This is a genomic window from Aeromonas dhakensis, from assembly GCF_000820305.1.
GTDB lineage: Bacteria > Pseudomonadota > Gammaproteobacteria > Enterobacterales > Aeromonadaceae > Aeromonas > Aeromonas dhakensis.
This window is the reverse complement of the sequence record NZ_CDBH01000044.1, coordinates 1-57671: the sequence shown is the minus strand read 5'-3', so window position 1 is coordinate 57671 and position 57671 is coordinate 1. Positions and strand designations below refer to the sequence as shown.

Annotated in this window: 40 protein-coding genes (1 of these 40 running past the window's edge); 20 read left to right on the top strand and 20 right to left on the bottom strand. The window is 63.4% G+C overall.

The genetic code is table 11. The annotated features are described in order from the left end of the window. Positions 1-615 carry the beginning of a hypothetical protein gene (locus tag BN1143_RS10585; RefSeq protein WP_042050589.1) on the bottom strand. 1386 nt of this gene lie to the left of the window's left edge, so only the first 615 of its 2001 coding nucleotides appear in the window; it begins with the start codon at positions 613-615; the stop codon falls past the left edge of the window. A 147-nt stretch (positions 616-762) separates the two neighbouring features. Beyond that, complete coding sequence (locus BN1143_RS10580) at positions 763-1314, bottom strand: lipoprotein (protein ID WP_042050587.1); 552 nt, start codon at positions 1312-1314, stop codon at positions 763-765. 314 nt (positions 1315-1628) lie between these two features. On the opposite strand from BN1143_RS10580, the gene BN1143_RS10575 reads away from it, so the two are divergent. From BN1143_RS10575 to amoH, 7 genes are all read left to right on the top strand, one after another. Continuing rightward, positions 1629-2816 (top strand): isochorismate synthase, encoded by a 1188-nt coding sequence (locus BN1143_RS10575; RefSeq protein ID WP_042050585.1) that lies wholly within the window; start codon positions 1629-1631, stop codon positions 2814-2816. After that, positions 2813-4480, top strand: coding sequence for a (2,3-dihydroxybenzoyl)adenylate synthase (locus tag BN1143_RS10570; RefSeq protein ID WP_042050583.1), 1668 nt, complete (start codon positions 2813-2815; stop codon positions 4478-4480). Before BN1143_RS10575 ends, BN1143_RS10570 begins: the two co-directional genes overlap by 4 nt. A gap of 24 nt (positions 4481-4504) precedes the next feature. Continuing rightward, on the top strand, positions 4505-5428 hold the full coding sequence (gene amoB / locus BN1143_RS10565; protein ID WP_042050581.1) for an amonabactin biosynthesis bifunctional protein AmoB: 924 nt from the start codon (positions 4505-4507) through the stop codon (positions 5426-5428). After that, complete coding sequence (amoF, locus tag BN1143_RS10560; RefSeq protein ID WP_042050579.1) at positions 5425-8526, top strand: amonabactin biosynthesis non-ribosomal peptide synthetase AmoF; 3102 nt, start codon at positions 5425-5427, stop codon at positions 8524-8526. The genes amoB and amoF overlap by 4 nt, the downstream gene beginning before the upstream one ends. Before the next feature lie 20 nt (positions 8527-8546). Continuing rightward, positions 8547-9296, top strand: coding sequence for an amonabactin biosynthesis protein AmoA (gene amoA, locus BN1143_RS10555; RefSeq protein ID WP_042050578.1), 750 nt, complete (start codon positions 8547-8549; stop codon positions 9294-9296). A gap of 135 nt (positions 9297-9431) precedes the next feature. After that, a complete protein-coding gene (gene amoG, locus BN1143_RS10550) occupies positions 9432-15713 on the top strand; it encodes an amonabactin biosynthesis non-ribosomal peptide synthetase AmoG (protein ID WP_042050577.1) in 6282 nt (2093 codons plus the stop codon). Next, positions 15710-17254 (top strand): amonabactin biosynthesis glycine adenylation protein AmoH, encoded by a 1545-nt coding sequence (gene amoH, locus BN1143_RS10545; RefSeq protein WP_042050575.1) that lies wholly within the window; start codon positions 15710-15712, stop codon positions 17252-17254. The genes amoG and amoH overlap by 4 nt, the downstream gene beginning before the upstream one ends. Before the next feature lie 74 nt (positions 17255-17328). Here amoH and BN1143_RS10540 read toward each other — a convergent pair whose 3' ends face one another. After that, positions 17329-18273, bottom strand: a complete 945-nt coding sequence (locus BN1143_RS10540) for an amonabactin ABC transporter substrate-binding protein (RefSeq protein ID WP_005301640.1) — start codon at positions 18271-18273, stop codon at positions 17329-17331. A gap of 156 nt (positions 18274-18429) precedes the next feature. On the opposite strand from BN1143_RS10540, the gene amoD reads away from it, so the two are divergent. Continuing rightward, entirely contained in the window at positions 18430-19215 is a 786-nt protein-coding gene (amoD, locus tag BN1143_RS10535; protein ID WP_081852314.1) for an amonabactin biosynthesis phosphopantetheinyl transferase AmoD, read from the top strand. A gap of 61 nt (positions 19216-19276) precedes the next feature. On the opposite strand, the gene BN1143_RS10530 is transcribed toward amoD, so the two are convergent. From BN1143_RS10530 to BN1143_RS10510, 5 genes are all read right to left on the bottom strand, one after another. Beyond that, complete coding sequence (locus BN1143_RS10530) at positions 19277-20080, bottom strand: amonabactin ABC transporter ATP-binding protein (protein ID WP_042050573.1); 804 nt, start codon at positions 20078-20080, stop codon at positions 19277-19279. A gap of 43 nt (positions 20081-20123) precedes the next feature. Further along, positions 20124-21191: an amonabactin ABC transporter permease subunit 1 gene (locus tag BN1143_RS10525; RefSeq protein WP_042050572.1), complete on the bottom strand. Its 1068-nt coding sequence runs from the start codon at positions 21189-21191 to the stop codon at positions 20124-20126. A 13-nt stretch (positions 21192-21204) separates the two neighbouring features. After that, on the bottom strand, positions 21205-22221 hold the full coding sequence (locus BN1143_RS10520; RefSeq protein WP_042050569.1) for an amonabactin ABC transporter permease subunit 2: 1017 nt from the start codon (positions 22219-22221) through the stop codon (positions 21205-21207). Between the two features lie 70 nt (positions 22222-22291). After that, positions 22292-24265 (bottom strand): siderophore amonabactin TonB-dependent receptor, encoded by a 1974-nt coding sequence (locus BN1143_RS10515; RefSeq protein WP_017784703.1) that lies wholly within the window; start codon positions 24263-24265, stop codon positions 22292-22294. A 57-nt stretch (positions 24266-24322) separates the two neighbouring features. Beyond that, positions 24323-25552 carry a siderophore amonabactin export MFS transporter gene (locus BN1143_RS10510; protein WP_042050566.1) on the bottom strand — a complete coding sequence of 410 codons (1230 nt, stop codon included), beginning with the start codon at positions 25550-25552 and terminating at the stop codon, positions 24323-24325. Between the two features lie 251 nt (positions 25553-25803). Here BN1143_RS10510 and BN1143_RS10505 point away from each other — a divergent pair, with 251 nt between their 5' ends. Next, positions 25804-26556 carry a hypothetical protein gene (locus BN1143_RS10505; protein ID WP_017786867.1) on the top strand — a complete coding sequence of 251 codons (753 nt, stop codon included), beginning with the start codon at positions 25804-25806 and terminating at the stop codon, positions 26554-26556. Positions 26557-26569: 13 nt separating this feature from the next. On the opposite strand, the gene BN1143_RS10500 is transcribed toward BN1143_RS10505, so the two are convergent. The 3 genes from BN1143_RS10500 to BN1143_RS10490 form a co-directional block, all read right to left on the bottom strand. Further along, entirely contained in the window at positions 26570-27031 is a 462-nt protein-coding gene (locus BN1143_RS10500) for a DUF2919 domain-containing protein (RefSeq protein ID WP_026141342.1), read from the bottom strand. A gap of 143 nt (positions 27032-27174) precedes the next feature. Beyond that, entirely contained in the window at positions 27175-28122 is a 948-nt protein-coding gene (gene corA, locus BN1143_RS10495; RefSeq protein WP_005301617.1) for a magnesium/cobalt transporter CorA, read from the bottom strand. A 442-nt stretch (positions 28123-28564) separates the two neighbouring features. After that, positions 28565-30208: an electron transfer flavoprotein-ubiquinone oxidoreductase gene (locus BN1143_RS10490; protein WP_042050564.1), complete on the bottom strand. Its 1644-nt coding sequence runs from the start codon at positions 30206-30208 to the stop codon at positions 28565-28567. 123 nt (positions 30209-30331) lie between these two features. Between BN1143_RS10490 and BN1143_RS10485 the strand changes: the two genes are divergently transcribed. From BN1143_RS10485 to aroG, 5 genes are all read left to right on the top strand, one after another. Next, on the top strand, positions 30332-31081 hold the full coding sequence (locus tag BN1143_RS10485) for an electron transfer flavoprotein subunit beta/FixA family protein (RefSeq protein ID WP_042050562.1): 750 nt from the start codon (positions 30332-30334) through the stop codon (positions 31079-31081). 100 nt (positions 31082-31181) lie between these two features. Beyond that, positions 31182-32108, top strand: a complete 927-nt coding sequence (locus BN1143_RS10480) for an electron transfer flavoprotein subunit alpha/FixB family protein (protein WP_042050560.1) — start codon at positions 31182-31184, stop codon at positions 32106-32108. Between the two features lie 224 nt (positions 32109-32332). Beyond that, positions 32333-33421, top strand: coding sequence for a 3-phosphoserine/phosphohydroxythreonine transaminase (serC, locus tag BN1143_RS10475; RefSeq protein ID WP_017779633.1), 1089 nt, complete (start codon positions 32333-32335; stop codon positions 33419-33421). 171 nt (positions 33422-33592) lie between these two features. After that, positions 33593-34876, top strand: a complete 1284-nt coding sequence (aroA, locus tag BN1143_RS10470; protein WP_042050559.1) for a 3-phosphoshikimate 1-carboxyvinyltransferase — start codon at positions 33593-33595, stop codon at positions 34874-34876. A 213-nt stretch (positions 34877-35089) separates the two neighbouring features. Then, positions 35090-36145, top strand: coding sequence for a 3-deoxy-7-phosphoheptulonate synthase AroG (aroG, locus tag BN1143_RS10465; protein WP_017765809.1), 1056 nt, complete (start codon positions 35090-35092; stop codon positions 36143-36145). 107 nt (positions 36146-36252) lie between these two features. On the opposite strand, the gene BN1143_RS10460 is transcribed toward aroG, so the two are convergent. Then, complete coding sequence (locus BN1143_RS10460; protein ID WP_042050556.1) at positions 36253-37848, bottom strand: methyl-accepting chemotaxis protein; 1596 nt, start codon at positions 37846-37848, stop codon at positions 36253-36255. A gap of 260 nt (positions 37849-38108) precedes the next feature. On the opposite strand from BN1143_RS10460, the gene hutW reads away from it, so the two are divergent. Then, positions 38109-39479, top strand: a complete 1371-nt coding sequence (gene hutW / locus BN1143_RS10455; protein ID WP_042050554.1) for a heme anaerobic degradation radical SAM methyltransferase ChuW/HutW — start codon at positions 38109-38111, stop codon at positions 39477-39479. An 88-nt stretch (positions 39480-39567) separates the two neighbouring features. Here hutW and xseA read toward each other — a convergent pair whose 3' ends face one another. The 6 genes from xseA to BN1143_RS10425 form a co-directional block, all read right to left on the bottom strand. Next, complete coding sequence (gene xseA, locus BN1143_RS10450) at positions 39568-40932, bottom strand: exodeoxyribonuclease VII large subunit (RefSeq protein WP_042050553.1); 1365 nt, start codon at positions 40930-40932, stop codon at positions 39568-39570. Between the two features lie 107 nt (positions 40933-41039). Next, positions 41040-41969, bottom strand: a complete 930-nt coding sequence (locus BN1143_RS10445; protein ID WP_042050552.1) for a DMT family transporter — start codon at positions 41967-41969, stop codon at positions 41040-41042. Between the two features lie 138 nt (positions 41970-42107). Then, the gene (locus tag BN1143_RS10440; RefSeq protein WP_042050551.1) at positions 42108-42527 is read right to left on the bottom strand and encodes an ExbD/TolR family protein; all 420 of its coding nucleotides are present in this window, start codon (positions 42525-42527) and stop codon (positions 42108-42110) included. Next, entirely contained in the window at positions 42527-43282 is a 756-nt protein-coding gene (locus tag BN1143_RS10435) for a MotA/TolQ/ExbB proton channel family protein (protein WP_042050549.1), read from the bottom strand. The genes BN1143_RS10440 and BN1143_RS10435 overlap by 1 nt, the downstream gene beginning before the upstream one ends. 2 nt (positions 43283-43284) lie before the next feature. Beyond that, on the bottom strand, positions 43285-44070 hold the full coding sequence (locus BN1143_RS10430) for an energy transducer TonB (RefSeq protein WP_042050547.1): 786 nt from the start codon (positions 44068-44070) through the stop codon (positions 43285-43287). Positions 44071-44306: 236 nt separating this feature from the next. Continuing rightward, entirely contained in the window at positions 44307-46175 is a 1869-nt protein-coding gene (locus tag BN1143_RS10425) for a potassium transporter Kup (protein ID WP_042050545.1), read from the bottom strand. 464 nt (positions 46176-46639) lie between these two features. Here BN1143_RS10425 and guaB point away from each other — a divergent pair, with 464 nt between their 5' ends. The 4 genes from guaB to BN1143_RS10405 all read left to right on the top strand — a co-directional run bounded on the left by guaB (position 46640) and on the right by BN1143_RS10405 (position 54568). Beyond that, the gene (guaB, locus tag BN1143_RS10420) at positions 46640-48103 is read left to right on the top strand and encodes an IMP dehydrogenase (protein WP_005301581.1); all 1464 of its coding nucleotides are present in this window, start codon (positions 46640-46642) and stop codon (positions 48101-48103) included. 83 nt (positions 48104-48186) lie between these two features. Then, positions 48187-49776, top strand: a complete 1590-nt coding sequence (gene guaA / locus BN1143_RS10415; protein ID WP_042050544.1) for a glutamine-hydrolyzing GMP synthase — start codon at positions 48187-48189, stop codon at positions 49774-49776. 378 nt (positions 49777-50154) lie between these two features. After that, entirely contained in the window at positions 50155-50427 is a 273-nt protein-coding gene (locus BN1143_RS22640) for a hypothetical protein (RefSeq protein WP_010633780.1), read from the top strand. Between the two features lie 292 nt (positions 50428-50719). Next, a complete protein-coding gene (locus BN1143_RS10405) occupies positions 50720-54568 on the top strand; it encodes a hypothetical protein (RefSeq protein WP_042050542.1) in 3849 nt (1282 codons plus the stop codon). Positions 54569-54889: 321 nt separating this feature from the next. Here the strand turns inward: BN1143_RS10405 and BN1143_RS10400 are convergent, their stop codons facing one another. Both BN1143_RS10400 and BN1143_RS10395 read right to left on the bottom strand, forming a co-directional pair. Continuing rightward, on the bottom strand, positions 54890-55717 hold the full coding sequence (locus tag BN1143_RS10400; RefSeq protein ID WP_042050540.1) for a bifunctional transcriptional activator/DNA repair enzyme AdaA: 828 nt from the start codon (positions 55715-55717) through the stop codon (positions 54890-54892). Positions 55718-55768: 51 nt separating this feature from the next. Next, entirely contained in the window at positions 55769-56533 is a 765-nt protein-coding gene (locus BN1143_RS10395) for an SDR family oxidoreductase (RefSeq protein ID WP_042050539.1), read from the bottom strand. Positions 56534-56854: 321 nt separating this feature from the next. Here BN1143_RS10395 and BN1143_RS10390 point away from each other — a divergent pair. Beyond that, a partial coding sequence (locus BN1143_RS10390; protein ID WP_042050538.1) for a leucine-rich repeat-containing protein kinase family protein occupies positions 56855-57671 on the top strand: 817 nt, incomplete at its 3' end.

Genomic DNA, 57671 nt, shown 5'->3' with positions numbered 1-57671 from the left:
GGCCGCAGGCACCAGCAGGTTGTCACTACCGCTCCAGCGCAGGGTGGCGTAGTCGCGGAAGTAGGCCGGTACCTGGGTCTTGACGCTCTTCTCGTTGCCCTTGGCGGTCTTGATGGTGATCTGGTCGCCGTTGACCGGGGTGGCGTTGACGGTCTGGGCGAACTCCGGATTGGCAGAGGCGTAGGGCAGGGAGAGGGGATACATGCCTTGCGGCACTTCATCGGCCGGGAAGCCGACCGCATCGGCCATGGCCAGCACCCGCTGGCCGAGGGTGGCCATGGTGCCGCCACGAGCCTGGTTTTGCGGCCCGTTCACCAGGTGCGGGCCCATGCCGGATTGATAGTTGAGGGCGTACATCGCCTCTTCGGAGTATTCATAGGATTCGATGCCGGCGGCGAAGTCGAACGGGGTCGGCTCGTCGGCGCGGTTGGCGTCCAGCACATCCAGATCCAAACCGAGGGCTTCGGCCAGCGGCTCGCCGGAGAGCTCGAATTCGGTGTAGGCCAGCATGTTGGCGGCGGTGTTGAATGTCTTGTCTTCTACCTTGACGGCGGCGTGTGCGGCGCCGCTCAGGAGGGCGCAGGCGATCGCCTGGACCAGTACGGTTTTTCTCATGTCCCTTCTCACCATATGTTTGATTTTATTATGACGCTTCTCATGAATCTAAATGAGAATGGTGTGCATTATGAGGCAAAGGGGGGAGCTTGAGAAGAAAAAACCGCGCCCCTCGGGTTGAAGAGAAGAGGGGCGCGGCGGCAGGCATCACATCAGCTTGAAGGGGATCACCAGCCGGCCGGGCTCCACCTTGAGTGCCTCGACTTTATCTTTGATCCTGGCTTCGTTTTTGCGACTGCCGTCCAGCCGGTAGACGGGGGCCTGGGAGAGGAACAGCGAGAGCGACTGGTTGAAGGTGGGCAGCAGCGGGGCGAGGGCGGTGCCCACGTCGGCCGGCTCGGTCTTGACCGAGAGCAGCTCGAGATCGCGCAGATAGATGGCGCCCTGCTCGGCCACGTAGTCGGGGCGGGCGCTCAGGGAGAAGCGGATCTTCATCTGCTGGCTGCCGAGCGGGCTCGTTACCTGCAGGTCGCCGGCGGCATCCAGCTCGACCCGGTCAGCCTGGCGGCGACCGATGCGGCTTTGCATCTCATCGAGGCGGATCTTGCTCGACATGATGCCGGGGATCCCCAGCTGTTTTTCGAAGGCGACCCTCTCTTTGAGGTACTGGTTGATCTCCCCTTCGCTGACGTTGTACTGGGTGAGTGAACAGGCCGCCAGCAGCAGGCTGAGGGGGAGCAGAAGCAGGTGCTTTAACATCGAGGATCCCGTGGGTTGAAACAATGGTCATGAAGATGGCGCCATCTTAGGGGTAAATGGCGCTCGCTGCCAGCGCGGGCGGTGAGTCCGCGGTTTTTGTCGCAGCCTCATATGGGGTGTTGGCAGCGGTGCTCATACGGGCAAGAGGGGTCGGCCCTGCACGGCGGGCCAAGACGGGCAATATCCACAGATAAGTTCCAGTTTTATCGACATAAAAATCCCATTGACCGGGGGATTTCAAAGCGAGTATTTTACCGCCGCACAAATACAAATTGATAATCATTATCATTTTGAATCATATTTGAGGGTGTAACGTGGATACTCTTGTGATGGAAAATAGCGCGCCTGCCCAGGCTGCGTCACCGCCCGAATTCTTGTTTACCTCGGGGCAGGGCACGATCAGTGCCACTGACCTGGGCCAGCCTATCACCACCCCCGCCTGTGAATGGCCTTTGCTGGAACAACAGATTGCCGACGCGCTGGCCGCGGCCAGCGCCGCCGGCCAGAGCAACCCCCTGCTGATCGGTGCCTTTGCGTTCGACCCGGCGGAGGCCTCCTGCCTCTATGTGCCCGGCCGCTATAAGCGGGGCGATAAACTGGCCCCGACAGAGCCGTCATCGGTGACAGCGGCCGAGCAGGCCGTCGAGGCCAACCGGGTCATCTCGGTGCAGAGCACCCCGCCGGCCAGCGAATTCCAGGCCTCGGTCAGTGCGGCGCTGGATGCGTTTGCACAAGGCCGGCTATCCAAGGTGGTGTTGTCGCGCAAGCTGACACTCACCCTGCATCAGCCCGCCGATCCGAAGCGGGTGATGACCCGTCTGATGGCCCAGAACCCCCACGCCTTCCACTTCTCCCTGCCGCTCGGCCAGGGCCGCCGTCTGCTTGGCGCCAGCCCGGAGCTGCTGCTGCGGGTCAGCGGGGGAGAGGTGTTCACCCATCCGCTGGCGGGCTCCGCCAGACGGGCGAGCGAGCCGGCGCAAGACGAAATGGTGGCTCGGGATCTGCTGGCCTCTCGCAAGGATCAGCATGAACACAAGTTGGTGATCGACGAGATCCGCCGGGTGCTGACCCCCCACTGCCGCGAGTTGGCGATCCCGTCCAGCCCCTCGCTGATGAGCACGGATACCCTCTGGCATCTGGGTACCCCCATCGCCGGCCGGCTGCACGGTGGCGAGGCATCGGTGCTGTCACTTGCCTGCCAGCTTCATCCCACCCCGGCCCTGTGCGGCTATCCCACCGATCTAGCCCGCCAGTTTATCCGCGAGCAGGAGCCCTTCCGGCGCGCCCTGTTCAGCGGCATCGTCGGCTGGTGCGACAGCCAGGGCAACGGCGAGTGGGCCGTAGTGATCCGCTGTGGCGTGCTCAATGGCCATCAAGTGGAGCTGTTTGCCGGCGCCGGTATCGTCGCGGGCTCGGATCCCGCCATGGAGTGGGCCGAGACCGGCACCAAGCTGGGCACCATGCTCAAGGCACTGGGTCTGGATTTGGAGGTAGCGCAATGAGCGATACCAACCGCTTCCTGCCCTATACCCGCTGGCCCGAGGAATTGGCCCGGCAGTACCGCGCCAAGGGCTATTGGCGCGGTGAGCCGCTGACAGCCATGCTGGTGCGTCAGTGCGAGCAGGCCCCCGACGCCGAGGCCATTCTCTGCGGCGAGCGCCGCTTCAACTATGGCGAGCTGGACGCCGCCTCGAGCCGGCTGGCCGCAAATCTGGCCCGCCGCGGCCTGGGGGCAGGGGATACCGCACTGGTGCAGCTCCCCAACGTGGCCGAGTTCTATCTGGTGTTCTTTGCCCTGCTCAAGGCCGGCATTGCGCCGGTCAATGCGCTCTTTAGCCACAACCGGCTGGAGCTCCTCTCTTATGCCGAGCAGATCACACCGCGCCTCTTTATCGGCTCGCTGGCTCATCCGCTGTTTGCGAGCAAGGGACGCGAGAGCGAGCTGCTGACAAGCATCGGCGCCGAGCTGGCGCTGCTGGATGGCGACGCGGGGGAGCTGGGGCTGACCCGCTGGTTCGACGAGGGGGATGAGGGGATCTCCCCATCCGTCTCCTTTGCCCCGACCCCGGCGGACGAGGTGGCCTTCTTCCAGCTCTCCGGCGGCAGCACCGGCACTCCCAAGCTCATTCCCCGTACCCATGACGACTATTACTACAGCGTGCGCCGCAGCAATGAGATCTGCGGCCTAGGCCCTCATACCCGCTATCTGTGCGCCCTGCCGGCGCCCCACAACTTCCCCCTGAGCTCCCCGGGCGCCCTGGGGGTGTTCGAGGCGGGCGGCACCGTGGTGCTCGCCCCCGACCCCAGCCCCATCAGCTGTTTTCCGCTGATTGCCCGCCACAGGATCAATCTCACCTCGCTGGTGCCGCCGGCGGTCTCGCTCTGGTTGCAGGCCGCGGAAGCGGATCCCGCTGCGCGCACTCAGCTCGAGAGCCTCGACTTGTTGCAAGTGGGCGGCGCCAAGCTGGGGGAGGCGGTGGCCAGCAAGATTGGGCCGCTGCTCGGCTGCCGGCTGCAGCAGGTGTTCGGCATGGCGGAGGGGCTGGTCAACTACACCCGGCTGGACGACCCCGACGAAAAGGTCATTCACACCCAGGGCCGCCCCATGAGCCCGGATGACGAGGTGCGCATCCTCGATGAGGCGGGCAATCCGGTCGCCCCCGGCGAGCCTGGCGCCCTGCACACCCGCGGCCCCTACACCTTCCGCGGTTACTACCGGAGCCCGGCCCACAACGCCCGGGTGTTCGATAGCGAGGGTTTCTACTGCTCCGGCGACCTGGTGGTACAGGATGCCGATGGTTACCTGACCGTGGTGGGGCGGCAAAAGGATCAGATCAACCGGGGCGGCGAGAAGATCGCGGCGGAAGAGGTGGAAAACCAGCTGCTGCACCACCCGGCTATCACCCATGCGGCCCTGGTCTCCATGCCCGACAGCGCCATGGGGGAGAAGAGCTGCGCCTTTATCGTCACCACCGAGCCGGGGCTCAAGCCGCTGGCCTTGCGCAAGTTTCTGCGCGAGCGCGGGGTGGCGGACTTCAAGCTGCCCGACCGCTTCGAAACCCTGGACGCCCTGCCCATGACGGCGGTGGGCAAGATTGACAAGCAGGGGCTGCGGGCGCGCATTGCGCACCTCATCGCCGTCAGCCAGTCCCTGACAACCGCATAAAACTAAAAAAGGAATCATGACGTTATGGCTATCCCAACCCTGAACAATTACGCCATGCCCAGCCAGTGGAAGGCCAACAAGGTCAACTGGTCTCTGGATCCCAAACGCGCCGCCCTGCTGATCCACGACATGCAGGAGTACTTCACCGCCTTCTATGGCGAAAACAGCCCGTTGATTGCTGCCCTGACTGAGCGCCTGGCCGCCGTGCGCAAGCAGTGCAAGGCCCTCGGCATTCCGGTCTTCTACACCGCCCAGCCCAAGGATCAATCCCCTGAGGATCGCGCCCTGCTCAATGACATGTGGGGCCCGGGGCTCAACAAACGGCCCGAGCAGCAGCAGGTGGTGGCAGCACTGCGCCCGGAGCGGGACGACACCGTGCTGGTCAAGTGGCGTTACAGCGCCTTCCAGCGCTCCGAGCTGGAGCAGATGCTCAAAGCGCTGGGACGGGATCAGCTGATCATCGGCGGCATCTACGGCCATATCGGCTGCATGATGACCGCCTGCGACGCCTTCATGCGCGACATCCAGCCCTTCTTCCTGGCGGACGGGGTGGCGGACTTCTCCCTGGCCGACCACCAGATGGCGCTCGACTATGTGGCGACCCGCTGCGGCAAGGTGATCCGCTGCGAGGAGGTGCTGGCCCTTGCGCCGGCTTCCGCTTCTGCCGCCCAGAGCAATCCGCTCCTGACCAATCCGCTCCTGACTTACGAGGGGCTCAAGGCACGGCTGCTGAGCCATATCGACGAGGACGAAGGGGAGTTTGACCCCGACGAGAACCTCATCGACTACGGTCTGGATTCGGTGCGGATCATGGCCCTGCTCACCGAGTGGCGCGCCGCCGGGGTGGAGCTCGGCTTCGTGGATCTCGCCAAGCTGCCGACCCTCAACGGCTGGTGGCGCCTCATCGAGTCCAAACTGGCAGCCCAGACGCTGGAGGTGACCCCATGAACCGCTTCCCCTTGACCATCCCCCAGCAGGGGCTCTGGTCCGGACATCTGCTGAACGACGACAAGGCGATGTTCAACACCGCCGAGTGCATCGCCTTCGACGGCAAGGTCGAGGCGGCCGTGCTGGTCGCAGCCCTTGCCAAGGCGGTGGGGGAGTGCGAGGCGCTCAAGGGCCACTTCGAAGACGATAAGGAGGCGGTCTGCTTCGTCCCGGCCGAGCTGCCCCTGGCTTATGAAGAGATCTCTCTCGAGCGCGATGACGAGACGCTGGCCCGCGCCTGGGCCTGGGCCGATCTGCGCCGCCCGTTCGAGTTGACCCAAGAGGCGCCCTGCCGCTTCGCCCTGCTGCGCGGCCCCGGCCGCGATTACCTCTACAGCTGCGTGCACCACATCGCCCTCGACGGCTTTGGCACCACCTTGCTGTTCCAGCGCATCGCCGAGCTCTATGCAGAGGGGCTGGCCGGTGAGATGAACTCCCCATCCCCCTTCGGCTCGTTGGCTGAAGTGCTGGCCGAAGAGGCGAGCCGCGAGCAGAGCGGCAAGAACGCCGCCGCCCGCGCCTTCTGGCAGGAGCAGCTGCAAGGCTGGCCCGAGGTAAAATCCTTTGGCGAGACCCGCGCGCCGATTGCTGCCGAATTTATCCGCGAGAGCCGCCCGCTGCCGGCGGCGCTCTGGCAATCCCTGACCGGCTTTGCCGACGAGCACAAGCTGGGCTGGCCCGATCTGCTGCTGGCCGGTCTCTCTGCCCAGCTGTCGCTGTCGAGCGGCCAGGATAAGACCCTGCTCGGCCTGATGATGATGAACCGCATCGGCTCGGCGTCGCTGACCGTGCCCTGCATGCAGATGAACATTACCCCGCTGGCGCTGACACTGGGTGAAGAACTGGATCTGGCGGGAGCCGCCGGCGCCGTGGCCAAGGCCAAGCGCGGGGTGCGCAAACACCAGCACTATCGCTACGAGCTGCTGCGCCGCGATCTGGGCCTGGTGGGGGGCGACAAACGCCTGTTCGGCCCGCTGGTCAACATCATGCCGTTCGATCACGCTCGCCGCTTCGGGCCGCTATCTGCCCATATTCTCAACATCAGCGCCGGCCCGGTGGAGGATCTCACCATCGAGGTGCAGGTCGGCGTCGATGGCCAGCCCAGACTGGATCTGGACGCCAACCCCTGCTGCTACTGTCAGGCGGATCTGGCAGCCATCGCCGATACCCTGTTTGCCCTGCTGGGCCGCTGGCTGGCCGAACCCGCCCAGACCCTGGGGACCCTCAAGGCCGACTGGCTGGCCGAGCAGCGAGCCAGCGCCCTGATCGCCGGCCCCGCCGATGAAGTGATCAAGGCACGGCCCGTGCTGGACGCGCTCTGCCACTTCGCCGCCCGGACCCCGGACAAGATTGCCTTGATTCAGAGCACGGCGCAGGGAGAGGCCCGCTTCAGCTACGAGGCGCTGCTGGCCCGCTGCGAGCAGATGGCGGCCGCCCTGCAGGCCGAAGGCGTCGCCCCCGGCGACAAGGTGGGGGTCATGCTGGCCCGCAGCCCCCAGGCCATCTTCGCCCAGCTGGCGGTGCTGCTGGCGGGCGCCGTCTATGTGCCGCTCGACCCCGAGCAGCCGCTGGAGCGCCAGGGCCATATCCTGCGGCTGGGGGAGGTCAAAACCCTGATCACCCAGGCCGAGTACCGTCACAAGCTGGCCAGCCTGTTTGAGGGGCGCACCCTGCTGGCGGGGGATCTGGTGAGCGATAACCGCTTGAACCAGCCGGCCGCCGGCCGCGCCGTCGCCTACCTGATGTTCACCTCGGGTTCGACTGGCCTGCCCAAAGGGGTGGCGGTCAGCCACGGTGCGCTGGATCACTTCGCCGCCGCCGCCCGCTGCCGTTATCACCTGGATGAAGAGGCGCGGATGCTGCAATTCGCCCCCTTCAACTTCGATGCCAGCATCGAGGAGGTGTTCGCCACCCTGAGCGCCGGCGCCACCCTGGTGCTGCGCACCGACGCCCTGCTCGAATCCATGCCCGCCTTTGCGGCCGGGGTGGAGCAGATGGGGATCACCCACCTCGATCTGCCCACCGCGTTCTGGAACGAGTGGGTGGTGGCGCTGACGGCGGGTCAGGCCCACATTCCTGCCGGGCTTACCACCGTCATCATCGGCGGCGAGGCGGTCTACCCCGAGCAGCTGGCCCAGTGGCAGCGTCAGGGCCGCTCCGATGTGCGCCTGTTCAACACCTACGGCCCCACCGAGACCACTGTGGTGGTGACCACCCAGGAGCTGCAACAGGAAGACCCGAGCCAGGCCCAGTTGCCCATCGGCCTGCCGCTGCCCGGCATGCAGGCGCTCATTCTGGGAGCAGGGGATCAACCCGCCAGCGAGGGGGAGCTGGTGCTGCTCGGCCCGCAGCTGGCCAATGGCTATGTGGGGGGCGTGCAAGGGAGCTTTGGCTCCCAGCGGATCGGCGAGGAGGAGCTGCCCGTCTATCGCACCGGCGATCGGGTGCGCCTGGTGGATGGCCGGCTGGTCTACCTCGGCCGGCGCGACAACGAGTTCAAGATAAGCGGCTATCGTATCCAGCCCGGCGAAGTGGAGGCCCAGCTGCTGGCCCTGCCCGGGGTGGACGAGGCCTGCGTACAGGGGGTGAGCATCGGCAGCGTGCGCCGGCTGGTGGCCTTCGTGGCGGGGCCGGAGCGCGACAGCCGGGTCATCAAGGCGCAGCTGGCCAGGGTGCTGCCTGCCGCCATGATCCCCACCGACTATCGCCACTATGACCAGCTGCCCCGCACCGGCTCCAACAAGCTGGATCGCAAGGCCCTGCTGGCCGCCTACCAGGCGGGCGGCGAAGCCCTGACCCTGGGCAGCGAGACCGAGAACCGGGTTGGCGCCATCTGGCAGCAGATCCTGGGGCTCGCCACCATGGCGCCTACGGACAACTTCTTCGAGCTGGGGGGCCAGTCCCTGCAGACCATCCAGATCGTCAACCGGCTCGGCGCCGAGTTCGGGGTGCAGGTCAAGGTCTCCGACGTGTTCGATCACCCGCGACTCGATGACTTCTGCCGCTTCCTCGACGGCCTGCTTGCCGAGGACGAAGAGAGCGTGGAGATGGTGTGGTGATGGATAAGGAGCAACAAGCAATGGCCTTTGATTTCACTGGCAAGCGGGTCTGGGTGACCGGGGCCGGGCGCGGCATCGGCCGCGAGGTGGCCACGCAGTTCGTGGCGGCCGGCGCATCCGTGGTGGGGCTGGATCTGGCGTTTCCCGAAGCCGATTACCCCTATGCCACCCGGCTGCTCGATATCGGCGACTCGAAGGCGGTCAACGCCTGCTGCGCAGCGCTGCTGGCGGACGGCGGGCTCGATGTGCTGGTGAACGGGGCCGGGGTACTGCGCCTCGGCCCCACCGAGACCTTAAGCGATGACGACTGGCACGACTGCATGACGGTCAACGCCAGCGGCGTCTTCTATCTGCTGCGGGCACTGGTGCCCCACTTCAAGGGGCAGCGGCGCGGTGCCATCGTCACCATCGGCTCCAACGCCGCCCATGTGCCGCGCATGCAGATGGCGGCCTATTGCGCCTCCAAAGCGGCGGTCACCAGCCTGACCCAGACGGTGGGGCTGGAGCTGGCCCCCTTCGGCGTGCGCGCCAACCTGGTGTCGCCGGGCTCGACGGATACCCCCATGCTGCGCGGCATGCTGCCAAGCGAGGAGGCCATGGCCCGCACCATTGTCGGGTTGCCGGAGCAGTTCAAGCTCGGCATCCCCCTGCGCAAGGTGGCCACCCCGGCGGAGATCGCCCATACCGTCCTCTTCCTGGCCTCGGATCTGGCCAGCCACATCACGCTGCAGGATCTGGTCGTCGACGGCGGCGCCACCCTGAGTGCCTGAGGCTTGAGAAACAGATGAACAATATGATTTTGCTGTTGAAACGGCTGGACGGTCAGAGCGTGAAGCTCGCCCTGAATGAGAAGGGGCAGGACGGTTTTTATTCCCATCGAGCCACGCCGGCTGTCTGAGGTACAGATGAACAATATGATTTTGCTGTTGAAACAGCTGGAACGGCAGGGAGTGAAGCTTGGGCTGAACGACAAGGGTCAGCTTATCTCCCAGTCGAGCAAGGAGGCGGTAACGCCGGCCATCGGCGCCACCATCAAGGCCCACAAGGATGAGCTGGTGCGCTGCCTGGCGGCCCGCGCCGCCTTCGAGGCGCCCATTCTTGCGCAACGTGATGCCGAGGGCGCCCGGCAGGGGCCGCTCTCCTCGTCCCAGAGCGGGCTCTGGTTTATCGAGCAGTACGAGGAGGCCTCCCACCTCTACAATATGCCGGTCTATTTTCGCGTGAAGGGAGAGCTAGACACGGCGGCGCTGGAGTTTGCCTTCGACCACCTGTTTGCCCGCCACCCCAGCATGCGAACCCGCTTCATCAAGGACGAGGCGGGCAGGGGGGCGCAGGAGATCCTGCCCCACACGCCCTTCACGTTGCAGATCGAGGACGTGAGCGCAGAGCCCATTGCCGAGCGCGAGGCCTATGTGGCCCGCCGGGTGCGGGAAGAGATTGGGCGCCCCTTCTCCCTGACTCAGGGGGATCTCAGCCGGGTGCACCTTATTCGACTCGGCAGCCGTGAGCACGTGCTGCTGATCACCCAGCACCACATCATCTCCGACGGCTGGTCGGTCAAGAACATGTTCGCGGATCTCAAGCGCGCCTTCCTGGCCCATCAGAACCGCGAACCCCTGCAGGTGAGCGAGCTGCCGCTCACCTACATCGACTATGCCCGCTGGTTCAACTCGGACCGTTTTCTCGATTATCACGCCGAGTTCAAGCCATTCTGGGTCGACCGGCTCGGCGGCAGCCCCGAGGTGCACGGCCTGCCGCTCGACAAGCCGCGCCCGGCCCATCAGGACAGCGGCGGCGAGCTGGTCTTCTCCACCATCGACAACGCGCTGTGGGAGAGCTTCAAGCGCCTCTGTCAGCGCCACAGCACCTCCAACTTCATCGGTCTGCACGCCCTGTTTGCGCTGTTGATGGTGCGCCAGAGCGGCGATAAGGAGGTGGTGATCGGCACCCCGCTCGCCTATCGCGAGCGCCACGAAATCGAGTCGCTGGTGGGCTTTTTCGTCAATACGCTCGTGCTGCGCACTCAACTCAGCGGCAAGCCCAGCTTTGTCGATTATCTGCAGCAGTGCCGGGAGGAGGATCTGGCGGCCTTCGATCACCAGCTCTACCGTTTCGAGGCGCTGGCCGAGGCCATCGGCGCCGATCGCACTACTGCCATCAACCCCATCTTCCAGATCATGCTGGTCTATCAGGCCAAGGTGGACTTCAACGATCTTATCCCAGGCTGCCAGCTGGTGGAGGAGACTTCGCCTGTGCTGCCGGCCAAGACCGACATCTCGGTCAAGGTGACCGAGCTGATGGACTCCGTCAGGGTGGACTGGCTGTTTGCCACCGCCCTGTTCGAGCGAGAGAGCATTCAGGCTTTTGCCGATCGCTTGCTGCACCTGATGCGCGCCGTGGTGGTGGCCCCCGAGACCGACATCTGGCAACTGCCGCTGGAGGCGGGCACCGACCAGGTCGCGCTGGCCGCACAGCTTGCCGACCTGCCGCAAGACTACCCGAGCCGCGACACCCTGCTCTGTCATATCGAGCGGCGTGCAGGAAAGTGCCCGGATGCGCTGGCGGTCAGCGACGGTGCGCAATCGTTGACCTATGGCGAGCTGGAGGTGCGTGCCAACCGGCTGGCTCACTGGCTGCAATCCTGTGGCGTCACCCCGGGCGCCGCCATCGGCATCCAGGCCAGACGCGATGTGGCCTTTGTCATCGCCCTGCTCGCCTGCTGGAAGGCGGGGGCGGCCTATGTACCGCTGGATCCTGCCTATCCCGCCGAGCGGCTGGCCCATATCCTCACCGACGCTGGCATCAGCCTGGTGCTGGGGGGCGTACCGGACTCGCGGCTTGGTGAGGCGCTGGCGGGTACGACTGCCGCGTATCACGATCTGCACCAGCTTGCGCTGGACAAGATGCCCAGCAGCGCCCCTGCCGTGCCCCGCGATGCCGCCATGCTGGCCCAGATCATCTACACCTCCGGCAGCACTGGCCTGCCCAAGGGGGTCATGGTGGAGCAGGGCAGCCTGGTCAACCTGATGGTGGATCACGGTGAGCGCATCGCCATTGATCAGAGTGGCGCCATGTTCAACTGCATGTCCCTCTCGTTTGATGCGGGCAACATGACCAGCTTGCTGCCGCTTTACTGCGGCGCGGCCCTGCACTTCGGCGAGCCGGGCGAGGGGGTGATCAGTGCCGCGATCGCTTGCGGTGCCAGCCATATGATTTTGCCGACCGCCCTGCTGGCGAACCTGCTGCCACCGGCGGATCTCGGCTCCCTCAAGGCCATCGGCTTTGGCGGCGAGGCGTGCCCGAGCAGCCTGGTGGAGCGCTGGGGAGAGCGGGTGGCGCTGTTCAACATGTACGGCCCGACCGAGTGCACCGTCACCGCGCTCTGCGCGCGGCTCACCCCGGGGGCGCCCATCACCATAGGTAGCCCCGTCAACAACCTGAAGGCGCTGATCCTGGACGAGGCGGGCAACCTCTGTCCGGTGGGGGTGCCCGGCGAGCTCTGCCTGGCAGGGCTGGGGCTGGCCCGTGGCTACCTCAATCTGCCAGAGCGCACCCAGGAGGCCTTTATCGAGCTGGCGCTGGCGGAACGTACCCATCGCCTCTATCGCACCGGCGATCGGGCCCTGCTGCGCCGCGACGGCAACATCCAGTATCTGGGCCGGATAGACGAGCAGATCAAGCTGCGCGGCTATCGCATCGAGCCGGGGGAGATAGAGACCCGGCTCGCCGAATTGTGCCCGGCGATGCGCCAGATCAAGGTGGTGGTGCAGGAGGGGCGCCTGCTCGCTTACGCCTGTCTGCAGGCCGGGGCGAGCGAGCCCGACGGCGATGCCCTGCTGCAGCGGGCCGGCGAGTGTCTGCCCGAATACATGGTGCCGGCGCGCCTCTGCTGGCTGCCCGAGATGCCGCTCACCCCCAACGGCAAGCTGGACTTGCGCCGCCTGCCCGCCATCGTCTGGCAGCAGAGCAAGGGCGAGCCGCAAAACGAACTGGAGCAGACCGTGCTCGCCATCTGGCAAGGGGTGCTCAAGCAACCGCTCGGGGTGGAGGATGACTTCTTCCGCTTGGGCGGTGACTCCATCCTCAGCATCCAGCTCACCACCCGGTTGCGGGATGCGGGGCTGCACTGCAGCGTGAAGGACGTGTTCGAAGCCAAGACGGTGCGCCGCCTTTGCCGCCAGCTCGGCCAGCAGCAAGCCGTCAGCCACAGAAGCGAGCAGGGCAGCCTGACCGGCGAGTTCCCGCTCCACCCCATTCAGCACTGGTTCTTCGAGCAGGGCTTTGCCAAGTCCGGTCACTGGAACCAGGGGGTGATCCTGCGCCTGCCGGCCGGGGTGGACGATGAGGCCCTGCGCGGCTGGCTGGATACCCTGCGCCAGCACCACGATGCCCTGCGCCTGGCGGTGACCCCGACCGGTCAGCGCTACCTGGCCGAGCTGCCATTGCCGCCGCTGCCGACCCTGGATGCCGCCAATCTCGATGAGGTCGAGCTGCAGGCCCGCCTGACCGAGCTGCAGGGAGATTTTGACCCTGCCAGCGGCCACACCCTGGCCTGGGCCCGCCTGCGCAATCTCTCTCTGGAAGGTGAGCGGGAGGGCGATCGCGAGACGGTGGAAGGGCTCTTCCTCGCCTTCCATCACCTGGTCATCGATGCGGTCTCCTGGCGCATCCTGGCCGAAGATCTGGCACGGGTGAGCAGGGGCGAGCCGCTGCCCGCCAAGGGCAGCAGCTATCGTCAGTGGGGCGAGGGGCTCGCGGCCTACGCCAAACGGGAAGAGGAACAGCTTGGCTTCTGGCTGGCTCAGGGGGAAGGCAGCCAGGGTCACCTGCTGATCGCTGCGCGCGCCGTCGATGGCCGCGCCGCCGCCAGCCTGCTGCAACTGAGTCAGGAGACCACGGCCCGGCTCATCGACACCGCCAACCAGGCCTACTTCACCCGGGTGCCCGACCTGCTGCTGGCAGCCCTGACCCGTACCCTGAGCGAGCAGGGTTACGGCAGCCGTCACTGCGTGATGCTGGAAGGACACGGCCGTGAGGCCATCGATGCGGAACTGGACGTGAGCCGTACCCTCGGCTGGTTCACCAGCACCTATCCGCTGGCGCTGGCGGATGCCGGGGCGTGGGATGCGCTGGTGTGCGCCACCAAGGAGCAGCTGCGCGCCGTGCCGGACAAGGGGGTGGGTTTCAACGCCCTGCGGTTGCACCACCCACGTGGCTGGGCACTGCCCGAAGCCCTGGTGGTCTTCAATTACCTGGGGGTCAGCCATCAGGGCGAGGCTGCTCAACCCTGGCAGCCCCTGCCGATGGCACCGGGGGCACCCAGTTCCCCTGACAACCTGCCGCGCGAGCTGGTCAGCCTGCACGGGGGCGTCTACAACGGCTGCCTCACCCTGCGTCAGGTCGGTGCCCTCAACCAGCAGGCGAGCGACGCCCTGATGGCGCGGCTGGCGGAGAACCTGACGGCGCTGGTGGAGCACTGCTGCAACCTGCAGGCTCCGCGCCACACCCCGAGCGACTTTCCGGGGATCGCTCTCTCGCAAGCTGCGCTCGATGGGGTGCTGAACGGGCGCGAGGTGGAGACCCTGCTGCCCATGACCTCGCTTCAGCAGAGCATGTTCCATCACAGGGCGTTGCTGCCCCGGGATCACGCCTATCACCTGCAGACCGAGATTGACTATCACCAGCCGCTGGACGTGGCGGTCTACCGTGAGGCCTGGCAGGGGCAGATCGCCCGCTGGCCGGCCCTTCGCAGTGAACTGGTGCTGGCGGACGGGGTCGCGCTGCAGCGCATCTTGAAGCACGCCGAGTTGCCATTCCACTATGAGGACTTGTCTGAAGTGGAAAATGCAGAGGCACGGGTTCAAGCCTACCGCGAGCAGGATCTGGCCCGTCCGATCCCGCTGGAGCAGGCGCCCCTGCTGCGCCTTGCCTGTTTCAAATTGGCCCCCGATCACCACAAGGTGATCTTCAGCGCCCATCACGGCGTGCTGGATGGCTGGAGCGGTCCCGTGTTGCTGGGTTCCTTGCATCGCGGCTATCAGGCGCTGATGAACGGCCTGTTGCCGCAGGGCGAGCCGGATACCGCCTGGCTCGAATTTGGCCGCCATATCGCGAGCCAAGCCCGCAGCGCCGAGGCCTACTGGCAGGGGCGGGGCGAGCTCTTGGCCAAGCCCAACGATCTCGCCTGCCTGTTCGGGGTGACGCTGGACGCTAGCTCAAGCGGGCGCCATACCCAGCAGCGACCGGCGGTGTGCGCCACGGCGTTGCCGACCGAGGTGGCAACCTTGCTCGCGAGCCGTGCCCGCGAGCTTGGGGTGACCGCGGGCCTGTTGGCCCAATATGCCTGGCACCGTCTGCTGGCACGCCGCTCTGGCGATGCCGTCACCCTGGTGGGCAACGTGACCCCGGGCCGGGACTATCCCATCGAGGGGATCACCGCGAGCGTCGGGCTCTACATCAACAGCCTGCCGCTGGCGCTGGCGTGGCACACCGAGCTGACCCTGGCCGAGCATATCGCCCAGTTGCAGACCGACCTGATGGCACTCAATGAGCACGGCACCCAGTCGCTGGCGGCACTGACCAAAGGCCGGGCGCGTCTGTTTCAGAGTCTGTTCGTGTTCGAGAACTACCCCATGCCGGCGGCCCCTGCCGCCCCCGAACCCCACCAGCTGGTGCCGCGCTTTGGCGCCGTGGTGGAGAAGGTGGAGCTGCCGCTCTCCTTGGTGGTCAGCAGCCGGGGTGAGACGCTCCAGCTGCGCCTCGAGTTCGACGGCGAGCAGATCCCCGAGGCCCAGGCCGAGGCGGTGCTGGCTGACTGGCTGGCCGAGCTCGACTGGTTGGCGCAGGCGGATCTGAGCCAGCCGGCCAGCGTGGTGGCGGTCCAGTCCCCGGTGATGCCGCAGGTGGCCGCCACCAAGGCTGATGAACCCGGCCTGGCTCAGCCGCCGGCCGAGGCCCGCGCGCTGGTGGCCCTGTGGGAGCGCCAGTGCGGCGTGCCCGGTATCTGGCAGCAGACCCTGTGTGAACTCGGGGTGGATTCGGTGCAGCAGCTCGCCCTGCTGGCGGCCCTCAACGAGGCGTTTGGCCAGGAGCGGGCGCAGCTCACCCTGCAGACCCTCAAGGCCCATCCATCCCCCAGCCGGCTCTATCGGCACTGGCTGGTGCACCAAACGGAGGCCGCGCTATGACGGTGACCATCAAGCATAAGGCTCCGCTCGTGCAAACCCGGCCCGCCCCCCGTGAGGGGGCGGCCAACCTGGGCGCACGGTTGGCGGCTTGCCTCGCTGCTACCCCGCTGGCCCCCGCCATCTGCATGGGTGGGGAGTGCATCAGTGAGGGTGGATCAGATGAGCAGTGGCTTAGCTACGGCGCGCTCAATGCCAGGGTCGGCGAGATTGCCGCCCGCCTGCAGGGGCTGGCGGTGGGGGAGCGGGTCGGTCTCTATCTCTCCCGCGGCCCCGATCTGGTGGCCAGCCTGCTGGCCTGCCTGCGCCTCGGTCTCACCTTTGTGCCGCTCGAGCCGGATTTTCCGGTGGAGCGGCTGCAGGGGATCGCCCGTCAGGCGCGCCTGTCGGCGGTGATCTGCGACGGCGACAGGCCGGCTCCCGCCTTCGGTTGTCCGCTACGCACCCTCGACGGGCCCGCAGCGGCAGGGGCCGTCTCCTGGCCCCAGGTGGATGACGCCCTGGCTGCCTACATGATGTTCACCTCGGGCTCCACCGGCGAGCCCAAGGGGGTGGTCATCAGCCGGCGGGCCCTGCTCTGCTTCCTCGACGGGATCCGCGAGCGGCTCGGGCTCTCACCGAACTGCCACTGGCTCTTTATCACCACCCCGGCCTTCGACATCTCCCTGCTGGAGATGCTGGGGCCGCTTTGGGGTGGTGGCCGGCTGACGGTGGCCGGCGGCGAGCACAACAAGGATCCGCTGGGGATGCAGGCCTTGCTCGAGGCCGCCCCCTCCATCAACTGGCTGCAGGCCACCCCGGCCTGTTGGCGCATGCTGCTCAAGGCTGGCTGGCAGGGGCGCAATACCCTCACCGCCCTGTGCGGCGGCGAGGCTCTGGACGCAGGTCTGGCCGAACAGCTCTGTGCCCGTACCCGGCGGCTGTGGAACTGCTATGGGCCGACCGAGGCCACCGTCTGGTCGCTGGTGAGCGAGGTGCGTTGGCCACCGACTGATGGCCAGATCACCATCAGCCACAGCCTGCCCGGCTATCGGCACTGGGTGCTGGACGAGGCGGGGCAGCCGGTAGCAGAGGGGGAGTGCGGCGAGCTCTGCATCGAGAGCCCGGCCCTGTGCGAGGGGTACTGGCGCAAGCCGGCCTTGACCCGCACCGCCTTCCTGCGCCTTGCCACCCATCGCCTCTATCGCACCGGCGATCGGGTGCGGTGGCTGGGGACGGACCGTTTCCTCTATCTGGGGCGGCGCGACGATCAGGTCAAGTTGCGCGGTTTTCGCATCGAGCTCGGCGAGGTGGAGGCGGGACTGCGCCGCCAGGCCGGGGTGCAGGAGGCGGCAGTGCGTCTGGTGGGCGAGGGGGACGAGGCCATGCTGGTGGGCTACGTGGAGGCGAAGAGCGGGGTGACCCTCAATCGCCTCGCCCTGCGCAAGGGGCTGCAGGCGACGCTGCCGCACTACATGGTGCCGGCGCGGCTCATCCTGCTGGATGCCCTGCCCAAGACCGGCAGCGGCAAACTGGACAGAAAGGCGCTGCCTTTGCCGGAATAAGTTGGATGTTAAAAGCCATGGATAAAAAAAAGCCCGCAAATGCGGGCTTCTTTGTGGGCGCTGATCGCGCGGGCTTATTGGGTGATGGGGGCCGCATCGGGTTTGGCCAGCAGCTGCTCGACGTCGTCGATCACCTTGAGGGCCGCCTGGGGGCCACCGGTGGAGGTCCAGAGCGACCCGTCCACGGCGCCGAAGCGCTTGCTCTTGATGGCGCCAAGCTGCTGGAAGGCCGGGGTCTGCTCGGCCTGCTTCATGGCATCCACCGCATCGCCGCTGGCGCTCAGGGTGCCGATCACCAGCCAGTCGCCGTCCAGCAGGTTGAGGGATTCCAGACTCAGAGCCGGGGAGTGGGGGGTCTTGTCACCGATCTGGTGGGTCGGCCGGGTCAGCCCCATCTCTTCCACCACGCTGCTGGCGAAGGTGCCGCTGTGCATGTAGCTGGGGCCCTTGGGGTTCCAGCGCACTATGCTCAGGCGCTCGCCCTGATGCTTGGCAAGCTTGCTGCGGGCTTCCTGCAGGCGGGCGTCATACTGGGCGAGGAAGGTCTTGGCTTCGGCGTCCCGGTTCAGCACGTGGGCGCTGCGATTGAAGATCTCCTTCCAGGAGTCACCCCAGTTGCCGGTGACGACTGTGGGGGCGATCTCCTTGAGCAGAGCCAGCAGCTCGGGCTTGGTCTGGCCGGTGAGGATGAGGTCGGGTTCCAGATCGATCAGCTTCTCCAGGTTGGGGTTGTCCAGATCGCCGACCACGGCGATCTCCTTGCCCGCCTGTTGCAGCAGGTAGCGGGGCAGGGTGGACTGGCCGCGGCCATTGACGGTGCCGACCGGTTGCAGCCCCAGGGTCAGGGCGCTGTCCAGATCGATTTCGCTCAGTACCACCACCCGCTTGGGCTGGGCCGGTACGATCTGGGTCTTGCCGTCGGCATCGGTCACCTGACGGGTCTCGCTGCCGGCCTGTGCCTGGAAGCCGACCAGACTGGCCAGCATCAGCACGGCAGCCAGGGGAGAGGAGATCTTCATCGTTACATCCTTCTTGGTGAAATCAGTGGAACACTGGGTCCCAAACGGGCGAACTCATGCTACCACAAATTCAAATGATAAGAATTGTCATTTGTGTTTGTGGTGTGTAGAGGGAGCAATTTGCTACCATGTTGGCTCATCCACCAAGGGCTCTTCGTGATGTTCATTGCCACCGCGCCAGCCTGTTCACTGGACCGCTTTATCGTGCAGGCCGACAGCCTGCCGCTGCCCGGCGCGGCGCACATGGCGCTGCAACGGGTCTGCTTTGACCCCGCCGCCTTCACCCCGGTCTGCTACGATGCGGCCGGCATGGTGCTGCCCGCCAGCTTGCAGCGCGCGGCCCCCAAGCGGCTGGGGGAGTTTTTGGCGGGGCGTCTCGCGGCCCGCGAAGCCCTGCGCTCCTTCAACCTCGCGGAGCACCCCGTGGCCATCGGCAACGCCCGCGAACCCTGCTGGCCTGCGGGGTTTGAGGGCAGCATCAGCCACAGCTTGTTGCAAGGGCGCGGCATGGCACTGTGCGCGGTGCGTTCGGGCCGGGCGGGGATGGGGCTGGATCTGGAGGGCTGGCTGACAGAGGGGCAGGCGAGCGAGCTCTGGCCCGGTATTGCAAGCGGGGAGGAGTGGGCCCGGCTGGCGGCCGCTGCCCCTGCCATCGGCCTGAGCAGGGCTGAGGCGCTCACCTTGATCTTTTCGGCCAAGGAGAGCCTGTTCAAGGCGCTCTACCCCAGGGTGGGGCGCTATTTTGATTTTCTCGATGCCCGCTGGCTGGCCATGACGGAGCAGACCCTCACCCTTGAACTCGTGGACTCGCTGACCCCGACACTGCCCGCCGGGTGGCGCTGTACGCTCTACTGGCAGCCAATGTACTGGCAGACACTGCATTGGCAAACAGGGCACTGGCAAACACGGCCGGGCGGGGTGCTCACCAGCCTGCTGCTGTGAGTGGTGGTGCGCCGAGCTGCAAACATAAAAAAACCGCCTCTCGGCGGTTTTTTTATGAGGCTCAGGCCTGCTGCTTCATGGCAAAGGCGTGCGGCCTGCGGCGCGGCACTATGATGGGGGCGCCGTCGCCGGGGGCGTGCAGTATGTCCACGTCGGTCTGGTAGAGGCGGTCGATGAGGGACTTGGTCACCACCTCGCGGGCCGGCCCCATGGCCTGGATGCCGCCATCCCCCAGCGCGATCAGCTCGTCGCAGTAGCGGGCGGCGGTGGCGAGATCGTGGATGACGATGAGCACCGTCTTGCCCTCGGCGGTGATCTGGTGGATGGCCTCCATCACCTCGGTCTGGTGGCCGATGTCGAGGGCGCTGGTGGGTTCATCCAGCAGGATGATGTCCGCATCCTGGGCCAGCACCATGGCGAGCCACACCCGCTGGGCCTGGCCGCCGGAGAGAGAGCTGGCGCTCTGCTGCAAAATGTCGCCCAGCTGCATCCGCTCGCAGGCCCAGCGCACCATGCGGGCATCCTCCTCGCTCCACTGATTGAACCAGCCCTGATGGGGATGGCGGCCGTACTGCACCAGCTGCTCGACCTGGATGCCGGCGGGCACCAGCGGGCGCTGGGGCAGGTAGGCGAGCTCGCGGGCCAGCGCCTTCTTGCCGTAGCTTGCCAGCGCCTTGCCCTTGAGCAGGATCTCGCCGGCCTGCTGCTGCTCCTGGCCTGCCAGCAGTTTGAGCAGGGTGGACTTGCCGCCGCCGTTGGGGCCGACGATCCCCACCAGCTTGCCCTGGGGAATGGTGAAGGAGATGTCGTTGAAGACGGGCTTGTGCTGATAGCCAAATTGCAGGTGATTGATGGTGAGCGTCATCAGGCGGCCCTCGGTCTGTCTTGAAAATGGATGAATGGCATCGTCAGTCGGCCTTCTGGCGGTCTTTGAGCAGGATGAACAGCAGCAGCAGGCCGCCGAGAATGCGGGTCATGATGCCGGTGGCCACCTCGTGGGGGCTGGCCAGCACCCGCACCAGGGTGTCGCTGGCCAGCAGCAGCAGGGCGCCGCACAGGGCGGCAATCCACAGCGGCACGATGCGATCCCGGCTGAGCCAGGAGGCGAGCACCGGGGCCGCCATGGCGATGAAGACCACGGGGCCGCCGATGGCGGTGCCGAGCGCTGCCACGACGATGGCCTGGGCCAGCACGCCGAGCTGCACCCGATTGACGTTCACCCCCAGACTCTGGGCGGTGACGGGGCCCAGACGCAGCACGCCGAGGGCCCGGGAGAGATAGATAATCCAGGGGCAGACCAGCAGGATCAGGATCCCCACCGGCAGCACTGTGCTGTAGCCCTGGCCGACGAAGTTGCCCATGTTCCACAGGTAGAGGCTGGTGAGGTGCACCAGCGACTGGGTGGACATCACGAACTGGCCGATGGCGTTCATCAGTTCGGAGACGCCGATGCCGATCACCACGAACAGGTAGCCCTGCTCCCCCGGCTTGTTGCACAGGGCATAGAGCACGGCGGCGGCAAACAGGGCACCCAGCGGCGCGGCCCACCAGGGCCAGCTGCCCAGAGTCAGGTAGAGGGAGAAGGCGATGATGGCCAAGGAGGCCCCCTCGTTGACCCCGATCATGTCCGGGGTGGCGAGGCGGTTGCGAATGAGGGTCTGCACCAGGCAGCCGGAGAGACCCATGGCCGCTCCCGCCACCAGCACGGCGACGATGCGCGGCAGCCGGATCTTGAAGACGGTCACCTCGCTCAGCCGGTTGCCCTCGCCAAGCAGGGTCTGGATCACCCCCAGCATGGTGAGTTTGCCGGAGCCCAGGGTCAGCGCCAGCAGGGAGAGCAGCACCAGGGCGACCAGGAGCCCCAGCGTGATGAGCCAGGCGCGGCGGTGCAGCAACAGGGTGCGGCTGCCAATGCGCAGGCAGACGGTACCGGTGGGAAGCGCCGTGGTGAGGGAGGGATGGATTGGATTGTTCATGAGGCAGGCAACCTTATTTGACGGCCAGCAGGGAGCGGAAGCCGCCGCTGCGCACCACCAGGATGAGCACGGGGGCACCGATCAGCGCCAGGATCACTCCGTTGGGCAGCTCGAACGGCTGGATCAGCCAGCGCGCCAGGATGTCGGCGCCGAGCAGGAACAGCACCCCGAACAGGGCGGAGAAGCGCACCTGGATGGCGAGGCGTACCGGCTCCACTAGGCGGGCGCAGTAGGCGGCGAGAAAACCGACGAAGCCGATGGGGCCGGCGATGGCGATGGCGCAGGCGGTAAACAGGGTGGCAGCCAGGAGCACGCCGATGCGCACTCGGGTCGGCCGGATGCCGAGCGCCAGCGCCTGGTTGTCACCCATCTGCATCAGGGTGAGCTGGCGGCAGAGCGCCAGGGTCAGCAGCAGGCCGAGCAGGGCAAAGGGCATCACGGTGAGCACCGCATCGAGATCCGAGGCGGCCAGCGACCCCAGATTCCAGAAGCGGAACTGCTCCAGCACCACCTGGTTGGAGAGCAACAGGAAGTTGGAGAGGCCGCCGAAGGTGGCGGAGAGGGCGACCCCCACCAGGATGAGCTTGAGGGGGTTGGAGCGCCCCACCATCAGACCGAGGCCGAGCACGATGAGGTTGCCGAGCAGGGCCCCCATGCCGGACCAAAGCAGGTAACCGTAGGCGGATTCGACGCCAAAATAGGTGAGGCCGATCACCAGGGCGAACACGGCGCCGGCGTTGACTCCGAGCAGGCCGGGTTCGGCCAGCGGATTGCGGGTGGCGCTTTGCAGCATGGAGGCCGCCAGCGCCAGGGAGACGCCCACCACCAGGGCACACAGGGTGCGGGGCAGACGCAGGGTGTGAACTATCATGGCGAGTTTTTCATCGGCCACGAGGGCGGGATCGCCCAGCAGAAAACCGGCGACCTCGCGGCCACCATAGACACCGGCGCCGGTGGCCAGTGACAGACAGATCAGCAGGAACAGGAGGATCACTCCCAGCCAGAACAGGTGTGTTTGGTGTCTCTGCACCCGGCTACTCCTTCATGTCGAGGCAATAACAGCAGAAAGAGGGGAGCCCTGACGGACTCCCCTGCGGGGCTTACAGCTTGTAATCCACGCCGGCGTAGACGGTACGACCTTCCAGAATGAAGTCGGCGTCGGTGGCGACCTGGTCACGCTTGGTGTTGGTGAGGTTGGTGATGCCCAGCTTGAAGTCGAGCGCCGGGGTGACCTTCCACTTGGTGTTGACGTCCAGGGTCTGGTAGCTGTCGGACTTGAGCGCCTGGGAGTTGTGCATCGGCACCTTGATGAACTGGCTGCCCACGTACTGCCAGGCCAGGTTGGTGCTGACGATCTCGGTGGCTTGCCAATCCAGGCTCAGGTTGCCGGTGTGATCCGGGGTCTTGGCCAGATCGTCGCCGGTGCTCTTGTCTTCGGAGTCCAGCATGGTCCAGTTGCCGGTCAGCTTGACGTCGTCCATCACATCGACCCAGCCGGTCAGCTCCAGCCCCTTGACCCGGGCCTTCTTGACGTTGAGGTAGGTCATCACGCTCGGACGATAGCCCGGGCCCCACTGATCGCTCTGGATCAGATCCTCGATGTCGTTGTGGAAGCCGGTGAGGCCGGCGCCAAAGCGCTCTGCCTCATAGGCGGTGCCCAGCTCGTAGCTGACGGCGGTTTCCGGTTTCAGATCCGGGTTGCCGACTACCTTGCAGGCGCCGCGGCAGGCGGTGGTGGCGAAGCCTTCGCTGGACTGGGCCAGGGTCGGGGCCTTGAACGCCTTGCCGGCGCCGCCCTTGATCACCCACTCGTCGCTCAGCTTGTAGAGCGCATAGGCACGCGGGCTGAACTCGTTGCCATAGGTTTCGTGGTGATCCAGACGACCGGAGAGGGTCAGCGCCAGATCGCCAAAGCCGAACTCGTCTTGCAGGTAGAGGGCGCTTTGGCTCGCATCCACGCTGCCGTTGGTGATGCTGCGGCTGTGTTCCAGCTCGGTTTTGCGGAACTCCGCGCCGGAAGTCAGCAGGTGATCCCCGAGGTAGCCGCTCAGCTGGCCGTCGACCGTGTGGTTGGTCTGGGTGACGTCGGCCGCGCCGCCGTTGAGCTGGGAGTCATCCATCAGATCGGTCTGCTCGAAGTAGTAGCGAGCCCGGCTGTCGAAGTGTTCCCAACGGCCGTTGTGGGTGACCCCCAGGCTCAGCCGATCGAGTTTTTGCACGTTGTGCGGAGTGGCCGGGGCGGTGGGGGCGCGCGGCACGTTGTTGAAGTAGCTGTCCATGTCGTTCTGGTTGTAGCCCAGATCGAACTCCACGTCCTGGTTATCGCTGACCAGCCACTTCAGGCTGGAGAGCATGTTGACCACTTCCCGTTTCTCCAGCGCATCGGCGTCCTTGTTGTTGGACTGATCGCTGTGCCAGCGGTCGCGCTGATAGCCTTCCACCACCAGGCTGCCGAGCAGCTTGTTGTCGATCAGGGCGCCGGATACGAAGGCGTTGCCACGGTTGGCATCACCGCCATCACCCTTGGTGGGCATGGTGTGGGTGTAGCCGAAGGCGGCCTCGGTCTGCTCCTTGGCCTGGCGCAGGATCACGTTGACCACGCCGCCGAGGGCGTCGGCGCCATAGAGGGAGGAGACGGGACCGCGGATCACCTCGATGCGCTCGATGGCAGCCATGGGGATGGAGCTCAAGTCGAAGTCATTGCCAAACGAGCTGCCCAGGGTCTCGCGGGCGTTGACCCGCTTGCCGTTGATCAGCAGCAGGGTGTAGTCGCCGCCCATGCCGCGGATCTTGATCTCGTTGCGGCCGGTGGGGTTGGTGCCGATGACGTTGACGCCGGGCACGTGCTTGAGCGCTTCGCCGATGTTGTTGGCGTTCATCTTGTCCAGATCGGCGCGGGTCACCACGGAGACGCTGGCCGGCGCGGAGAGCTCGGTGTGCTTGGTCTGGGTGGCGGTGACCACTAGGGTCTCGTTGGCTTTGGGCGCTTCGGCCTGGGCCAGGCCCGGCAGGGCGATAAGACCGAGGGAGAGCAGGATGGGGTTCAGGCGAAAGACGCCAGGCTGCAACTGCATAGTCAAAACTCCATGAATAAAACAGAGGTTATGGGGTCCGGCTCTGGGGCCGGTGGCTCACTGACTTCCTTGTCTGGCGGGGCCAGACTCGGGGTTATTGTTGTTCCTTGTCTGTGCCAGCCCCTTGAGCAGGAGCCAGACACCGCCGCAGGCCAGCAGACCGCAGCCGATATTGATCCAGGCGAGCCCAGCAAAGCCGTGCAGGACGCCGCTCTGATCCGACACCAGCAACCTGGCGGAGAGCAGGCTGCCAAGCCCGGCCGCCACATTGGTGACTGTGCCCTGAAAAGACATGAAGGCGGCGCGCTGATGAGGGGCCGGGATGGATGCGGTGATGGCGAGGGTCGAACTGGATCGGGCCGAGCTCAGCGCCATGAACAGGGTGAACAGCAGGTAGACGGGCACGCCGACCGGCATGGCGAAACCGAGCAAAGTGATCAGCGCCAGCAGCAGGCTGGTGATCAGGATGGCGGCCTGGGCCCGGCCCTGATCAATCCAGCCACCGCACAGCCGCATGGTGGCCATGCTGGCGAGGCCGCCGCACAGGTAGAGGGCGGCGATCTGCTCGCGCGGGAAGGCGAGGTTGAACTGGAAGTAGTTGGCAAAGTGCGGGATCAGCAGGAAGTGGCCGAACATCTGCAAGCAGAGGGTCAACAAGGCGCCCTGGCAGAGCGGGGAGGCCAGCAACTGGCGCAGGCCGCTGCCGTGAGGGGCGCGGTTGACCGGCAAGGAGGGCAGCAGGCGGCTGCTCAGCAGTGCCAGCAGCAGACCGCAGACACCAAACAGCAGGAAGGGGCTCTGCCAGCCAAACCACTGGGCCAGCACCAGGGCGATGGGCACCACCAGAATTGCCGCCAGGGAGAACGCCATGCCCACGTAGGCGAGGCGGCGGCCCCGCTCGGCGGGCGGTACCAGATCCAGCACGGCTGCCATCAGGATGGCGGCGAGCGGCCCGGCCACACAGCCCGACAGGACGAACAGCACCAGCAATTGCTGGCTGTCTTGCACTAGGGCGCAGGCCATCAGCAGCAGAAAACGCAGGGTGAGCAGCACCAGCAGGGCGGGCTTGCGATTGACCCGATCGAGCCAGGGGGCGGCGATGAGGCCCATCAGGGCGGCCCCCAGGGTGGCACCACCGCTGAAGTAGCCGGTCTGTTCCGGCTGCATGCCGAGGCTGATGACCAGATCCGGCCCAAGGGGCATCACCATCATCATGCTGCCCATGGAGAGCATGTTGACCAGCAGGGCAAGGTGGATGGCGGCGGGGGTGGTGGTCACTGGCTTCATCGACGGCAAGCTCGAAAAAATGAGACCGAATTGTATCCGAGCGATTTTTTCGTGACAACAAATGGTAATCATTTTTATTTGTGTTATTTGATCTATCTCCGCTCTTTTCATCGAAAAATGAAGGACCTGACCTGCACGGCGTTCACCGCTCACGGGCAAAATCATTGAAAAGCGGGCGGGATGGCCCATGATGACCAGGTGATGAGCAGGCCGATGACGTGAAGGGCTGCCGAGTGGGACGGGAGGAGAAGATGAGAAGATGGAATTGGTGCGGACTCTGGCTGCTGTGGGGGCTCTGTTGCCTGCCGCTGCGGGCCGAGGTGAAGGTGATCCCGGTATTCGAAACCCAGGCGGCGGTGCAGACCCTCAAGGATCTCTATCCGGAGCTGGGGGTGAGCGCCATGGGCAACCAGCTGGTGCTGAGCGGCAGCGCCGCCCAGCTGCAGGAGGCGGAAGCGGCGCTGGCCAAATTCAACCAGCCGCCCCAGAGCCTGCTCATCGAGTGGCGGGTGGATGGCGCTTCCAGCAGCCAGCAGGTCGGGGTGGGGCTGGGCCGGGATGCCGCCAAGCGGCAGTGGCTGCTGGAGGGCAATGCCCAGCAGTATCAGCGCAGCCAGAACGACAGCTGGCAGGTACGCGGTCTGTCGGGTCGGCCCGTGCTATTGCAGATGGGCACCTATCAGCCGGTCACCTTCTATCAGTGGCGCGGTGGCCAGGTGGTGGGGCTGATGCCGCTGGTGAACGGCCTCTACGCCACCGCCACCCTGATCGGCGACAGGGTACAGATAGCGCTCAGCAGCGAGCAGGCCAGGCTGGAGCAGGGCACCATCAACCGGGGGCAGAGTGCCACCGAGGTGAGCGGTGCCCCCGGTCAGTGGCTGACGGTGGGGGAGCTCTCCACCAGCTCGGCGCAGCAGGGCAGCAGCCTGGGCACCCAGTTGCAGGGGGGCGGCGGTACTCAGAGCGATCGCCAGACCCTGCAGATCCGGGTCACCCGCCAGTGAGCCGACTCGCCCTTCAGTGGGGTTGATCCACCGCGTATTCACGCAGCTGGCGGCTGCGCAGCAGATACCAGAGTGACCAGAGGGTGGCGACCAGCACCAGGGCGGTGGGCCAGCTGAACGACCACTTCTGCAGATTGAGGCTGTGCAGTTGCATCAGCAGGCCGCTGACGGCAGAGCAGAGCAGCAGCAAGGGGCTGTGGCGCCTGAGCCAGGCCCGGATGCTCTGGGTCTGCTGATAGGTGCCGCCGCAGGCGAGCAGCGCCAGTATGGCGGGCACGTCGGTCAGCAGGCTGATGTAGAGGGTGAGCCGGTCCGGGTAGAAGAGGGTCAGGATGGCGCTGCCGCTCTCGCGGGTGACGCCGGCCATCAGAAACAGCCAGACCGAGCGGGTCAGCAAGAGGGCGATGGGCCAGAACCAGAGCGGGGGACGCAGCTGGCCGTGATCGTCATATCTGTGTTCGGGGTAGAGGGTCATGGTTGCCCGGATTCGTCTGTGCAAAGGATGAGGGGGATATGGGGCGAAGCAGAGCCCTTTGCAAGGCGGGGCAGGGGGCGGGAATTAATCGGGGGGCCAGGCCCCCCAATCCGCTTATCTCTTTTTATGCCGGGTCGCCGGCGTCACAGCCAGCCTTTTCGCTTGAAGAAGAGACCGGTGCCGAGTGACGACATCACCATCAACACCAAGGAGAGAGGATAGCCGTACTCCCAGGCGAGCTCCGGCATGCGACCGAAGTTCATGCCGTAGATGCTGGCGATAAGGGTCGGCGGCAGGAAGATGACAGCCGCCACCGAGAAGATCTTGATCACCTTGTTCTGCTCCAGGTTGGTGACCCCCATGGAGGCCTCCAGCTGGAAGTTGATCTTGTCGAACAGGAACTGGGTGTGGGGCAGCAGGGACTCCACGTCGTGCAGCATCTCGTCGATCCACTTGTTCTGCTCGCCCGTCATGCGCTGGCGCAGGCTGCGTTTCAAGAAGCGCAGGGCGCGACGGGTATCGTGCAGGGAGAGACGGATCTGGCCGTTGGCCTCTTCCTGAGCCATCAACTCCTTGAGCATGGGATTGATCTGATCCGGCTCGAAGATCTGATCGGCGGTGTTTTCCAACGTCTTGTAGCCATCTTCGATGAGATCGGAGAGGTATTCGACTTTCAGGTTCTGCACCTCCAGCAGGATGTCGAGGGCGTCTTCGACTTCCAGCCGATCCTGACGCATGTAGTGGCGCAGCAGGCGCACCAGGCCGATGTCATCCTCGCGGATGCTGATCAGCAGGTTGTTGCGCAGGGTAAAGGAGACGTGGACACCCTTGGTGTCACGGCCGATCCGCTGGGGAAACAGGGAGTGAATGTGCAGACCGTCGGTATCCCAGTAGAAACGGGCGGATGCTTCGATGTCATCCAGCTCCTCCTTGTCGGGCACCTCTTCCAGAAACAGGCCCGTCAACCATTCTCGTTCCGCCGTGTCCGGCTTGTAGGCATCCAGCCAGACCGTGTTGTCAGGCACTATGTCGTCAGGCCCGAGCGTGACTATGTCCAGTACCTTGTTGTTGAGAATGTAGGCGGTGATCATCTGTCCCCCCTTAAGAAGTCATGGGTAATCAGGGATGGTTGCACAGGTCATGCGGCCTTAGAGCGCGTAGAAAGCGATCCCGTGGACAAGCTGAACGGGCCGATGGAAAACCTGAATGCGGCGAACTATACAGGGGCGGGCCGCGCTTGTCAGGGCCTATTCATCGGAGGTTCAGCCTGTTCGCTCAAAAAAACAGCGAGGTCGGAGCAGCCACGCCGACCTCGAAACGGGCGATCCCGGCGTTGCCTCCTTTATTCACCCTGATAGGCGGGAGGGCTTGGGCTCACCGGCCGGGATCGTGGGCTCCCGAGCGCCCTGCGACAGCCCCCGGCCGCGCGCCTTTCATCACATACATGGCAATAGTTGGGGCTTGAGCCGCCCTGCGGCGGCGTTGGGGCGATGTTCTGGGCTGTGCATCCTGCTGTCTGCGCAGGCAAGCCGGTTACATATTGGGATAGTTGGGGCCTGAGCCGCCCTGCGGCGGCGTCCAGACGATGTTCTGACTCGGATCCTTGATGTCGCAGGTCTTGCAGTGGATGCAGTTGGCCGCGTTGATCTGCAGGCGGGGCTGGCTCTCCGAGCCCAGGATCTCGAACACCCCGGCCGGGCAGTAGCGCTGGGCCGGTTCGGCCCAGGTGGGCAGGTTGACCGCCACCGGGATCGTCTCATCCTGCAACTTGAGATGGCAGGGCTGATCCTCGTCGTGGCTGGTGTTGGCCAGATAGACAGACGAGAGCTTGTCGAAGCTGAGCCTGCCGTCCGGCTTGGGGTAGTCGATGGGCTGGCAGCGGCTGGCCATGCGCAGCTGGCGGTAGTCCGGCTCCTTGTCCAGCAGGGTGAACGGCGAGGAGTTAGCAAACAACCGCTGCTCCAGCCAGTTGAAGGTACCACCGAGCCAGGGGCCCCAGCGGTGCAGGGCGGCGCCGAAGTTGCGCGCCGTTTTGAGTTCATGGGCCAGCCAGCTCTGTTGCAGCGCATCGCCGTATTCGGCCAGATCCCGGCCCCCTTCATCGCCGCCGCGCAGACTCATGGCGACTGTCTTGGCCGCCAGCATGCCGGACTTCATGGCGGTGTGGATCCCCTTGATGCGGGAGAAGTCGAGGGTGCCGGCATCGCAACCGATGAGCAGGCCACCGGGAAAGTGCATGCGGGGCAGGGAATGCCAGCCCCCCTTGGCGATGGCGCGGGCGCCGTAGCTGATGCGCTCGCCCCCCAGCAATGCCGCGGCGATGAGCGGGTGATGCTTGAGGCGCTGAAACTCGTCAAACGGGCTGAGCCAGGGGTTGCGGTAGTTGAGATCGACTATCAGCCCGACCGCCACCTGATCCTGCTCCAGATGATAGAGATAGAAGCCGCCCTGGCTCTTGTCCTCCTTCCCCTCGGAGAGTGGCCAGCCGCTGCCGTGCAGCACTTGGCCCGCTTTGCCCTGACCGGGGGGGAGCTGCCACAGCTCCTTGAAGCCGATGGCGTAGTGCTGCGGCTGGGTGGCGTTTTCCAGATGAAAATCGGCGATCAGCTGCTTGCCAAGATGGCCGCGCGCCCCTTCGGCAAACAGGGTGTAGCGACCGAGCAGCGCCATGCCGGGCACGTGATCCGCTTTCGGATTGCCCGCCCGATCCAGCCCGAGATCGCCGGTGATCACACCCTTGACCCGTCCCGCTTCCATGATGAGTTCGCTTGCGGTAAAACCCGGGTATATTTCGACTCCCAGCTGCTCGGCCTGCTGACCGAGCCAGCGACAGAGGTTGCCGAGGCTGATGATGCGGCTGCCCTCGTTGTGCATGCGCGGCGGCACCGCCCAGTTGGGCAGTTGCAGGGCGCGGCTGTCGCTTTGCAGCAGGTGCACCTGATCGTCGTTGACCTCGACCCCGAGCGGGGCCTGTTGCCAGCTCTCTGGCAGCAGCTCCTTGAGGGCGACGGGATCCAGCAGGGCGCCGGAGAGCAGATGGGCGCCGATCTCCGCTCCCTTCTCCAGCAGGCAGACCGACAGCTCGGCATTGTGCTGCTTGAGGGCGATGGCGGCACTGAGTCCCGCCGGGCCGCCACCGACGATGACGACATCAAATTCCATTGCTTCGCGTTCCATCTTGCCTCTGTGCTCGACTTGGCCTAGGGTAATGCTGGTAGTTTACGTAAACGTAAAGTAAATGTAAGCAAAAAATGTGAGGGTTTTCATGGATTCACTCAACAGAAGCGAGGGATGCGCGTCATGAAGCTGCTGGTCGCGGTCAAGCGGGTGCTGGATTACAACGTCAAGGTCCGGGTCAAGAGCGATGGCTCGGACGTGGAGCTGGCTAACGTCAAGATGGGGATCAACCCGTTTTGTGAAATTGCGGTGGAAGAGGGGGTCAGGCTGCGCGAAGCCGGCGTGGCATCCGAGCTGGTGGTGGTGACCTTCGGCCCCGAGGCGGCGGCCGAACAGCTGCGTCACGCCCTGGCGCTGGGAGCGGATCGAGCCCGTCATTACGTGACTGGCGAGACCCTGACCCCGCTCACCGTGGCGCGCGCCCTGCAACAGGTATGCGAGCAGGAAAAGCCCGATCTGGTGCTGCTCGGCAAGCAGTCCATCGATTCCGACAACAACCAGGTGGGCCAGATGCTCGCCGCCCTCAATGACTGGCCGCTCGCCACTTTCGCCTCCGCCATCAAGCTGGTGGAGGGGGAATTGCAGGTGACCCGCGAGATTGACGGCGGCCTCGAGACCCTCGGCATGGCGCTGCCGGCGGTGGTGACCGTGGATCTGCGCCTCAACGAGCCGCGTTTTGCCTCGCTCCCCAACATCATGAAGGCCAAGCGCAAGCCGCTCGAGAGCGCGCCCTTCGCCGCCCTCGGCGTCGAGCCGGCCGGCCAGACCCGGCTGCTCGGGGTGATGGCCCCCGCTGCCCGCAGCGCCGGCATCATGGTGGGCTCGGTGGACGAGCTGCTGGACAAACTCAAGCACGAAGCGAAGGTACTCTGATGCTGCCAGCAATCAACAGAACCCCGCCCGCCGGCGGCAAGCTCGGGGGCGTGATGGGCACACAGGCAGGGACATCAACGGACGATAGCAAGGGACAGTCATGAGCGTATTGATCATTGCCGAAGATCATCAGGGCCAGTTGGCCGACAACGTGGCCCGTCTGGTCACCGCTGGGGGCCAGCTGGGCGGCGAGGTGCATCTGCTGTTGCTGGGGCAGGGGTTGACCGAGGCGGGTGAACAGGCCGCCGCCCTGCAGGGGGTGAATCGGGTGCTACTGGCCGAGCACCCCATGCTGGCGGAGGGGCTGAGCGACGGAGTCGATCCGCTGCTGGCCCATATCGCGCGGGATTATCAGCACTGCCTGATGGCCGCCAGCACCCAGGGCAAGGATCTGCTGCCGCGGGTGGCGGCCAGGCTCGGGGTGGAGATGCTCTCCGAGGTGACCGGCATCGAGAGCGGCGACACCTTCCTGCGCCCCATCTACGCGGGCAACGCCGTGGCCCGGGTGGCGAGCAGCGCCCCCATCAAGGTGCTCACCATCCGGCCCACCGCCTTCGCCAAGGCGGCGAGCGGCGGCCAGGCAGAGGTAGAGCGGTTGCCGGTGAGCGAGGTGACTTGCCGTACCCGCCTCATCGAGCGGCGCGCCGTGCGCTCCGCCAGACCCGAGCTCGCGGCGGCGCGGGTGGTGGTCTCCGGCGGGCGGGCGCTCGGCTCCAAGGCGCAGTTCGCGCTGATCGAGGCGCTGGCTGACAAGCTGGGCGGCGCGGTAGGGGCGTCGCGGGCGGCGGTGGATGCGGGCTTTGTCGCCAACGATCTGCAAGTGGGCCAGACCGGCAAGGTGGTGGCGCCTGAGCTCTACATCGCGGTCGGCATCTCGGGCGCCATCCAGCATCTGGCGGGGATGAAGGAGTCGAAGGTGATCGTCGCCATCAACAAAGACAGCGAGGCCCCGATCTTCCAGGTGGCCGACTACGGGCTGGTGGGGGATCTCTTCACCTTGCTGCCGGAGCTCACCGCCAAGCTGTAACCTGGTGAAAAAAGGGGGCCTGGGGCATTGAGCACCGGCAGGCGCCCATTTCCACGCATGTTCTCTGCAAGCCCTGACCCGTTCAGGGCTTTTTTCTGCCAAGACCACTGGCTGCGGGTCGGCAAAAGGTTGAGCCAGCTCCCAAAAAGCCTTTGATCCGGGGGCTGCACTTGTGTAAAACCAGACAAGTCCCCGATCACACTCATCCACTCACGGAAAGCGTCATGAGCAAACAGATTTACAACTTCTGCGCCGGCCCCGCCATGTTGCCGGTCGAAGTCATGGAGCGCGCCCAGCGCGAATTTTGTAATTTCCAGGGGCTGGGAGCCTCGGTCATGGAGCTCTCCCACCGCGGCAAGCCCTACATGGCGGTCGCCGAGAAGGCCGAAGCCGATCTGCGCGAGCTGCTGGCGGTGCCGGACAACTACAAGGTGCTGTTCATGCACGGCGGCGGCCGTGGCCAGTTCTCCGCGGTGCCCATGAACCTGCTGGGGGGCGCCAACAAAAAGGCCGACTTCCTGCTGACCGGGGTCTGGTCCCAGAGCGCGGTGGATGAGGCCAAAAAGTATGGCGACATCCAGACCTTCCAGGGTGTTGCCAAGAACGAGCAGGGGATCTCCCACCTGCTGCCGACCCCAGCGTTTCGCGCCGATGCGGCCTATGTGCACTACTGCCCGAACGAAACCATCGACGGCATCGAGATGTTCGACATCCCGGCCACCGGCGAGGTGCCGCTGGTGGCGGATCTCTCCTCCACCATCCTCTCCCGTCCCATCGACGTGAGCCGCTTCGGCATCATCTATGCCGGCGCCCAGAAGAATATCGGCCCCTCTGGGCTGGCCATCGCCATCGTGCGCGACGATCTGCTGAACCAGGCTCGCGCCGATGTGCCGTCGATCTTCGACTACCAGCTCACCGCCAAGAACGATTCCATGTTCAACACCCCGCCCACCTACGCCTGGTATCTAGCCGGGCTGGTGTTCGAGTGGCTGAAAGAACAGGGTGGCCTCGAGGCGATGGAAGCGCGCAACAAGGAGAAGGCCGATTTCCTCTACGGCTATCTCGATCAGTCGAGCTTCTATGGCAACCAGGTGGATGCCAGCTGCCGTTCGCGGATGAACATCCCGTTCCAGCTGAAAAATGCCGAGCTGGACAAGTTGTTCCTGGCCGAATCGGAAGCCGCCGGCCTGCTGGCGCTCAAGGGACACCGCATCGTCGGCGGCATGCGCGCCAGCCTCTATAACGCCATGCCGCTGGAAGGGGTGAAGGCGCTGGTCAGCTTTATGGACGGCTTTGCCAAGCGCCACGGCTGAGGCGTTTTTCCCCGATTGCCGACGCCGGGGACTCCCCGGCGTCTGTTTTTTCCCTGATGCCGGACCGGCCGTCCCCACGGCCCGCTTTTGTACCACGTGCAGTCTTGCCGAGCAGGGCGCGGGCTGCTAACGTCCGGTCAGGTCAATTTTTTGAGATCGTACAGGAAGTCTATGAATTCGTTGCGTTTGGAACCCATTTCTCGTGTGGCCGGTGAGGTCAATCTGCCCGGCTCCAAGAGCGTGTCCAACCGGGCCCTGCTGCTGGCAGCCTTGGCCCGTGGCACCACCCGGCTTACCAACCTGCTCGACAGCGATGACATTCGTCACATGCTGGCGGCGCTGACCCAGCTCGGGGTCAAGTACAAGCTCTCCGCCGACAAGACAGAGTGCACCGTGCACGGTCTGGGCCGCAGTTTTGCGGTGAAGGAGCCGGTCAATCTGTTCCTCGGCAACGCTGGCACCGCCATGCGCCCGCTGTGTGCCGCCCTGTGTCTGGGCTCCGGCGAATACACCCTGGGCGGGGAACCGCGCATGGAAGAGCGTCCCATCGGCCATCTGGTGGATGCCCTGCGCGAAGCGGGCGCCCATATCCAGTACCTGAAGAAAGACGGCTATCCGCCGCTGGTGGTGGATGCCAAGGGGCTGTGGGGCGGTGATGTCCATGTCGACGGCTCCGTCTCCAGCCAGTTCCTGACCGCCTTCCTGATGGCGGCGCCCATGGCGGCGGGCGACACCCGCATCCACATCAAGGGGGAGCTGGTCTCCAAGCCCTACATCGACATCACCCTGCACATCATGAAGCAGTTCGGGGTGGTCATCGAGCACGACAACTACAAGCTGTTCTATATCAAGGGCAACCAGAGCTACGTCAGCCCGGGTGACTTCCTGGTGGAAGGGGATGCCTCCAGCGCCTCCTACTTCCTCGCGGCGGGCGCCATCAAGGGCAAGGTGCGGGTCACCGGCATCGGCAAGCACAGCATTCAGGGCGATATCCACTTCGCCGACGTGCTGGAGAAGATGGGCGCCCGCATCACCTGGGGCGATGACTTCATCGAGGCCGAGCAGGCGCAGTTGCACGGCATCGACATGGACATGAACCACATCCCAGATGCGGCCATGACCATCGCCGTGGCCGCGCTGTTCGCCGAGGGACCCACCTCCATTCGCAACATCTACAACTGGCGGGTGAAGGAGACCGACCGTCTGCACGCCATGGCGACCGAGCTGCGCAAGCTGGGCGTCGAGGTGGAGGAGGGGCGTGACTTCATCACCGTCACCCCGCCAGAGCAGCTCAAGCATGCAGCCATCGATACCTACAACGACCATCGCATCGCCATGTGCTTCTCGCTGGTGGCGCTGTCCGATACTGCTGTCACCATCAATGATCCGGGTTGTACCTCCAAGACCTTCCCGGACTATTTCGACAAGCTGGCCAGCATCAGCCAGCGTGCATGAGTCAACCAGGCCCGCCTCGCTGCGGGCCTGTTTCTTTGGGCTGTCCCGCTCTGCTACCCCCCTCTCTTCATCCTCGCCTAGCAGCATTATTCAAACTTGCAAGGTAGGTTAATAAAATTCCTTATCCGATAATGTAATTTTCTATTTACACCGCTGCTTGTGCGGGCTAGATTGAAGTTTCTTTATCGCAGTCATCTAGCAGGAAGCCTTATCATGCAGCATCAAACCGACGACGTTCGTATTAGTGAAATCAAAGAGTTATTACCCCCGGTTGCGGTGCTTGAGAAGTTTCCGGCCACCGAGGTCGCATCCAATACCGTCTTTGAATCCCGTCAGGCCATCCATCAGATCCTGGCCGGTGAAGATCAGCGCCTGCTGGTGGTGATCGGCCCCTGTTCCATTCACGACCCCGCCGCCGCGCTGGAGTACGGCAAGCGCCTCAAGGTGCTGCGTGACGAACTCAAGGGCCAGCTGGAGATAGTGATGCGGGTCTATTTCGAGAAGCCGCGCACCACGGTGGGCTGGAAGGGGCTGATCAACGACCCTTACCTCGACAACAGCTGCCAGATCAACGACGGCCTGCGCATCGGTCGCAAGCTGCTGCTGGATCTCAACGACATGGGGCTGCCGACCGCCTCCGAGTTCCTCGACATGATCACCCCGCAATACGTGGCGGATCTGATGAGCTGGGGCGCCATCGGAGCCCGTACCACCGAATCCCAGGTGCACCGCGAGCTGGCCTCCGGTCTCTCCTGCCCTGTGGGCTTCAAGAACGGCACCGACGGCACCATCAAGGTGGCCATCGATGCCATCGGCGCCGCCAGCGCGCCGCACCACTTCCTGTCGGTGACTAAATACGGCCACTCCGCCATCGTTGCGACCCGGGGCAACCCGGACTGCCACATCATCCTGCGCGGCGGCCGTGAGCCGAACTACAGCGCCGCTCACGTGGACGAGGTGGTGAAGGGGCTGGACAAGGCCGGTCTGCCGCAGAAGGTGATGATCGACTTCAGCCACGCCAACAGCAGCAAGCAGTTCAAGAACCAGATGCTGGTGGCCGAGGACGTGGCCGGTCAGCTGCGTGCCGGCAGCAAGGCGGTGTTCGGCGTCATGGTGGAGAGCCACCTGGTGGAGGGCCGTCAGGATCTGGTGGAAGGGTGCGAACTCACCTTCGGTCAGAGCATCACAGATGCCTGCATCGGCTGGGCCGACACCGAGACCCTGCTGCGCAATCTGGCCGATGCGGTGGCCACCCGCAACGCAGGCTAATTTCGGGCAGGCTGCGCCACGTGGCGCGCCTGAGCTACGAGACACAAAACAAAAGCGCGACCCAGGGTCGCGCTTTTTTTATTGGCCGCCGCGGGCGACAGGCATGATCACCAGCGGTAGGTCTTGAGCAGTTGCTCGAGCTTGCGGCACTGCTCCACCAGCTGGACGCTGGCGAGGTTGGCGGCGTGGGCCTGGCCCAGGGTGTCGTTGGAGGTGTTGCGAATGTCGCTCACCGAGCCGTCCACCTCGCTGCAGACCCTGTCCTGCTCCTCGGCGGACTGCGCCATCTGGGCGTTGAGATCGTTGATGCTGCTGATGCGGCCGATGATGTTCTGCATGGCGGCCAGGGTCGCCTCCGTCTTGTGGATGCTCTCGTCCGCCTTGGCCTTGGCATCCCCGATCACCGATACCGCGCTCTGGGCCTCGTTCTGCAGAGCGGCGATCATCTGGGAGATCTCTTCGCTGGCGGTGCGACTGCGGTTGGAGAGGGCGCGCACCTCGTCGGCCACCACCGCAAAGCCGCGTCCCTGCTCGCCGGCCCGGGCCGCCTCGATGGCGGCGTTGAGGGCGAGCAGGTTGGTCTGATCCGCGATCCCCTTGATCACCTCCAGCACCCCGTCGACCGCCAGACAGCGGTTGTCGAGCTGCTGGATCACCTTGTCGACCCGCTCGATCTCTGCCGACATTTCGCCCATGTCGTTGATGGAGTGCTGGGCGAGGCGACTGGTGTTGGCCGCATCCTGGTTGGTGAGGGCGGAGAGCTCGGCGCTTTTGCGGGCGTGTTCGCGCACCTCGTGAGAGCTGGCGGCCAGCTCGCTGACGGCTGCGGCCACCTGTACCGTCATGCTCTCCTGCTGACGGGCCGAGCCTTCGGTCTGGGTCGCCACCTGGCGGATCTGGTTGGACTCCTGATAGAGCTGGTGGGTGGCGCTCTCCACCTCCTGCAGGCTGTGGCGAAACCCCTGCACCATGGCGCTGACGGCGCGGGTCATCTCGCCCAGCTCATCCCGGTTGGGGTTTTCCAGGGGGAGGGAGAGATCCCGCTCCTTGGCCATGCGGGTCATGGCCAGCTGCAGATGGCGCACCGGCCGCTTGATGTAGCGCTGCAGCACCCAGCCCAGCAGGCCGAAGCCCAGCCCGAACACCGCCACCAGGCTGCCGCTCAGGATCAGGTTGTTGCGATGGATCTCGCCAAAGGTGTGGCTGAGATCGTAACTGATGCGCACCGCCCCCATGACGGTGCCTTCCGCCACCTGGTGGCAGGTGGTGCACTGGGTACCGCGATACTCCTTGTAGGCCTTGAAGGGCTTGATCAGGGTGAGCTGGTTGCCCTGCTGCTCGAGAATGGTCTCCCCCTGGTTGATGGCGCGCTCGTCCAGCTTGTCTTCAATCTGCTGATCCGGGTGGCCAGGACCGAACAGGCTGGTCACTGCCGGGGCGCGGATCAGGCGGGCCTCGACGATGCCGGCCTCGCTCTTGAGCTTGGTCTGCACGATCTGGCGATTGGCGATGGCCCCCGTCATCATCAGCACGTTGAGCTGATCCATGTAGGTGTTGGCGGCGCTCTCCACCTTTTCACCTGCCAGCCGGATGGCGAGATCCCGTTGCAGCCAGGCGGAAAGCTCGAAGCTGAGGGCGAAGGTGCAGCCGATGACCAGGGCGAGGGGGAGAAAGATTTTCCAGTTCAGAGACAGATTTTGCATCGTTGGCAGGTCCATGCGCAGGTGAGCGATCGTCAATGGTTGATGACTCTCCCCCGTTTGCTCATCAGAACGGGGGAGATGGTTCTCTATCGGCTCACCCTACCTCATCTTGAGTAAATTAACTGTTAACTGGATCCATGATGGAGGTTAATGGTGCGTAGCAAACGAGGGTTGTTCGTCATTGAGTTGATCCAGCACAAACTTGGCACTTATTGATAGTGGTTATCATTTGCATTATTTCACTCGATAGCCTGCCTGCGATGACACCACTGCTGACCCCGACCATGACAGGTCTTGCCACCCCGGATCCCCTCAAGTTCGCCTTTGGCGCCAAGAACTCGGCCCACGCCAGTCGCGGCGGCGTGCGTCCGCTCACCCTCGACCATGCCGACTGGCAAGCCTGGTGGCGCCGCGAGAGCGAGGCGGACGAGCGAGCGCTCTATATCCACATCCCGTTTTGCCGCAAGCGCTGCAGCTTCTGCAATTTCTTTGAAAATGGCGCCAACCCGGCCCGCATCACCCGCTATGTCAACGCGCTCTGCGGCGCGCTTGCCCGGGCGGCCGAGACACCGTTTGTCCAGAGCCGCCCCTTCTCGGCCGTCTATGTGGGGGGCGGCACACCGACGGACATGAGCGCCGACGAGCTGGCGATGCTGGCCGCCGCCATCCGTCGTTTTCCCATGACCCCGGATGCGGAGGTGACCCTGGAGGGGCGCCTCAATGGCTTTGATGATGCCAAGTGGCACAGTGCGCTGGCGGGCGGCTTCAACCGCTTCTCGTTTGGGGTGCAGAGCTTTGATACCGAGGTGCGCCAGGCGGCGGCCCGCTTCGACGACCGGGAGACCCTGCTGACCCGGCTGGGGGAGTTGGCCCGTCACGACGATGCGGTGATCGTGGCCGATCTCATCTTCGGCCTGCCTGGCCAGGACGATGCGGTGTGGCGTCAGGACATCGCGGATGTGATGGCGAGTGGGGTGCACGGGGTGGATCTCTATCAGCTCATCGCCATGGCCGGCACCCATCTGGCCCGTGCCGAGGCGAAGGACAAGCTCGGCTGGGCCGCCGACGGCCAGCAGCGGGCCACCATGTATGCCTATGGTGCCCAGACGCTCGAGCAAGAGGGCTGGCAGCGGCTCTCCTGCAGCCACTGGCGGCGCGGCGAGGCCGAGCAGAGCCGCTACAACCAGATGGCCAAGCGCGGCGCCGAGATCCTCCCCTTCGGGGCCGGGGCTGGCGGCAACGTGCATGGGCACGGCCTCATGTATGGCCGGGATCTGGCGCTCTGGCACGAGGCGCTGGCGGCGGATCTGCGGGCCCCCGGCATGGTGATGGGGCGCAATCCCAATGGCCGCCTCGATGGTCTGCTGCGCGGCGCGCTGGACTGCGGCTGGCTGGCGCTGGCCCGCTTGCCGACGCCGCTGCGGGTACATCTGCAACCCTTGTTTGAGGCCTGGCAGCAGCACGGGCTGGCAACGCTGAGCGAGGTGCGACTCGAGCTCACTCTGGCGGGGCGCTTCTGGAACGTCAATCTGCAGGCCGGGCTGTTTGAATACTTGCAGCTCAACCCGCTGGCGGTGTCGGGTACGGCGCCTGCCGATCCGGCGCAGGCGGTGCGCCATTCGCTGGTGTGAGTGTGCTGGTGTGAGTGCACTGGCCAAGAGGGCCGGGCAAAAAGGGAATGATAAACAAGGGGGGCACCTGATGTGCCCCCCTTGTTTGTTATGGCTGGTGGACCTCTTCCACCCGCACCCGCAGCTGCCCCTCTGCAAGCTGGGTGACCAGCGTCTGGCCGGCATCGACCTGGGCGGCGCGGCTGATCACCTCACCGCTCTGGGTGCGGGTGATGGAGTAGCCGCGGCCCAGGGTGGCGAGCGGGCTCACCCCGTCGAGGCGGGCACTGAGCATGGCGAGGCGGTGGCTCGCCAGATCCCGGCGCTTGGCGATGAGGGCATGGAGGCGTTCCTCGGCCAGCTGGTGGCGACGTTTGCCGGCGGCCAGCAAGCGCTCCGGGCTCTTGCCCTGCAGGCGCAGCTCCAGATTGGCGAGGCGCCGCTCCCCCTGATGCAGTTTGTGGTTCATCAGCTGCTGCAAGCGGGCGGAGAGCTCGTCGAGGCGCTGGGATTGCTGCTCCAGCCGCCGCTTCGGATCCTGATGGTCGAGCCGCTTTTGCAGCAGGATGAAATCGTGGCGGGCGGCGGTCTGCTGGCGGTTCATCGCCTGCAGCAGTTGCTGCTTGAGATGGGCGAGGCGCTGGGCGCGGGCGCTCTGATCCGGCGCCACCAGCTCGGCCGCCGCCGACGGGGTCGGGGCGCGCAAGTCGGCGGCAAAGTCACTGATGGTGACGTCCACCTCGTGGCCCACCGCGCTCACCACCGGAATGGCGGAGTGGGCGATGGCGCGCGCCACCGCCTCTTCGTTGAAGCACCAGAGATCTTCGAGCGACCCGCCGCCACGGCCGACGATCAGCACATCCACCTCGGCGCGGCGGTTGGCCAGGGCAATGGCAGAGGCGATCTGGCCGATGGCGGCGCTGCCCTGCACCTGGGTCGGGTAGATAAACACCGGCAGATCCGGTGCGCGGCGTTTGAGCACCGTCAGCATGTCATGGAGGGCAGCGCCGGTGGCGGAGGTGATGAGGCCCACCGCGCGCGGTTCGCGCGGCAGCGGCCGCTTGCGCCCCTCGTCAAACAGCCCCTCGGCGCCAAGGCGGCGCTTGAGCTCCTCAAAGCGCAGCGCCAGCACGCCGTCGCCCGCCGGCTGCATCGACTCGATGATCAGCTGGTAATCGCCGCGTGGCTCATAAAGCGAGACCCGCGCCTGCACCAGCACCTGCATGCCATCCTGCGGGCGAAACGCCACCCGCCGGTTGTTGCCCTTGAACATGGCGCAGCGCACCTGGGCCGACATGTCCTTGAGGGAGAAGTACCAGTGGCCGGAGCTTGGCATCGCCAGGTTGGAGAGCTCGCCGGTCAACCACACCAGCCCCAGATCCTGCTCCAGGATCATGCGCACGGCGCTGTTGAGGCGGGTGACGGTAAAGACCTGCTGTTGTCTGCTTTGACTCGGTTCGTTGCGGTAGTTCAAGGCTGGTCCTGCACTGTGTGCCCCGCCTTGGGGGCGGGGGCATAAAACAATGGCGCCATCTTAACGCAGTTCGGGGCGAACGCCGAGCGGCGCTGGTCCTGGCGGGTTCAGCGTGCGTCCGGATCCTGAGGCTGCGCCCGGGCCTGAACGGCCGGGGTGCTGGCCTGGCTGGTCACCAGCCAGACCGAGAGGCAGACGACCAGGCCCCCCAGCACTAAGCCCTGGCTCAAGGTCTCGCCCAGCACCAGCGCGCCCCACAAGATGCCAAAGGGGGGAATCAGGAAGGTGACGGTGAGACTGCGTAGCGGGCCGATATCGGCGATCAGTCGAAAATAGAGCAGATAGGCGAGGGCGGTGCAGACCACGCCGACCGCCAGCACGCTGGCCCAGGCGGTGGGCACGGCCCAGTCGACCGCAGGGCCGGCGGCCAGCTGGTAAGCGAAAAAGGGCAGCAGGAAGAGGCTGGCACCCAGCTGGCTGCCAAAGGCCACCAGCTTGGCATCGAGCCCGCCGCGATGGGTGATCCAGCTGCGGGTGAGAAAGCCGGCGAGGCCGTAGCAGGCGGTGGCAAGCAGGCAGGCCAGCACTCCGGGCTGCAGATGCCCGCCGGCACTCACCTCGCCAGTAGTCGTGATGAGGCTGATCCCGATTACCCCCAATACCACCCCCAGCCATTTGCGCCTGTCAAGGCGCTCGTTGAAGCAGGAAAAGCCGATGAGGGCCCCCATCAGCGGCGTGGTGGCGTTGAGGATGGCCGAGTAGCCGGCCGGCAGCCAGAGGGCGGCGATGGCGTACATCAGAAACGGGATGGCGGAGTTGATGACGCCGAGCAGCATGGCGGACTTGAGCTTGCCCTGAAACCCCATGGGGGCGCGCAGCAGCAGAAGCATCACGGCAAGCCCGATGAGGGCGAACAGGACCCGCAGGAAGGTGGTGTTGACGGCGCCAAACGCCGGGGCGGCGATGCGCATGAACAGGAAGCTGGCGCCCCAGATGGCGGCCAGCAGGAGCAGGCGCCCATAATCGGCAGGTTTCATGGTGTCGTCCTTGCGGTGATGGTGGCCAATATTGGCGCTGCATCGGCATGATGCCGACAAGGTGCCTGTGCTGGCAACTGCCAGGATGGCAGCAGGGCATCCATGCCCTGGCGTACCGGCCTGTGGGTGACGGGAGCGTTACGGCTCCGGCTGGCTCACGAAGGCAATCTTGTGCAGGCCGTGCCGGGAGGCCTGCGCCATCACCCTGGCGATGATGCCGTACTCCACCTTGCGATCGATGCGCAGCTGGATCTCGGGCAGCTCCCCCTCGGCCTGGCCGGCGCTCTCCATTTTGGCGAGCAGGGCGGCCTCGTCGACCTCCTGATCGTTCCAGTAGATCTTGCTGGCCTCATCGATGGCGAGGTTGATCTCCTGCTTGTCTGGCTGGTTGAGCTGGCTGCTGGCCTCGGGCAGCTCCAGCTTGACCGCGTTGGTGAGCAGGGGGGCGGTGATCATGAAGACGATGAGCAGCACCAGCATGACGTCGATCATCGGGATCATGTTGATCTCGGAGAGGGGTTGATCGTCCCCCTCGTCCGACAGTTTGCCAAATGCCATCAGCCGCGCCCCTCTCTGGTTTTACGCTCCATCAGCGGAGTGACCTTGGTGGTGGCGACCTGCTCGCAGCCGGTCACCAGCAGGGTGAACAGATCGTGGCCAAACTCCTCCAGCGCCGCGAGCCTGAGGCGATTGCGCCGCACGAAGAAGTTGTAGATGAGCACGGCCGGCAGGGCGACCGCGAGACCGAAGCCGGTCATGATCAGCGCCTCGCCCACGGGGCCGGCAACCTTGTCCAGACTGCTCTGACCGGCGGCGCCGATGGCCAGCAGGGCGTGGTAGATGCCCCAGACGGTGCCGAACAGCCCGATGAAGGGGGCTGCCGAGCCCACCGAGGCGAGGAAGGCCAGCCCCTGCTCCAGCCGCACCCGCTCCTGGGTGATGGCCCGGCGCATGGCGCGCAGCAGATATTCATCCGGCGAGCCCAGCTTGCAGCTGACCGCACGCTCCTCGGCCCGGTTCAGCTGGGCCACGGCCGCCAGCGCGGCGCCGGTCAGCCGGCCATAGGCCTCCTGCGGCGGCAGGTGGGCCAGCTGGCGCTCCATCTCCTGCACGCTGTCGTGCTGCCAGAAATCGGCGACGAAGCGGGCGTTGAGGCGTAGTTCCCGCTGTGCGAGATAGCCCTTGAGCAGGGCGTAATAACAGGTGCCAAGGGACATCAATACCAGCAGGATGAAGGGGATCAGCCCAACGCCGCTGTTCTGGCTGAGCAGGTGGGCGATGCCCATGCCGTTGCTTGCGATTTCAGGATCCATGTTCAAGCCCTTAATTTGAAAATGATGGTGACTCTTGCCGAGGCCTCGACGGCCAGGTTGTTCTGTCTGGCAGGAATGAATTTCCAGCGGCTGACGGTCTTGCGGGCCGTCATGTCCAGCCGCCGATAGCCGCTGCTCTTGGCCACCTCCACCGAGGCGGCGGTGCCCTCGGCCGTCACCCGCACATTGAGGATGACCCGCCCCTCTTCTCCCCGTCGTCTCGACTCATAGGGATATTGGGGCTCGGGGTTGTTAAGCCGTGCATCGCGGGCGATGGGGGCACTGTTGCCCGCGCCGCCGCCAGCCTTCTGGGCAGGATGCTGACTGGTACTTCCGCCGCTCGCCTGTGCGGCCGTTGCCGCCGCCGCAGGGGCGGGCGCGGTGACCGGTGGTTGCGGACTGCTCACCGGCATGACCTTGGTGGGCTGCACCGGTGGGGGGCTGTGTTTAAGCGATTTGACCACCGGCTTGACGCTCTTTTTAACTGGCTTGAGCGGCGGTTTTTTGGGGGTCGGTAACGGCCTGGCCTTTTGCTGCACTTTTTGTATTTGCTGCGCTGTGGTAGCAGGGGCGGGGGCCGCCTTGGCAGGAGCGTCATTGGTTGCAGCTTCGCCGACCCAGCGGGCCGACAGGGTCAGCGGCAAGGGCGGGGTGATGGGCGCAGGCTGGTGCGCATAGAGCCACCAGAAGGCGGCAAGATGCAGGGCGATCGAGATGGCAAGGCAAACGAGACGGGCGGCGTCGGGATCGTTGGCGGGCAGTGTTGGTCTCGGGCTGCAGGCGTCCATCACAGGGCTCCCTGACGAGTCTTCATATTCATACTCAAACGGCTGGTGTGAGGGCGCCCGAACCGGCGCCGATGCCGCAAGCTTGCCCGACGAATAGCCCATCAAACAATAACTATTATCAATCGTGTTTTAATCGTAACAGGATGAAAAACCGGGAGATAAGCATCGACACCAGGCTCCCTTTGCCGCCTCACAGGTTGCAACGCCGCCTTCTGGTAATGAGTGGCGGCTGCGGGTTACAGCTCCAGCAATACCCCGAGCTCCACCACCCGGTTGGCGGGAATATGGAAAAAGTCGGTCGCCTTGAGGGAGTTGCGGTTCATCCAGACGAACAGGCCCTCTCGCCAGCGCGCCATGCCGGGCAGATCTGTGCTGACCAGGTGCTCGTGGGAGAGGAAGAAGGAGGTCTTGGCCATGGTGACCTTCAGATCCTCCTGGGCGCAAGCCTGGAAGATCTCCTCCATGGAGGGCACCTCCTTGTAGCCGAAGTGGGCGACCACCTGCCAGAACCCCTCGCCAAGGTGGGTGAGTTCGATGCGCTCCTTGAAGGAGAGCCAGGGCTCATCCTTGATCTGAACGGTCAGAAAAATGACCCGTTCGTGCAGGATCTTGTTGTGTTTGAGGTTGTGCAGCATGGCGTGGGGCACCACCTGCACCGATTTCGAGAGAAACACGGCGGTGCCGGGTACCAGCAGCGGCGGGTCTGCCTGCATGTTGTCGACAAACCCTTTCAGCGCCAGTGACTTGTGTTCCAGCTTGTCGAGCACCAGCTCCCGTCCGCGCTTCCAGGTGGTCATCACCAGGATGGCCAGCAGCGCGAACAGGATGGGGAGCCAGCCACCGGCCAGAAACTTGGTGGTATTGGCGGCAAAGAAGGTGACATCGACCAGCAGCAGCGGCGCGCATACCAGCGCAATCAGCCAGCGCGACCACTTCCAGCGGCGGGCGGCCACCACCATCAACAGCAGGGTGGTGAGCGCCATGGTGCCGGTCACCGCGATGCCGTAGGCGGCCGCCAGATTGCTTGAACTCTGGAACCAGAGGATGACGATGACGATGCCCCCCAGCAACAGCCAGTTCACCAGCGGCAGGTAGATCTGGCCTATCTCGTGCTCCGAGGTGTGGCGGATCTCCTGGCGCGGCAGGTAGCCGAGCAAGATGGCCTGGCGCACCACCGAGTAGGTGCCCGAGATCACCGCCTGGGAGGCGATGACGGTGGCCAGGGTGGCGAGGATCAACAGGGGAAAGGCCAGCCAGGAGGGGGCAAGCAGATAGAAGGGATTTTCGATGGCGGCGGGATTGCGCAGCAGCAGGGCCCCCTGGCCGAAGTAGTTGAGCAGCAGGGCCGGCATCACCAGAGAGCCCCAGGCCAGCCGGATGGCACCACGGCCAAAGTGGCCCATGTCGGCGTAGAGCGCCTCCGTGCCGGTGACGCAGAGCACGACGGCCCCCAGGGTGATGAAAGCAACACCCGGTCGGCTGGCCATGAAATCGAGGGCGTAGAGCGGGTTGATGGCTTGCAGGATGGCGGGATTTTGCCCGATCTCATAGGCGCCGAGCGCCGCCAGCACCCCGAACCAGAGCAGCATGACCGGGCCGAACAGGCGGCCGATGCCAGCGGTGCCGTAATGCTGGGCCCCGAACAGGATCACCAGTACGGTGAGGGTGATGGGCAGCACGAAGGGCGCCAGCTCCGGGGTGATCACCTGCAACCCTTCGACCGCCGAGAGCACCGAGATGGCGGGGGTGATCACCGCATCCCCGATGAAGAGCCCGACACCGACCAGACCCAGCATCATGAGCAGGGCGCGCGGCTTGGCCGGGAGGCGGCGGGAGGCCAGCGAGGCGAGGGTGAGGATCCCCCCTTCTCCCTTGTCGTCGGCCCGAAGCACCAGCAGCACATATTTGAATGAGACCACGATCATGATGGTCCAGAAGAAGAGGGAGACGATGGAGAGGATCCCCGCCGGCGTGGGTTGCAGGCCCAGGTGTCCGGCGAAACTCTCCTTGAGGGCGTAGAGCGGGCTGGTGCCAAGATCGCCATAGACGACCCCCAGTGCCGCCAGGGTTATGGCCATGCGCCCTTGCGGGTGTCCGTGATTCATCATGAAATTCCATTTCAATTCAGAATGTTAATCATGATACGCAGGCGCTGGCTCAAAGCAAACCCGCGCCGTGAAAAGGTCACTTAGCTGAACGTGCCAACCCGGGTGAACCAGTTCGGATACGGCGCAGCTCAGCTTAGTTGTTGACGAACTTGCCAAGGGCGAGTGACCCGGTTTGCGAGGGCGCTCGACAGGTGCCAACGGGTCTGTGACGGGGGAGGGGTTGCGGGGCTGCCTGAAAAAATTAAACGGGGGCATTTTTGCATAAAACCGCAATGAGGCAACTCTTTTGCCTGCAAACGGCCGTTTTATGACGAAAATTGTTGGGTTTTTAGCGTCTTGGCGGCTGAAAAGGTCAAAACGCCATAAAAAATTCAAAAAACTTCTTTACCAGTGACCAATGCGTGAGTAAACTTCGTCGGCAATATTTTACACCCCCACTTCCTCAACGGTGAGATATTGCCATGCTCAGGATTGCCAAAGAAGCGTTAACCTTCGACGATGTACTGTTGGTTCCCGCCCACTCCGAAGTTCTTCCCAATACTGCCGATCTGCGTACCAAGCTGACCTCTGCCATCAGCCTGAACATCCCCATGATCTCCGCTGCCATGGACACAGTGACCGAAGCCCGTCTGGCTATCGCACTGGCCCAGGAAGGCGGTATCGGCTTTATCCACAAGAACATGTCCATCGAGCAGCAGGCTGCAGAAGTGCGCAAGGTCAAGAAGTACGAGAGCGGCGTGGTCACCGACCCCGTCACCGTACGCCCTGACCTGACCATCGCCCAGATCAAGGAGCTGAGTCACAAGAACGGTTTCGCCGGCTATCCGGTGGTGACCGAAGGCAACCAGCTGGTGGGCATCATCACCGGTCGTGACGTGCGCTTCGTGACCGATCTCTCCCAGACTGTCGAACAGATCATGACCCAGAAGGATCGTCTGGTCACCGTGCGTGAAGGGGCGCCTCGTGAAGAGGTGGTCGGCCTGATGCAGAAGCACCGTATCGAGAAGGTGCTGGTGGTCAACGCCGACTTCAAACTCAAGGGCATGATCACCGTCAAGGACTTCCAGAAAGCCGAGCGCAAGCCGAACGCCTGTAAAGACGACAAGGGTCGTCTGCGGGTCGGTGCCGCCGTCGGTGCCGGTGCCGGCAACGAAGAGCGCGTCGCCGCCCTGGTGGAAGCCGGTGTGGACGTGCTGCTGATCGACTCCTCCCACGGCCACTCCCAGGGTGTGCTGGATCGCATCAAGGCGACCCGCGAAGCCTACCCTGATCTGCAGATCATCGGCGGCAACGTCGCAACTGCCGCGGGCGCCAAGGCGCTGGCCGCTGCCGGCGTCAACGCCGTCAAGGTCGGTATCGGCCCGGGCTCCATCTGTACTACCCGTATCGTGACCGGCGTGGGTGTGCCCCAGATCACCGCCATCTCCGACGCCGTCGACGCGCTGGAAGGCACCGGCATCCCGGTGATTGCCGATGGCGGTATCCGCTTCTCCGGTGACGTGGCCAAGGCCATCGCCGCGGGCGCCAGCTGCGTCATGGTGGGCTCCATGTTTGCCGGTACCGAAGAGGCGCCGGGCGAGATCGAGCTCTATCAGGGCCGCTCCTTCAAATCCTACCGTGGCATGGGTTCTCTGGGCGCCATGTCCAAGGGCTCCAGCGACCGCTACTTCCAGACCGACAACGCCGCCGACAAGCTGGTGCCGGAAGGGATCGAAGGGCGCGTGCCGTACAAGGGCCGCCTCAAAGAGATCATCCACCAGCAGATGGGCGGTCTGCGCTCCTCCATGGGCCTGACCGGCAGCGCCACCATCGACGACATGCGCACCAAGGCCGAATTCGTGCGCATCTCGGGCGCCGGGATGAAAGAGTCCCACGTTCACGACGTGACCATTACCAAAGAAGCCCCCAACTACCGGATGGGCTGATAAAACGGGGCTGCGGCCCCGTTTCTCCACCCCTTTTTTATCCCGTGCTTTTTGTGACAACAGCAGCCTGATGCAGGAATAAAATGACTAAAGACATTCACCAGCACCGTATCCTTATCCTCGACTTCGGTTCCCAGTACACCCAGCTGATCGCCCGCCGCGTGCGCGAAATCGGCGTCTACTGCGAACTGTGGGCCTGGGATGTGACCGAAGAGCAGATCCGCGAATTCAATCCGAGCGGCATCATCCTCTCCGGCGGCCCCGAGTCCGTCACCGAAGCGGGCAGCCCGCGCGCCCCCGAGTACGTGTTCAACGCCGGCGTGCCGGTGTTTGGCATCTGCTACGGCATGCAGACCATGGCCGAGCAGCTGGGTGGCAAGGTGCAATCCTCCACCGAGCGTGAATTCGGTTACGCCAAGGTGGAAGTGCTGGGCAACGCCGGTAAGACCAGCGCGCTGCTGCGCAACATCGAAGATGCCATCGCCGACAACGGCAATGCCCTGCTGGATGTCTGGATGAGCCATGGCGACAAGGTCACCACCATCCCGGCCGACTTCACCACCATCGCCCAGACCGCCACCTGCCCGCATGCCGCCATGGCCAACGAGGCCAAGCGTTTCTACGGCGTGCAATTCCACCCGGAAGTGACCCACACCCGTCAGGGTGCCCGCATGCTGGAGCACTTCGTCAAGGACATCTGCGGCTGCGAATGCCTGTGGACCCCGGCCACCATCATCGACGACGCCGTTGCCCGCATCCGCGAGCAGGTGGGTGACGACGAGGTGATCCTGGGCCTCTCCGGCGGTGTGGACTCCTCCGTGGTCGCCATGCTGGTGCACCGCGCCATCGGCGATCGCCTGACCTGCGTCTTCGTCGACAACGGTCTGCTGCGCCTGAACGAAGGCACCCAGGTGATGGAGATGTTTGGTGACCACTTTGGTCTGAACATCGTCAAGGTCGATGCCGAAGAGCGCTTCCTCTCCGCCCTGGCCGGTGTTGATGAACCGGAAGCCAAGCGCAAGATCATCGGCCGCGTGTTCGTCGAAGTGTTTGACGATGAAGCGAAAAAGCTGAAAAACGCCAAGTGGCTGGCGCAAGGCACCATCTATCCTGACGTCATCGAATCCGCCGCCAGCAAGACCGGCAAGGCCCACGTCATCAAGTCTCACCACAACGTCGGCGGCCTGCCGGAAGAGATGAAGATGGGGCTGGTGGAGCCGCTGCGCGAGCTGTTCAAAGACGAAGTGCGCCGCGTGGGCCTCGAGCTGGGTCTGCCCTACGACATGCTCTACCGTCACCCGTTCCCGGGCCCGGGTCTGGGCGTGCGCGTCCTTGGCGAAGTGAAGAAAGAGTACTGCGATATTCTGCGCCGCGCCGATGCCGTCTTTATCGAAGAGCTGCACAAGGCCGACCTCTACAACCAGGTCAGCCAGGCATTCGCCGTGTTCCTGCCGGTGCGCTCCGTTGGCGTCATGGGCGATGGCCGCAAATATGACTGGGTCATTGCCCTGCGCGCCGTCGAGACCATCGACTTTATGACCGCCCACTGGGCCCATCTGCCGTACGACTTCCTCGGCCACGTGTCGAACCGCATCATCAACGAGATCAACGGCATCTCCCGCGTGGTGTACGACGTCTCCGGCAAGCCGCCCGCAACTATCGAATGGGAATAAGCGGCTAACGCCCTTTCGCCCTTCAAGCATAAAAATGTAAAAAAGACGCCCTTGCGGCGTCTTTTCTTTTTCCAATCGTTTGCGCCTCATTTTTCCCTTCGCTAGCCGCTTTCTCGCCTCCCTGCCTCTGTCAGATATGACAGGGGGTGTTTTATGGATCTCGCACTAGGCTCAGCCATGCCAATTGAGACCGATGCTGTGAGGCGAGGGTCGTGGCAGCAGGGGAGGGTGACGACAGCAACGCCTTCATGTGCACTGTCGACACCGGACATACCAAATCTGGTATGGCCCCCGGTGGAGTCCGGACACCACTTGAATAAACGGGGCGGAACCCGAACAGCCAAACGAGTAGGGACAAGAGATCACGGAGGGTTTGTTATGTCAGAACAAGCAGTGTTGTTGGGCGGATGGACTGCCTACCACAAGCTGAGCGCCAAAGATCAGGCCGTATTCAACCAGGCACTGGAAGGATTTGTCGGGGTGCAGTACACCCCCTTTGAAGTCTCCACCCAGGTCGTCGCCGGCACCAACTACCGCTTCAAATGCAAAACCACGGTGCCGCTGCCCAACCCGATCCACGGGGAAGCCGTGGTGCAGATCTTCCAGTCGCTGGATGGCTCAGCCCATATCACTTCCATCACCCCGATCTGATTGGGTTGCGGGGCAAGGTGGGAGAATAGCCTCCAACCTGTTGGCTCCAAACCCACTAATAAGAAAGACGCCCTAGGGCGTCTTTCTTATTACAGGAGTTTGCATGTCAATATTTTTCAGACAACAGAACTGTGGAGGAATGAAACTCATGTGACTGTTAATATGGGTAGATTTTTTGGTCGAAATGTAATCACCCCCCGATATAGGTCACACCATTTCCTGTACAAGTAGATAATTGATTTGCATGTGAATAACATAGTGGTCTTCTAACTCGGAAGCATCAGAGGGCATCGTGGCGATTTTTGATATTGAGAAAGACGACTTACTCCGGCTCTCTGATACCCAGCTTGAAGAGTTAATAGCGCGCCTTGCCGAGGCGGAAATTGCAGCCCATGGTCATAGCCCTGCTTATGTACACTGGTCAGGCTCTATAAATGCTCCCGATGGCGGTATCGATGTGCACGTTAAAGTACCGGTCGAGCAAATGAGCACTGGCTTTATTGAGAGACCTGATACGATTTTTCAAGCCAAAAAGCATCCAATGCCGAGGGCTGCGATAACCTCAGAAATGACTACTGATGGGGCATTATCACCGACGATCTCTGAGCAAGTGGCAAAGGGAGGGAGCTATATCATCGTCAGCTTGGATGATGATTGTTCTCCTCTTATGAAAGTGGATCGCCTGCAAGCAATGCAGTATGCGGTAGCGGATGAACTTAACCGCTCCAATATTCACTTGGATTTTTACGACCGCTCGAAACTGGCGCAATGGTTGCGGCAGCACCCGTCAGTCATGCTCTGGGCCCAAAAAATACTCGGTCAGGGATATTCTGGGTGGCAGCCATATGGGGCTTGGAGTAATCCGCCTCAGGGGTCAGAAGATACCTTGATTTCAGCACCAGGGGTGATAATTACTCTGCCATCAGGAAAAGGGCAACAGCTAGCCATTCAGGAGGCTATCGGGCCAATGCGTGAGCTGGTTCGTTCAACCAATAAAGCAGTCCGCATTACGGGATTATCCGGTGTTGGAAAGACCCGAATTGTACAGGCTCTTTTCGATGAAACGGTCGGAGCAGATGCGCTCGATCGGACTATCGCAGTTTATGTTGATACCGGTGAAAACCCAGAGCCCTCTGCAACAGCAATGCTGGATCGACTGATTGCTGAGGGGCGACGGGCCATTATGATCCTTGATAATTGCCCTTCTGAATTGCACACACTTCTAGCCAGTAAAGTAGCGGCCAATAGTACGATCAGCCTTATTACTGTTGAGTATGACATTAAAGATGACAAGCCTCAGACCACAGAGGTCATCCAGATTGAAGCGGTGGGGCCTGAGGTTGCCGAACAGCTTCTTCTCTGTCGTTTTCCCAATATCGGTCGGAACAACGCCCGCCGAATAGCAGAGTTTTCTGATGGTAATGCACGCGTTTCTTTGGCTATTGCCGAGAGAGTGGAGGAAGGTGAAAGTCTGGCCCAGCTTTCAGATGCACAGTTATTTAACCGTTTGTTCGAACAGCGAAACAATCCGGATGATGGTTTACGGGAGCAAGCTGAAATATTGTCTCTGGTCTATTCATTTTCAGTTTCATCGGTTGAGGAAGGGCAAAACGAACTGGAGGTATTGGGATCTATCTCGGGGCATTCCGTGAGCCAGTTGTTCCGAGCAACAAGCAGGTTGTCAGAACGCCATATCGTACAGAAGAGGGCTCATTGGCGGGCTATTTTGCCTCATGTAATTGCCAACAGGCTGGCGTCATCGGCACTGAATTGTATTCCGGTTAATCAACTAAGAGCGATTTTTGAAATTCATGGCAACCAACGCTTACTCATGTCATTCGCGCACAGGTTAGGGCTGTTGCACGATCATCCTGTGGCGAAAGAGATTGTGAAGAATTGGCTTGAACCTGATGGGTTATTAGGGCGAATAACTACATTGGACGATATATCGGCACGAATGCTGGATTATATCGCACCAGTAGCACCTGAATACTTGCTCGACAGGATTGAGATTGTACTTGTTTCCTCTGGTTTTATGGGTATGAAACCGGGTTATAATTCACGACGAACATCAATTATTAATCTGTTATGTGTATTGGCTTATGAATCAAAAGCCTTCAAACGGTGTATCAGACTTCTTATTCATCTAGCTGATTATGAGAAGGAGAACGATGGCAATAACTTGCTGATAACGAAGATAACTAATTTCTTCCAAGCATATCTATCCGGAACGCATGCTACTTTAGAACAACGCATTGCCATTATGAATGAATGCTTTTCATCTGATGTTCCTAGACGTAAATCATTGGGTTTCAAGATGCTTTCGACAGCCCTCGAGGATCGCTGGACTGGCTTTGGAAGTAATGCGTTTGGTGCTCGACCGAGAGACTATGGACTTCACCCTAGTCATGATGAACTTGTAGAATGGCGCACTACTTTTATCGATGTAACCGTACAGTTGGGCACTTCTGGTGATCCTACTCTTGAAGTCCCCGCACGACAGATCATGGCTGATACATTTCGAGGGATGTGGGGCCAGTCAGCGATAAGGGAAAAGCTTATCGATGCTGCTCGAAAATTACATGAACATCATCCTTGGGGCGAAGGTTGGAAAGCCATTCGTACGATGATCTATTTCCATCATCATACCAAGAGCAAAAAAACGAGTAATGTTGAGCCCATACCAGATTCCCTTATTGTACTGGAGAAAGAGCTGGAGCCTCATGATTTGCTTCCGACAATCATGATGTATGTGCTCAGCAGAGCACATGGTCCTTGGACGCTGGATACCGGTTTTGATCACAACGATCATAAAAAGTATCAGGAAGCCGAAAGGCGACTTAAAACCAAGGCATTCCAATTGGGTGAGGAGTTTGTGGTATCAAGCCATAATTTCGATGAGCTGGGGCCTAATCTATTTTCTAATGACTACATGCCTTACCGTTCAGCATTCGGGGAAGGTTTGGCCAAGGGGGGGGAGGATTTATATTCCGCTTGGCTAAAACTTGTTGAGTATCTTGATCTACAGCCTGCAGGACATAAAAATTTGTCAGTGTTTGAGGGCTTTATCGAAGAAGTTGACCGTATCGAGCCAGCTCTTGCAAAGGCATTACTTGATCAGTGTGCACAACATCCTCAACTTCGACACGGTTTGGTTGAGCTGCATCCTCGAAGGAGCTTCACAGAAGCCGACCTGGATCGTTGTATGGCGATTATGGATGACCCTGATATTCACCCGAATATGTATGAAACAATTCTATGGCGTGATGAATACGAGGATTTGTCCAGAGGCCGAGTACTCGATCTTGCGATACAGCTCCTGAGTAAACCGGGAGGTAGTGATGTGGTGCTGCGTGCGCTAAGTATGCGGTTACACGGTGAAGAAGGGACCGCGGACAAGCTTGGCCCTGATTTTCGACAAATAGGTCTTAAAGCTGCGAGGCTGAGTCTGCCAAAGGATCATTGTGATTCCTATGGGGGGGATGGTTACAACATGGAGTGCGTCATCAATGCTGCATTACGTTTCGATGGCAATGAGCCAGAAAAACAGGAGTGGTTGGACGCGATTTTTGCTGTTGTTGATCTGCACTATGGTTACGTTCATTCATATGAAAGCGCCGTTGAGACAACAGCTGCGCTGATGCCAGAAGCATTTTTAAATCGAGTCTTTGAAGGCACTGAAGAGCAACAAGAACGACGGCAGTTTTTTATTTGTAATAGAGACTTACGATTCTCACCTCTTGCCCATATTAATATGGATTTTCTGATTTCGTGGTGTTGTGCCCGAAATGAGCCCCGCGTATGGGTAGCTATTGCAGCAAGTATTAACTTGTGGGAAAAGGATGACGAGATTGAAGGACTCAGGATGTCAGAGTTAGCTCTCAGGCTGCTTGAGGCATCTCCTGAGCCAGCTATTGTTCTGGAAATATTCGCCGAGCGTGTCACTCCTTCATCTTGGTCTGGTAGCCGAGCCAAAGTAATGCAGTCCAGAGCGAAGGCAATTCATAAGTTGGTTGAGCATGAAAGAGCAGATATTTCGACTGCGGCTCAAACAGTCTCTGCAAACTTGGTTCAGCTAATCGAGCGCCAGAAAGAACGAGAGCAGCGGGAGGATATGGAACATGAGCAGCGGTTTGAATAAGAACTGTCTGTTTCAAGCCCGTAGGGTGCAATGAAATTGCACCTCTACTTTTGTTCCTCATTCCTTGCACAAAAGCCGCTCGGCAAATGGTGCAATGCGCTGCGCTTATTGCACCCTACGTGTTTCGTCAATCTGATGTGGTGGTGTTGCTGATCGCCATGCTCCGTAACCAAAGCAACAAAGGGGGCGATCTGCGCCCCGATTCTTCTCATGTTCCCGTTTTATATCGCTGCCTGCTCGTTCGGCGTGACCTGATTGTCTGCTGAGTCACCACCAACACTCCAGTTTCTCCCCCATCAGGGCAAGCAGAAAAGGCCAAGTTTACTCATACCTCGCCGCTTCCCAGGCGTGTATCGCCTGTTTGCGGGTCTCGCCCCAGTGATAGCCGCCGAGTTTGCCGTTTTGCTGGATGACTCTGTGGCAGGGGATCATCAAGGCGACGGGGTTGGCGCCCACCGCCAGCCCCACGGCGCGGGCGGCCTTGGGGTTACCGACGGCGCTCGCTACCTGGGCGTAGCTCACCACCTTGGCGGGCGGGATCTGCAGCAGCGCCCGCCAGACGCTGATCTGAAAGTTGGTGCCGCTCACGTGCAAGGAGATGGGGCGATCCGGCGCCTTGCTGCCATCGAACATGGTGTGGATGACCCCCTGGGTACGTGACGGTGCCTCCCTAAGTTCTGCCTCTGGCCAGTTGTGGGCGAGGGCGGCCAGTGGCGTCTGTGGATCCTGCTCATCGAGAAACGAGAAGTTGCACACCCCTCGCGGGGTCAGGGCGACGAACGCCTGGCCGAAGGGGGTGTCGTGCACCCCGTGATCGATAACCAGCCCGGCCCCGCGTTGCTTGTACTCGCCCGGCGTCACCGCTTCGAGCTGCACGAAGTGATCGTAGAGCCGCGAGCCGCTGCTCAGGCCCAGGGTATCGGCCACTTCCAGCAGCGGGCGTGACTCCTGCAGCAGTGCCTTGGCCCGCTCCAGAGTCAGCACCTGCAGATAGCGTTTGGGTGTCACCCCGGCCCAGCGGCTGAACAGCCGCTGGAAGTGAAAGGGGCTTAAGTGAACGTGCGCCGCTATCTCGTCCAGGGTGGGCTGGCGCGCCACCTGGCTTGCGATAAAACGGATGGCATCGGCGATGCGGGCGTAATCAGACATAAGGCGCTCTCACGATAGGTTTGCAGCCACAGGATCTTGGGTGCGACAAGGTCATGTGCGACAAATAGATACCCCACCATCGGCCAGCAGAGCAATGCCGGTGGTAAAGCTGGATGCATCGGACGCCAGATAAAGGGCCGAGCGGGCGATCTCCTCCGGTTGGGCCAGCCGTTTGAGGGCATGCATATTCTGCACAAAGGCGAGGCTCTCCGGCGTATCGGTAAAGGCCCGTCCCATGGGGGTGTCGGTGCCCCCCGGCAGCAGGGCGTTGACCCGCACCCCTTGTGCCCCATATTCGGCGGCCAGCACCTGGGTCAGGCCAATGAGGCCGGCCTTGCTCGCGGCATAGGCCGCCATGCCGGGCAGCCCCAGGGTATGGCCGACGAAGGTGGAGGTAAAGATAAGCGAGCCGCCACCGCGGGCCTGCATGGCGGGGATCTGGTACTTGGCTCCCATAAAGGCGCTGGTGAGGTTGGTATCCAGGGTCTCCTGCCACTGCGCCAGTCCAAGCGCCGGCACGCTGCCCGGCGTCCCCGTGGTGCCGGCGTTGTTGAAGGCGATATCGAGTCCGCCGAAACGGGTCAGCGCGAGATCCACCAGGGCGCGGGCGTAAGATTCGCTTTTCACATCCCCCGCCAGGCTCACCGCCTGTCCCCCCTCATGGCGGATCTCCTCCACCAGCAGATCCAGCTCGGGCTGGCGGCGGGCGCCGACGACCACGCTGGCCCCTTCCCGGGCAAACAGGATGGCGCTGGCGCGGCCGATGCCGGAGCTGGCGCCGGTGATGATGGCGACCTTGTTGGACAGTAATGACATGGCAGTTCCCTCGCTGGTGTGTTGTGCGCCAGCTAAGTGGCGCACAGGGTTGGCAGTGGGTTGGAACCTCAATGGGTTCGACCCCACTCTGGTTCGGCTCCACTATGGCAACCAGCCCTCGCTGACACGACCCGGATCTTGCTCTCTTTGCCCCCTATCACGGCACCGTGCGCCGGTGCAGACCCTTGCGGCAACAAAACAGGGGATCTTCTGCCGTCATTCTCTATAATGCCCCCTCTTTTTTGACTGCCGGTTTGACTGCCGGGCCAACCACCGGCAGCGACGTTGGCCGCGAGTCGGCCACCCGATAGAGACGATGTCATGCATACCCTGGAACAGCTGCGCGCAGGTGAACTCTGCGGCGCCCGCCACCTCAAACTCGCCGAAAACCTGACGGAGTTCCCGCCCGAGATCTTCAGTCTCAAAGAGACGCTGGAGGTGCTGGACCTCACCGGCAACCAGTTGAGTCGGCTGCCTGACGAGCTGGCCGGGTTCAGCAAGCTGCGCATCATTTTCTGCTCCGAGAACCGCTTTACCGAGCTGCCCGAGGTGCTGGGGCGCTGCCCGGCGCTCACCATGGTAGGCTTCAAGGCCAACAGGATTGCCACTGTGCCCGCCGCGTCGCTGCCGGCGGGGCTGCGCTGGCTGATCCTGACCGACAACGCCATCGAGCAGTTGCCCGACGAGCTGGGTCTGTGCGGCGCCCTGCAAAAGCTGATGCTCTCGGGCAACCGCCTGCGCGAGCTGCCGGCAAGCCTGGCCAACTGCCAGCGTCTGGAGCTGGTGCGTATCGCCGCCAACCGGCTCGAGGTGCTGCCGGATTGGCTGGTGAGACTGCCGCGTCTCGCCTGGCTGGCGTATGCAGGCAACCCCTTCAGCGACAGGCAGGAGCAGCGGCTGGGCCAGTGCGCCTCGGTGGCCGATATCCCGTGGGCTGAACTCAAGGTGGGCGAGCAGCTGGGGCAGGGGGCGTCCGGCGTCATCCATCGCGCCGAGCTGGCCACACCGGCGGGGCCGCGGGCGGTGGCGGTCAAATGCTTCAAGGGGGCGGTGACCAGCGATGGGCTGCCCCGCTGCGAGCTGGCGGTGTCGCTGGCGGCTGGCCGTCATCCCCATCTGGTCGGGGTCGAGGGGCGGG

Coding starts and splice junctions, on each gene's coding strand:
- BN1143_RS10445 (WP_042050552.1), bottom strand. CDS start 41,969: ATGAAACCTGCCGATTATGGGCGCCTGCTCCTGCTGGCCGCCATCTGG.
- aroA (WP_042050559.1), top strand. CDS start 33,593: ATGAATTCGTTGCGTTTGGAACCCATTTCTCGTGTGGCCGGTGAGGTC.
- BN1143_RS10570 (WP_042050583.1), top strand. CDS start 2,813: ATGAGCGATACCAACCGCTTCCTGCCCTATACCCGCTGGCCCGAGGAA.
- BN1143_RS10480 (WP_042050560.1), top strand. CDS start 31,182: ATGAGCGTATTGATCATTGCCGAAGATCATCAGGGCCAGTTGGCCGAC.
- BN1143_RS10515 (WP_017784703.1), bottom strand. CDS start 24,265: ATGCAGTTGCAGCCTGGCGTCTTTCGCCTGAACCCCATCCTGCTCTCC.
- BN1143_RS10500 (WP_026141342.1), bottom strand. CDS start 27,031: ATGACCCTCTACCCCGAACACAGATATGACGATCACGGCCAGCTGCGT.
- amoG (WP_042050577.1), top strand. CDS start 9,432: ATGAACAATATGATTTTGCTGTTGAAACAGCTGGAACGGCAGGGAGTG.
- aroG (WP_017765809.1), top strand. CDS start 35,090: ATGCAGCATCAAACCGACGACGTTCGTATTAGTGAAATCAAAGAGTTA.
- amoB (WP_042050581.1), top strand. CDS start 4,505: ATGGCTATCCCAACCCTGAACAATTACGCCATGCCCAGCCAGTGGAAG.
- amoF (WP_042050579.1), top strand. CDS start 5,425: ATGAACCGCTTCCCCTTGACCATCCCCCAGCAGGGGCTCTGGTCCGGA.
- BN1143_RS10510 (WP_042050566.1), bottom strand. CDS start 25,552: ATGAAGCCAGTGACCACCACCCCCGCCGCCATCCACCTTGCCCTGCTG.
- serC (WP_017779633.1), top strand. CDS start 32,333: ATGAGCAAACAGATTTACAACTTCTGCGCCGGCCCCGCCATGTTGCCG.
- BN1143_RS10395 (WP_042050539.1), bottom strand. CDS start 56,533: ATGTCATTACTGTCCAACAAGGTCGCCATCATCACCGGCGCCAGCTCC.
- BN1143_RS10460 (WP_042050556.1), bottom strand. CDS start 37,848: ATGCAAAATCTGTCTCTGAACTGGAAAATCTTTCTCCCCCTCGCCCTG.
- BN1143_RS10490 (WP_042050564.1), bottom strand. CDS start 30,208: ATGGAACGCGAAGCAATGGAATTTGATGTCGTCATCGTCGGTGGCGGC.
- corA (WP_005301617.1), bottom strand. CDS start 28,122: ATGATCACCGCCTACATTCTCAACAACAAGGTACTGGACATAGTCACG.
- BN1143_RS10580 (WP_042050587.1), bottom strand. CDS start 1,314: ATGTTAAAGCACCTGCTTCTGCTCCCCCTCAGCCTGCTGCTGGCGGCC.
- BN1143_RS10440 (WP_042050551.1), bottom strand. CDS start 42,527: ATGGCATTTGGCAAACTGTCGGACGAGGGGGACGATCAACCCCTCTCC.
- BN1143_RS10530 (WP_042050573.1), bottom strand. CDS start 20,080: ATGACGCTCACCATCAATCACCTGCAATTTGGCTATCAGCACAAGCCC.
- BN1143_RS10485 (WP_042050562.1), top strand. CDS start 30,332: ATGAAGCTGCTGGTCGCGGTCAAGCGGGTGCTGGATTACAACGTCAAG.
- hutW (WP_042050554.1), top strand. CDS start 38,109: ATGACACCACTGCTGACCCCGACCATGACAGGTCTTGCCACCCCGGAT.
- BN1143_RS22640 (WP_010633780.1), top strand. CDS start 50,155: ATGTCAGAACAAGCAGTGTTGTTGGGCGGATGGACTGCCTACCACAAG.
- BN1143_RS10435 (WP_042050549.1), bottom strand. CDS start 43,282: ATGGATCCTGAAATCGCAAGCAACGGCATGGGCATCGCCCACCTGCTC.
- BN1143_RS10505 (WP_017786867.1), top strand. CDS start 25,804: ATGAGAAGATGGAATTGGTGCGGACTCTGGCTGCTGTGGGGGCTCTGT.
- BN1143_RS10525 (WP_042050572.1), bottom strand. CDS start 21,191: ATGAACAATCCAATCCATCCCTCCCTCACCACGGCGCTTCCCACCGGT.
- amoH (WP_042050575.1), top strand. CDS start 15,710: ATGACGGTGACCATCAAGCATAAGGCTCCGCTCGTGCAAACCCGGCCC.
- amoA (WP_042050578.1), top strand. CDS start 8,547: ATGGCCTTTGATTTCACTGGCAAGCGGGTCTGGGTGACCGGGGCCGGG.
- guaB (WP_005301581.1), top strand. CDS start 46,640: ATGCTCAGGATTGCCAAAGAAGCGTTAACCTTCGACGATGTACTGTTG.
- guaA (WP_042050544.1), top strand. CDS start 48,187: ATGACTAAAGACATTCACCAGCACCGTATCCTTATCCTCGACTTCGGT.
- BN1143_RS10400 (WP_042050540.1), bottom strand. CDS start 55,717: ATGTCTGATTACGCCCGCATCGCCGATGCCATCCGTTTTATCGCAAGC.
- BN1143_RS10540 (WP_005301640.1), bottom strand. CDS start 18,273: ATGAAGATCTCCTCTCCCCTGGCTGCCGTGCTGATGCTGGCCAGTCTG.
- BN1143_RS10425 (WP_042050545.1), bottom strand. CDS start 46,175: ATGAATCACGGACACCCGCAAGGGCGCATGGCCATAACCCTGGCGGCA.
- BN1143_RS10430 (WP_042050547.1), bottom strand. CDS start 44,070: ATGGACGCCTGCAGCCCGAGACCAACACTGCCCGCCAACGATCCCGAC.